We start from the raw sequence: 57,671 nt of genomic DNA on the forward strand, positions 1-57,671 counted from the left end.
GCAAGCGCTGTTCGCCACCGCGCAGATCGACAAGCTGCATCTGTACGCCTACGTGCCGCAATCGCGCGCGGCCGACATCCGCGTCGGCCAAACCGTGCGCATCTCGCGCCAAGAGGCCCCCAGTCATCCGGTCTCCGGCAAGGTGGCGCGCACCGCCGGCGCCATCGACCCGGCCACCCGCACGCTGCAGGTGGAGGTGACGGTGGCCAACGCCGACCACGGCCTGATGCCCGGCCAGTATGTCGACGCCTCGTTCAAGCTGCCCGCCGGCGACAGCCTGACCCTGCCGACCAATACGCTGCAGTTCAACGCCAAGGGCGGCCGCGTCGCGCTGGCCGGCGCCGACGGCAAAGTCCATCTGCAGCCGGTGGCCGTCGGCACCGACTACGGCCATGAAGTGGAAATCCGCGCCGGCCTGAAGCCCGACGACCGGGTGATCGTCAACCCGCCGGACTCGATCAACGACGGCCAGCCGGTCAGCGTCGTGGCCCCGGCCAAGGGAGAGTAAGCCGATGCGCGCGCTCTCTCTGCTGATCGCCGCCGCCTTGAGCGGCTGCGCCGTCGGCCCCGACTACCAGCGCCCCGCCAGCGAATTGCCGGCGCAATGGAAAAGCGACGCCGGCTGGCTGCCGGCCGCGCCCGCCGACGCTCTGCCCAAGCGCGACTGGTGGCGGATATTCGGCGACGAGGACTTGAACCGGCTGGAGGCCGACGCCCTGGCCCGCAGCCCGACGCTGCAACTGGCGCTGGCCAAGCTGGACCAGGCTCAGGCGCAAAGCCGCGTCCACGGCGCCGCCGCGCTGCCCGCCGTCAGCCTGGGCGCGGCGGCCTCGCGCAGCCGCGTCTCCGCCGATCGGCCCCAGTCCGCCTATGGCGCCGGCAACAGCAGCACGGTGCAGAGCGATCTGAAACCCATGCTCAGCGTCAGCTACGAGATCGACTGGCTGGGCCGGGTGCGGCGCGACATCGAAAGCGCGCGCGCCGGCGCCGAGCAAGCCGCCGCCGACCGCGCCAACGTCGAGCTGCTGCTGACCGCCCAATTGGCCAGCGCCTACCTGCAACTACGCCAAGAGGACGAGGAAATCCGGCTGCTGGACGGCATTCTGGACGCGCAGCAGCGGGTGCTGGATCTGACCCGCATCCGCCACCGGGCCGGCCTAGCCTCCGCCGGCGACGAGGCGCAGCAAGCCGCCTCCGTGGCCGCCAGCCGCGCCCAGCGCGAGCTGCTGCTCAACCAGCGCCGCGCGGGCGAAGACCTGCTGGCCACGCTCAGCGGCGCGCCGGCCGCCTCGTTCCGGCTTGCTCCCGGACAACTGCCCGCCGCGCTGCCGGCATTGCCGGCCGGCGCGCCCAGCGATCTCTTGCAGCGCCGGCCCGACATCGCCTCCGCCGAGCGGGCGATGGCCGCCGCCAATGCCCAGATCGGCGTCGCCAAGGCCGCCTACTTCCCGCAGCTGACGCTGGCGCCAGCCTACATCGGCAGCGAATCGACCGGCCTCGCCAATCTGTTCTCCACGCCGGCGCTGATCTGGGGCATAGGCCTGCAGGCGACGCAAACCTTATTCGACAACGGCAAGACCCGCGCCGGCGTCGACTACGCCGAGGCCGGCTATCGCGCCGCGCTGGCCGGCTATCGCCAAACCGTGCTGCAGGCGGTTCAGGAAGCCCAGGACGCGCTGGGCTCGCTGCATGGACTGGATCAGGCGCGCCGCCAGCAGGACGAGGCGGTGCGCAATCAGGACAAGGCTTACGCCGTCAGCCAGCTGCGCTACCGCGAAGGCCTGGACAGCGCGCTGACGCTGGCGGCGGCTCGCCAAAGCCAGTTGGCGGCGCAACGGACGCTGGCCCAGCTGCGCGGCGGCCAGCTGGCAGCCAGCGTCGGCTTGCTCAAGGCGCTGGGCGGAGGCTGGCTTGCCGATTCGCCCGACAAATAGTCCTAATCAATAAACTGCAAATAGTAATAAAACTGCTACAAATAACAGGACGGGCCGACGGGGCATCGCCCCGCCGCCTGCCGGTTTGCCGCAGCGGTTTGCTTCCATTCGCGTCGTTCATCGCGCAGCCCCCCGCCCCGGACTCCGGCTTGCCCCGCAAAAGCCATGTCAATAAGGTGGTCATTACCCCTTCATCGGAGTAGCATAAAAGAATAAAGATTCAGAAATAAAATCCACTTGGATTATCCGTTCGCCTCCGGTAGCGCGGGTACTCTGGAGGAATGACGATGCAAGTCACCCGACGCCAGCTGTTCAAGCTGACTGCCGCGCAGCTGGGCGCATCCAGCCTGGTCGCCATGGGCTTCGCTCCACAGCAGGCATTGGCCGAAGTCAGGCAATTCAAGCTGATGGGCTCGCGCGAGACGCGCAACACCTGTACCTACTGTTCCGTCGGCTGCGGCCTGATCCTGTACGGACTGGGCGACGGCGCCAAGAACACGCACGGCGAGATCTACCATATCGAGGGCGATCCGGACCATCCGGTCAGCCGCGGCTCGCTTTGTCCCAAAGGCGCAGGCCTGCTCGATTTCATCCACAGCCCCAAGCGGCTGAAATACCCCGAAGTGCGCGAGGCCGGCAGCGGCGAGTGGAAGCGAATCAGCTGGGACGAAGCGATCAGCCGCATCGCCCGGCTGATGAAGGACGACCGCGACGCGCATATCGTCGAGAAAAACGCAGCCGGCGTGCCGATCAACCGCTGGCTGTCCACCGCGATGCTGACCGCGTCGGCCGGCTCCAACGAAACCGGCATCATCTCGCAGAAATTCATCCGCAGCCTGGGCATCGTCGCCACCGACGCCCAGGCCCGCGTCTGCCACGGCCCGACGGTGTCGGCGCTGGCCTCCACCTTCGGCCGCGGCGCGATGACCAACAGCTGGGTGGACATCAAGAACGCCGACTTCATCCTAGTGATGGGCGGCAACGCCGCCGAGGCGCACCCGGTGGGCTTCAAGTGGGCGATAGAGGCGAAGAAGACCCGCGGCACGCGGCTGATCGTGGTGGATCCGCGTTACAACCGCACCGCCTCGGTGTCCGACCTCTACCTGCCCATCCGCGTCGGCTCGGACATCGCCTTTCTGGGCGGCGTGATCAACTGGCTGATAAAGAACGACAAGATCCACTGGGACTACGTCAAGGCCTACACCAACGCCGCGCTGATCGTCCGCGACGACTACCGCTTCGACGAAGGCCTGTTCTCCGGCTACGACGCCGCCAAGGGCAAGTACGACAAGAGCAGCTGGAACTACGAGCTGGGCGACGACGGCTACGCTAAGACCGACCCCATGCTGCAACACCCGCGCTGCGTCTGGCAGCTGTTGAAGCAGCATTACTCGCGCTACACGCCGGAAATGGTCAACAACATCTGCGGCACGCCGGTGGACGGCTTTTTGCAGGTGTGCAAGGAACTGGGCGAGACCGCCCGCCCCGACAAGGCCGGCACCATCCTGTACGCGCTGGGCTGGACCCAGCACACCACCGGCTCGCAGAACATCCGCACCATGGCGATGATCCAGCTCTTGCTCGGCAACATCGGCATGCCCGGCGGCGGCGTCAACGCGCTGCGCGGCCACTCCAACATCCAGGGCCTGTCCGACCTGGGCCTGCTGTCCACCAGCCTGCCCGGCTACCTGACGCTGCCGAGCGAAGCCGACCACCCGGATCTTGCGGCCTACCTCGCCAAGACCACGCCCAAGACCCTGCAGGCCAACCAGTTCAACTACTGGAGCAACACCCCCAAATTCTTCGTCAGCCTGATGAAATGGATGTGGGGCGACAACGCGAGCAAGGACAACGACTGGGGCTACGACTGGCTGCCCAAGTGGGACAAGATGTACGACGTGCTGCACATGGCGGAGCTGATGTACCAAGGCAAGATGAACGGCTTCATCGTGCAGGGCTTCAACCCGCTGGCCAGCTTCCCTGACGCCGCCAAGGTGACCGAGGCCTTCTCCAAGCTCAAGTACATGGTGATCATCGACCCGATCGCCACCGAGACCTCCACCTTCTGGCAGAACCACGGCGAAGCGCACGACGTCGACCCGGCCAAGATCCAGACCACCGTGTTCCGACTGCCGTCCACCTGTTTCGCAGAGGAGGACGGCTCCATCGTCAACTCCGCGCGCTGGCTGCAATGGCACTGGAAAGGCGCCGAGCCGCCGGGCGAGGCCAGGGGCGACAACGAGATCATCGGCGAATTGTTCGTCGCCATCCGCGACCTCTACCGCAAGGAAGGCGGCAAGCTGGCCGAGCCCATACTCAAGACCAGCTGGGCCTACCGCAATCCCAAAGCCCCGACGCCGAGCGAGCTGGCGATGGAGATGAACGGCAAGGCGCTGGCCGACCTGCCCGACCCGGCGGACCCCAGCAAGACATTGGTGAAGAAGGGCGAGCAGATTCCCGGCTTCGCCGTGCTGCAGGACGACGGCCGCACCGCCTGCGCCTGTTGGATCTTCTCCGGCTGCTGGCCGCAGGCCGGCAACCAGATGGCGCGCCGCGACAACACCGACACCGGCCTCGGCAACACGCCGGGCTGGTCGTGGTCGTGGCCGGCCAACCGCCGCATCCTGTACAACCGCGCCTCCTGCGATCCGTCCGGCAAGCCGTGGGACCCCGCGCGCAAGCTGATCAGCTGGAACGGCGACAAATGGGTGGGCGGCGACGTGCCGGACTTCAAGGCCGACGCCGCGCCGGACTCCGGCATGATGCCCTTCATCATGAACCCCGAGGGCGTGGGCCGGCTGTTCTGCGCCGACAAGCTGGTGGACGGCCCCTTCCCCGAGCACTACGAGCCGATGGAAAGCCCGATCGGCACCAATCCGCTACATCCTAAAGTTGTCTCCAGCCCGGCGGTGAGGCTGTTCGACAGCGACAAGCAGCGGCTGGGCACGCATAAAGACTTCCCCTACGTCGGGACGACTTACCGGCTGACCGAGCACTTCCAGTTCTGGACCAAGTCGGTGCTCTTGAGCGCCATCGCCCAGCCCGAGCAGTTCGTCGAGATCGGCGAAGCCTTGGCCCGCGAAAAGGGCATCGTCCAGGGCGACATGGTCAAGGTCAGCTCCAACCGCGGCTTCGTCAAGGCCAAGGCGGTGGTCACCAAGCGGCTGATGGCGCTGAAGGTCAACGACCAGACCGTGCACCAAATCGGCATTCCGCTGCACTGGGGCTGGGAGGGCGTGGCGCGGCCGGGCTACCTGACCAATTCGCTGCCGCCCGCGGTCGGCGACTGCAACACCCAGACGCCCGAGTACAAGGCCTTCCTGGTCAAACTGGAAAAACTGTAAGGAGCCGCCGCCATGCCATTGCAATCCCTGGATATCAAGCGCCGCTCCGCCAGCCCGACCGAAAGCCCCAAGGTCCGCCAGACGCTGGAAGTGGCCAAACTGATCGACACCTCCACCTGCATCGGCTGCAAAGCCTGCCAGGTGGCCTGTTCCGAGTGGAACGACATCCGCGAGGAAGTCGGCCACAACATCGGCGTCTATGACAACCCCACCGACCTGTCCGCCAAGGCCTGGACGGTGATGCGCTTCGCCGAGGAGGAAAGCAACGGCAAGCTGGAATGGCTGATCCGCAAGGACGGCTGCATGCACTGCGCCGACCCGGGCTGTCTGAAAGCCTGTCCGTCGCCGGGCGCCATCGTGCAGTACAGCAACGGCATCGTCGATTTCCACCAGGAAAACTGCATAGGCTGCGGCTACTGCATCGCCGGCTGTCCGTTCGACATCCCGCGCATCAGCAAGGAAGACAACAAGGCCTACAAGTGCACGCTGTGCTCGGATCGCGTCGCCGTCGGCCTGGAGCCGGCCTGCGTCAAGACCTGTCCCACCGGAGCCATCCAGTTCGGCTCCAAGGAAGACATGAAGGAAGTGGCGGCGGAACGCGTGGCCGACCTGCAGCGGCGCGGCTATCAAAACGCCGGCCTGTACGACCCGCAAGGCGTCGGCGGCACCCACGTGATGTACGTGCTGCACCACGCCGACAAGCCGGAGCAGTACTCCGGCCTGCCGGGCAACCCCGAGATCAGCCCCACCGTGCAGTTGTGGAAGGGCTTGCTCAAGCCGCTGGCGACGATAGGCATCGCCGCCGCCGGCCTGTTCGGCTTCCTGCACTACATCACCGTCGGCCCCAACCGCGCCGACGGCGAAGAGGAAAGCGAAACGCGCGAGGAGGATAAGCGATGAAGGAAAAACTGCTGCAGCGCTACAGCGCCGCCGAGCGGATCAACCACTGGATCGTCGCCATCTGCTTCGTGCTGCTAGCGCTGTCCGGGCTGGCGCTGTTCTATCCTGCCTTCTTCTGGCTGACCGGCGTGTTCGGCACGCCGCAGCTGGCGCGCATGGTGCATCCCTTTGTCGGCGTGCTGATGTTCGTCGGCTTTTTCGTCCAGTTTTTCCGCTACTGGCGGCGCAATCTGGTCAACGGCCAGGACATCAAGTGGATGATGGCGGTGAAGGACGTGCTGCGCGGCCATGAGACGGTGGAGGTGGGCAAGTACAACGGCGGCCAGAAGGCGATGTTCTGGATCATGACCCTGTGCGTGGCCACCATGCTGGTCACCGGCCTCATCGCCTGGCGCCAGTACTTTTCCGGCTATTTTCCCATCCCGGTGATCCGGCTGGCGCTGCTGCTGCACGCCTGGGCCGCCACCGCGCTGATCGCCAGCATCATCGTCCACGTCTACGCCGCGCTGTGGGTGAAGGGCACGATACGGGCGATGGTGGAGGGGGTGGTCACCCATGCCTGGGCGAAAAAGCATCATCCGGGCTGGTATAAGGAAATGACGGGGAAGAAGTAGTGCCTCTATCCCCAGCTTTCGAAGCTTAATGGAAAGACACCGGCTCACGCCCTTCAAAGTCCCTTTCCCCTTGCGGAGAAGGGGTCGGGGATAGGTGCATAGCATGTTGGAACTGGATGGCTTTGTGTCCGCTGCGCGGACGATATGTAGATGCCGGTTCCGCCCGGCAGACGGGCCAGGGGCTGAGCGGCCAGCCCCATCGCTGAGCGAATCGAAGATTCGCACGCAGAGGCGATCCCAGGCCGCCCCTGCAGCCCGCGAAACCCCGACAAAAAAACGGCAGGCAAGGAGCCGCCGGAACTAGCGGCGCGCTACCGTCGCGCCGCGTCGAACAACCGGCGTCTTAAAACCTTGCCAGCCATTTCTTTGTCGGCGCGAGCTGAAAGGGGAATCGGGTCTCACTGTTGCCGTCTTTTCTGCCCACATACACAACCCCCTGCAGCCTACATTTTAATGAACATAGTCAAAATCAAACCTAGACCTCAACTATGACCCCTACCCAACCCATCCTGCCGGCCGAACAGATCCGCGCCGGCGACGCCCCGCTGATGAGCCTGGCCGTGCTGCGGCCGCCGCCCGACATCTTCGCCAGCCGCGCCGCGCGGCTGCTGCAACTGGCCGATGGCCACGCGATGGCCGATTTTCTGCGGCTGTGCGCCGCCATCTGCCAGCAGCAGCAAGCGTTGCACGACGCGTCCCGGCTCGATCCCCACGCCGCGCTGGAGAAACTGGCCCAGACGCTGGAGCCTCGGCTGCCCACCGCAGTCCAGTCCGCCCTGGGCCCCTTGCTGGCGCAGGACGCCGCCGCGCTCAGCCGGCTGGCCGAACGTCTGATCAACGGCGACTATCCGGCCGACGGTCCCTTGTTCGCCGCGCTGCCGCTGCTGGGCGCCGCGCTGCAGGCGCAAGCCACCCGCAGCATCCGCCAGCGACCGCTGCCTGAGCCGCAAAGCCAGGAGCCCCGCTGCCCGTGCTGCGGCGGCCTGCCGCTGGCCTCGCTGCTGCTGCGCGGCGACAGCGGCCACGCCCAGCGCTACGTGATGTGCTCGATGTGCAGCCACGCCTGGCCGGTGGGCCGGGTGCGCTGCCTGTCATGCGGCAACAGCCGGGATCTGCATTACTACTCGCTGGCGGCGCAAGACCATGTCCCCGCCGCCCCCGACCATCAGCAACCGCACCAGGAGCGCGGCGCGCGCGAAGTGGAAGCCTGCGGCGAGTGCCATGGCGCGCTCAAGCAGATTTCCCTGCTGCTGGACGCCGGCGCGGAGGCTGGCGCCGACGACCTGGCCAGCCTGGCGCTGGACCTGCTGGCCGGCGAGGCCGGTTTCGCGCGCATCGGCTTCAATCCGCTGTTTCTGCCCGGCCGGGAGCCCGCCTGAGCGGCTGTCCGCACTTGAGCCGCGGCCCCCGGCGCGAGATACTTGCCGGCAAACCGCCAATCAACCGCATGGATACCCGCATGACCCATCGCATCGTATTCGTCGAAGACGACGCCGACCTCGCCGAACTGATCAGCGATTTCCTGTCCCGCCACGAAATGGAAGTGGTGATCGAACCGCGCGGCGACGCCGCGCTGGACACCATCGCCCGCGAAGCGCCGGACATGGTGCTGCTGGACATCATGCTGCCGGGCAAGGACGGCCTGTCGATCTGCCGCGAGCTGCGGCCCAAGTTCGACGGCCCCATCATCATGCTGACCTCGCTGGACAGCGACATGAACCAGATCCTGGGTCTGGAGCTGGGCGCCAACGACTACATCCTGAAAACCACGCCGCCGTCGGTGCTGGTGGCCCGGCTGCGCGCGCAACTGCGCAATCTGCGCCCGGCCCAGCCCGCCGAGGCGCAGCCGGCCAAGGGCTCGCGCAAGGCGGTGTTCGGCCAGCTGTCGATCGATCCGGTCAGCCGCGACGTGGTGCTGGCCGGTGAAAAGATCCCGCTGTCCACCTCCGACTTCGACCTGCTGTGGCTCCTGGCCAGCCACGCCGGCGAAACCCTGAACCGCGACCTGCTGCTGAAGGAAATGCGCGGCGTCGATTACGACGGCCTGGACCGCAGCATAGACGTCGCCATCTCGCGGCTGCGCAAGAAGCTGGGCGACAACCCCAGCGAGCCGTTCCGCATCAAGACCGTGCGCAACCGCGGTTACCTGTTCTCGCTGTCCGGCTGGGAGTAAGCGCGGATGCGCCGCCTTTTCGTCCAGTTCTACCTGCTGCTGATGGCCTGCTTCCTGGTCGCGGTGGTGATGGTCGGCGTGGTGTACAAGCAGGCTGTCGACGACGTCGGCGAACGTTATCTGGCCGATCTGCTGCGCACCACGCTGTCGCTGATCGAGGCCGACCTGCGCGGCGTGCCGGAAGACCGCTGGAGCGAGACCCTGGCCAACGCCGACTACGGCTTCACCTTCCGCGTGAAGGTGGAGAAGATGAGCAACTACATCCTCGATGAAGAATCGAGAGAGGCGCTCGACCGCGGCGAAATCGTGATGCTGGAGGACAAATACCTGTTCCTGCAGAAGCTGCAGGACAGCAACTACCTGCTGGTCGCCGGCCCGCTGCGCTACCTGTTCTTCCTGCACCGGCTCAAGTGGTTCGACTACGCGCTGCTGGGCCTCCTGGGCCTATCGCTGGCGATCCCGGTGTTCCTGTGGATGCGCCCCCACTGGCGCGACCTGGTGGCGCTGGAACGCACCGCCGGCCTGTTGGCCAACGGCGACCTGTCCGCCCGCGTCGACCTGCCGCCGCATTCGGGCGTCCATCATCTGGGCGTCGCCTTCAATCACATGGCCGACAACATCGGCGCGCTGATCAACAGCAAGAAGACGCTAACCAACGCCGTCGCCCACGAGCTGCGCACGCCGTTGGCGCGGCTGCGCTACCGGCTGGCGCTGCTGGAGGGCGATGAAGAAGCGCCGGAGCGGCAAGCCATCGAGCGCGACCTCACCGCCATCGACAAGCTGGTGGAAGAGTTGCTGTTCCACGCCCGGCTGGACCGCCCAGAAGCGCCATTGACCCTGAGCAGCTTCAACGCGCTGCCCTGGGCGCGCGACCGCATCGCCGGCCAGGCGGCGCTGGCGCAGGAAATCCACTGGATCGAGCCGGCCGGCGAAGAGCTCGCCATCACCGCCGACGAACACCTGATCACCCGCGCGCTGGACAACTTGCTGTCCAACGCCCGCCGCCACGCCAACGCCGTCGTCGCCACCCATATACTGGTCGACAAGCAGCAATGCTGCATCATCGTCGACGATGACGGCCCCGGCATTCCGGAAGAAGACCGCGAGCGGGTGTTCGACCCCTTCATCCGGCTGGATGAAAGCCGCGGCCGCAAGACCGGCGGCCACGGACTGGGGCTGGCCATCGTCGCCGGCATCGCCCGCGCCCACCGGGGCAGCATCAAGGTGGAAAGTTCGCCGATGGGCGGCGCGCGCTTTTTGCTTCGCTGGCCGACAGCCTAATGTACATTTTGTAACATTGAGATACACGCCTGCCCTAGACGCTACATCTTGCCACCGATAGCATTCGCCCTGAATTAGGACTTCTTCGGGTCCGTTTCAACCCAATCGAAAGAAACTTAGGAGTTTCGTAAATGAAAAAGCTGGCTCTGCTCGCCCTGACCGCTGCTTTCAGCCTGGTGTCCGCTAACGGCTTCGCCGCTGAAAAGGCCGCCGCTTCCGCTCCGGCAATCCACAAGGCCAAGAAGGCCGAAAAGAAAAAAGTAGCTTCCGCTCAAAAGGCTCAAGCCGCCAAGGCTGACGCTTCCGCTCCGAAGGCCAAGAAGGCCAAGAAGCACGTAGCCAAGAAGGACGCTTCCGCTCAGAAGGCTCAAGCCGCCAAGGCCGACGCTTCCGCTCCGAAGGCCAAGAAGGCCCACAAGCACGCTGCTAAGAAGCACGCTGCCAAGAAAGAAGCTTCCGCTGCTCAAAAAGCCCAAGCCGCCAAGGCCGACGCTTCCGCTCCGAAGGCCAAGAAGGCCAAGAAGCACGTAGCCAAGAAAGAAGCCTCCGCTCAGAAAGCCCAAGCCGCTAAGGCCGACGCTTCCGCTCCGAAGGCCAAGAAGGCTCACAAGCACCACGCTAAGAAGCACGCTGCCAAGAAAGAAGCTTCCGCTGCTCAAAAAGCCCAAGCCGCCAAGGCCGACGCTTCCGCTCCGAAGGCCAAGAAGGCCAAGAAGCACGTAGCCAAGAAAGAAGCTTCCGCTCAGAAAGCCCAAGCCGCCAAGGCCGACGCTTCCGCTCCGAAAGCCAAGAAGGCTCACAAGCACCACGCTAAGAAGCACGCTGCCAAGAAAGAAGCTTCCGCTGCTCAGAAAGCCCAAGCCGCTAAGGCCGACGCTTCCGCTCCGGCTAAGAAGGCTGCCCACAAGCACGCCAAGAAGCACGTAGCCAAGAAAGAAGCTTCCGCCGCTCAAAAGGCTCAAGCTGCTAAGAAAGAAGCTTCCGCTCCGGCCAAGAAAGCCGGTAAGAAGAAGGCCGCTTCCGCTGCCAAGTAATTCCAGTGCCTACGCCGGCTGATCACTCAGCGGCATAGCATTGCACGGGGCGCTTCGGCGCCCCGTTTCCATTTCCAGGTGCCACCACGATGAAGCTGCCGCGTATCGCCCTCTGCCTCGCCCTGATTCCCGCCCTCGCACAATCCGCGCCGCTCAGCAAAGAACATAAGATACTGTTCTTCGGCAAGGACGACCGCGTGCTGGAAAAGCCCGAACGCGCGCCCTGGCGCAGCGTGGGCCAGCTGGAAACCCGTTCCCGCACCATCTGCACCGGCACCCTGGTCGCCCCGGACGTAGTGTTGACCGCCGGCCACTGCTTCGTCGACGAGAAGGGCCGTTTCGACCCCGCCACCAGCTTCACCGTCGGCCTGTGGGGCGACGAATACACGGCGCTGAGCCGCATCAAGGAAGTGCAGGTGGACAAAGCCTTCCTCAAAGGCCTGATCCGCAAACGCGACGGCCTGTACATCCCGCCGCGCATCGCGCCGCGCGACTTCGCCTTCGTGCGGCTGGCCACTCCGCTGGGCAACAGCCAGGGCACGGTGCCGGTGTTTTCCGGCGACGCCCAGGCATTGAAAACGCTGCTGGCCAGACAGAACTGGACCATCACCCAGGGCGGCTACCCGGTGGACGACCAGCGCCATCTGCGCGCCCACCATGGCTGCAAGGCTACCGCGCTGCGCGACGACGGCCGCCTCACCCATCGCTGCGACACGCTGGAGGGCAATAGCGGCTCGCCGATCTTCGTCATCGACGCCAAGGGCCAGGCCACCATCGTCGCCGTGCAAAGCTCGGCGCCTCCCGCCGCCCGCCGCAAGCTGGAAGACAATATGAGCGTGTCCGCGCCGGTGTTCCAGAAGGCGCTGCAAGCCTTCATCGCCAAATCGGCCAAGAAATGAAAAAGCCGCCCAAGGGCGGCTTTTCTCCATCCTGCCGGATATCAGGCAATGGGTATCAAGCGCTCAGCGCCTGACGCTGATGCTCCAGCAGCTCGGTAATGCCATTGCGCGCCAGCGCCAGCATCGCCGCCATCTCCTCCTCGCTGAACGGCTCGCCCTCGGCGGTGCCCTGCACTTCGACGAAGCGGCCACTGCCGGTCATCACCACGTTCATGTCGGTCTCGCAATCCGAATCTTCCAGATAATCCAGATCCAGCACCGGCTGTCCCCGGTAGACGCCGACCGATACCGCCGCCACCTGGTCGCGCAACGGGTTGGCGCTCAGCTTGCCGGCGTCTATCAGGCCCTGGATCGCGTCGGCCAGCGCCACATAGGCGCCGGTGATGCTGGCGGTGCGGGTGCCGCCATCAGCCTGGATCACGTCGCAGTCGATGACGATCTGGCGCTCTCCCAGCTTGGCCAGATCCGTCACCGCGCGCAGCGAGCGGCCGATCAGGCGCTGGATTTCCTGGGTGCGGCCGGATTGCTTGCCGGCGGCGGACTCGCGGCGCATCCGGCTGCCGGTGGAGCGCGGCAGCATGCCGTACTCGGCGGTCACCCAGCCCTGTCCCTTGCCCTTGAGAAAAGACGGCACCGTTTCCTCGACGCTGGCGGTGCAGATCACCTTGGTATCGCCGAACTCCACCAGCACCGAACCTTCGGCATGCTTGGTGTAGGAGCGGGTCAGACGCACGACGCGCATCGCGTCGGCACTACGTTCGGAAGGTCGCATGATGGCCTTTGGAGGAAGAAATATCGGTGGCGATTATAACAGCCGCGCGCGCTCAGCTGTCCTTGCCCACCTGGCTGGCCAGTATTTCCTGGTGCATGGTCGCCAGATTGGATTCCACGATCAGCCTGTCCGCCTTCTGCGGCGGCGTCTTTTCCGTGTCCAAAACGTCGTCGCGCTCGCCCAGCGCCAAGTCGTCCTCCAGCAGCGTCACCGCCACCGCCGACAAATTGTCGCCGCCATTGCCTGCGCGCCGCTCGGCCACATTGATCAACGCCGGCATCACCTGGTTGACGCTGCGGCCGGCGAACACCTTTTCCAGCTCCGCATCCTGCACCTGCGACCACAAGCCGTCGGTACAAAGCATGATGGAACAGCCGGGTCCGATATCCTGCCGCTCGCCGATATCGATGTCCGGCTCGCTCGACGCGCCCAGGCAGTTGTAGATCTTGTTGCGCTCGGGATGGGTTTTGGCGGCCTCCTCGGTCAGCAGGCCCTGATCGATCAGCCGCTGCACTTGGGAATGGTCGCGCGAGCGCAGGCGCAGACCGCCGCCGTCCAGCAGATACAGCCGGGAATCGCCGACATGGCACCAATACAAATGGCCGCGCTGCAAGATGGCCACCACCACCGTGGTGCTGGGCACGTCGGGCAACCGGTGGTCCGTCGCGTATTCCAGAATCACCTGATGCACCGAGCTGATGGCGTTCACCAGAAAACGATTGGGATGGCTGAGCAACGGCGCCGCCTGCTGGTAGAACAGCTCGCACAACAGGTCCACCGTGATCTGCGCGGCCACTTCGCCGCGCATATGGCCGCCCATGCCGTCGGCCATCACCAGCATTACCGTATCCTGAGTATGCGCAATGGCCAATCGGTCCTGATTGTAGCTGCGCCCCCCTACCCGGCTTTCCTGAAAAATAGAAAGCTTCATCCCTGCCCCTCTCTATGCCGGCCGCCGGCCAGGCCCTTTATCCAGCCGACCAGACGATTGCCCTCTCCCGCGGACGGACGCTCAGGCGGGCTGTACTCCGCCTGCTGCAGGATCTTCTGAATCTCCAACACCGACGCCGGCCGCTGGTTCGGCTCCAAAGCCAGGCATCGATCGCACAAGGCCGTCAGCTCGCGCGAATACAGATAACGGAAAGCCTGGCTGGCCGGCGCCAGCAAATCCTGTTCGCGCCGCTCCTTGGCGGCCTGAGGCGTCTCGCCGCCCATGCAGACGTACAGACAGGCGCCGATTCCGTAAATATCGGTCCACGGCCCCAGGGGCTGGTCTTTCTCGTATTGCTCCGGCGCGGCGAAACCAGGCGTGTACATCGCGGCGAAATGCTTGTCCCGGCGCGACAGCGTTTGCCGCGAGGCGCCGAAATCCAGCAGCAGCGGCACGCCGCTGCGCCGCAGATAGATATTGGCCGGCTTGATGTCCAGGTGCAGCAGCCGCTGGCTATGCACCTCCCGCAAGCCGGACAGCAGCGCCGCGAACCACTTGCGGATCAGCCTCTCCTCCATCCGTCCGCCAACCAGCTCCAGCTCCCGCCCGAGCGAACGACCATCGGCGTACTCCATCACCATGTAGACCGTCTGATTGGCCCGGAAGAAGTTGCTCACCCTCACCACCGCCGGGTGGGAAATGCCAGACAGCACCCGGCCCTCCTCAAAAAAGCATTTCAGCCCCAAATTGAAGGCATCGCGATCCAGTTCGTGCGGCACCGTTATCGCGCGATCCTGTTTGCGCTCCGCCAGATTGCGGGGCAGATATTCCTTGATGGCGAACTTGCGGTCGTCATCATCCAAGGCCAGGTAAACGACGCTGAAGCCACCCACCGACAGTTGGCGCACAATCGTATACTCGGCAAGCCGATAGCCTGCCGGAAGCGGAGTCTGCTTGCTGGATTGAGTCATCGAATGGCAGTTGTTATAGTGTCCACTGGCCCTGAATTGAGCTTAGCAAAGCAATTCGGGCCCAGCATTCGAAAATACCGATACAGGAGCTCCGCATGATATTGAGCATGACTGGCTTCGCCGCCGCCACACGGGAATTCCCTGGCGGGATGTTGAGCCTGGAAATCCGCGCCGTCAATCACCGCTACCTGGACATCCAGATGCGCCTGCCGGAGGAGCTGCGGATCATCGAACCGCAGTTGCGCGAACAGATTGCCGCCCGCGTCACCCGCGGCAAGCTGGAATGCCGCGTCGGCATCAACCAGGTGGACAGCGCGGCGCCTACGCTGGAACTGAACCAGGCCTTCCTCAACCGCCTGCTGGAAGTCTCGCGCGAAGTGCAAAAACAGAACGGCGACAACAAGGGCCTGTCGGTCGGCGAACTGATGCGCTGGCCCGGCGTGCTGAAAAGCAATGAGCTGGCGCCGGAAGTCCTGCACCAGCTTTGCCTGGACGCGCTGCAAACCGCGCTGGCAGACTTCAACGCCTCGCGCGGCCGCGAAGGCGAGAAGCTGAAGGCGGTGCTGATCGAGCGCATCGAAGCGATGGACGCCATCGTCGCCGCCATCAAGCCCAAGCTGCCGCAAATCCTGGAGAATTACATGGCCAAGCTGTCCGGCCGCCTGCAGGAAGCCCTGGGCAGCGTGGACGAAGACCGGCTGAAACAGGAATTCGCGCTGTTCGCGCAGAAGATAGACGTGGACGAAGAGTTGTCGCGCCTGACCACCCATCTTTCCGAAGTGCGCCGCATCCTCAAGTCTGGCGGCCAGTCCGGCAAGCGGCTGGATTTCCTGATGCAGGAACTGAACCGCGAGGCCAACACGCTGGGCTCCAAGTCGGTCTCCACCGACACCACCCAGGCCTCGGTGGAGCTGAAAGTGCTGATCGAACAGATGCGCGAGCAGATCCAAAACATCGAGTAAGATTTCACGACGCGTCACCACGTGTCAAAAAATCCACAAAGCCCTGTTATGCAGGGCTTTTTCTTTTTCCGCTGACCGACTCGAGCCTGCGGCCAAGAGTTGTGGATAGTTTGCCCTCTACGGGACCGACTGTGGATAAATGCCGGCCGCATCAAGCTGCGTCACACTCTTTCCCATGGCGGCTTGGCTTTCATTTTTAACATATGACATAAAATTATCCAAACAAACCTTAACAACGCCGGTAAAGTTTGTGACTTCAGCCGCGACCAAGCACGCCGATAAGCTGTTCAAGCCGTGATGCAATTGGACGAAAACCTTACCTTCGCAGAGATAAAGACGCTGGAACGGTTTGCGCCCCAAGCAGTGGAAATCGATGGATATCGGGCAAGCGCCCAAGCATCTGGAAAGGAATCATCATGAGCATCAGCAGCTTCGGCAACAACGCTCCCAGCTGGCCAACCCAAAGCGGCGCCGGCTCCGCCAACTGGCAACAGAAGCAGCAAAACTTCCAACAGCTGGCTTCCGCCCTGCAATCCGGCAACCTCAGCCAAGCGCAAAGCGCCTATGCCAGCCTGACCGCCAACGCTCCCCAGGGCAGCACCTCCTCGTCCGACCAGAACAATCCGTTCGCGCAATTGGGCCAGGCGCTGCAAAGCGGCAATCTGCAAGACGCGCAGCAAGCATTTCAAGCCATGCAAAGCCAGCATGCAGGCCATCACCATCATCATGGCGGCGGACAATCGCAGGGCGGCGCAGGCAGCTCCGGCAATTCGTCCACCAATGTCCTTGGCACCATCGGCTCCCAGCTCGATACCTCCGCCTGAGGCTTATGCCTGTTCCCATCAGCCCACGAACCGTGGGCTTTTTTCATTTCGTACCGCCCAAACCGCATGCCGCCGCTTGTCATCCCTTAACGAGCGCGATGAATGCATGGCCTACGCCAAGGCCTCTAAACGCCAAGAGCCGCCCTCTCTGTTGAAAGGACGGCTCTTGGCTCGCGTGGATATATCGCGCGCTACCCTGTTTTCAACTCGGCCTCAGTCCAATCCTGGAATACCAAGGCATGGTCCTGAAAATATTTGCTCCAGAAAGGAGCCGCTTGCACCATATCCTCCAACCGGGCCCACAGTTCCTCATCAATCGGCTCAACGCCCATCAATCTCTTGCACTCAATGATCTTATACATCGCTAGAGCATGGTCATTACGCAACAACAAGACATTCTCGAATGTCTCCAGTGCGCGCTCATAATTTCCGTACTTGATATCAGAGTTTCTTAGAAAATTCATTTCCAAATTGATGTCATAAGCAATCGACTCAATTTGCGCAGGCGTAAAGTCCTTGGTTTCAACTACGCATCGCTTATAGCCTGCCATGCGTATATCGCCTTTTATCTGCCCATTTTTGACTGCATTAATATACATCTCGCTGCCCGCCAATGGCGTTGCAACGTTTATCCGATACCAATTCGCGTCAAGAGAACGCAGGAACTCCCGGGTATCGTTGATGTCATTCAATGTTTCGCCAGGCATGCCGATGATGATGTTGCAATCGGTGTAAATTCCCAGATCCCGGCAATCCTCAACAACCCGATTGGTGATCGACAGCTTCAAAGGCTTTCTCATCACCTCCTTCAACACCCTGGCACTGCCAGACTCCACCGCAAGCGTCAGCTGCCTGACACCGGTTCGATGCAACTCCTCCAACATCGGCCTGTCCAGCGCATACAATGCGAGCGCATTCGGGAAGAAGCAGGTCAGATTCAGCCTCTGCGCGATTTTCAAAACACTGGCAGCCCATTCTTTGTCCCAAAGGAACATGTCATCTTCGATAACCAGCGTATTGGGAGCATACTTTTCGCACAGATCAAACAGCTCGCGCTCTATTCGCTCAATCGTGAAGCTTCGCATTTTCCGCCCATGCACTGTATGCGCGGCGCAGAATGTGCAATGAAACGGACAGCCCCGGCTCCCCATATATGTAATATAATTTGTTCGATCGCCAATCGATGTATATGCCTTGATGGTTGGATTGAGGTGATAATCCTTCAAGTCAATGCAGTCATAATCCAAATCCGGAATCTCATCCAGATTCGAAATAAAATTATGCTGATACATCGCGCCCTGCTTCAGATTCTCTTTGGTGATCCATTGAGCCGAGCCATTGCAGTAATCAGCCTTATTTTCCGCCGCCATTAACTCTGTGATAGGCAGCTCGCCTTCGCCAAAGCAAAGCGCATCAAATGCATCCGGGCTATCGGAGAAAAGCTCTCGATACATGGTAGTTGGCAAATTACCACCACAGATTCTGAATGCATCAGGAAAAATCTTTTTGGCGACCCCAGCCAATGCCAAAAGATTGTCATACCCGGTAATAAAGAGGGATGAAAATCCTATCAAATCCGGCTCGAATCCAGATTGTTTAATAGACAGGAAAACCTCTTCAAACCAGTCATGGAACGAGGTTGCCTCCGGGCTATCCCATGTTTTATGTATTTCCGTATTGAAATCTACAACCTGGACCTCAGCATTGCATCGATCTTTCAACCAGGCGCTAATCGTCAAAACACCGAGAGGAACATCGGTGATCAACACTCCATATTTTCGTCCATTCTTGTGCATCCAGTATTTACTGTTTGCGGATGGATTGACAAACGCCTCGAAGGTGATGTTAGGCGGGATAATCAATAAACACTTGGAAGACATTACTGACCTCGCTAACTTGCAATGAGAGGATTGCATCGATATTAGGCATCGGCACTGTCGCCAACGCCCTTCATATGTCACATTTATTGCCCTATTACAACACCACCATGATTTGGCGGATATTACGCCCAATCTCCGCAAAAGTACGATCCGGATCAACGGCTGCCGGGAGACCCGCAACTGCGCAAACGGGAGCGAACCACCGCGCGCCACATGGCGAGGAACACGCTCGCATTCTGGCAACGCTTCCTACAGGATATCGGCGGCAAACCAGCAATCTCAAGCTTCTCCTACCACACGACAACAAGGTCTCGCCCTGGGGCGATCACGGGCGGCATCCGAAGCCAAAGCCAAGTCGCATTTCGCAGGCCAGGCACGCCATCCGCCCCGCTCGAACAACCCCTACGCATTCTCCAAGGGAGAGAAACCGCACGTCGGCATGCCGCCTTCACGGCCAAACAGCCGTGATGGATCCCTTCGTTCTAGACCAAATGCCCGCCGCCGCCTGACCAGGCTCTTGGGTTCGCTCAGGAACCGCCGATGCCGGAAACCTGTTGTCCTGGCATCCAGCGCCTAATATGAAAATGGCTTTTTACATCCTCATGTAGATGAATAAACCATGGAGAAGGACGATGCTTTATCAACTGACAGTCCGGCAGAAGCTCTTCTTTGGCTTTGGTTCAGTGCTGATGATGCTGTTGGCCGTGGTGATCGTGGCGATATTCAAAATGGACGGCATACAGCAGAAGTCACGGGACATCATCGAGAATCGCTACCCCAAAGTGATGCTGATCGATCGCATCACGATCACTACCCTGGATATCGGCCGCAGCGTGCGCAACGCCATCATCACCACCGAGCCGCAAACGATCGAATCGGAGATCGCCCAGGTGGAAAGCCTGCGCGCGAAAAATACGGAAAACCTGGGCAATCTGGACAAGGTCGTGGTGACGCCGAAGGGCCGTGAGCTGATGGAGAAAGTAAAGCAGGCGCGCGCCGTGCTGGGCCAGCAATACGCGCCTTTGTATCAATTGGCCCGCTCGAATAAAAACGGCGAAGCCTATGTTTTCCTGAAACAGCACTTCGCGCCGGCCAACAATGCCTTCATGGCGGCCCTGCGGGAGCTGGCTCAATACCAAGAGGAACGGATGCAGCAGGCGGTTCAGGATGGCCAGGACAGCTATGCCCAGGCGCGCAACCTGATGGCCACCGTGGCGCTGCTGGCGCTGGCGCTGGGCGCGATGGCCGCATGGTTCATCTCCCGGTTGATCACCACGCCGCTGCACCGGTCGGCGCAGTTGGTGCAGCAGATCAAGCAGGGAGACCTGTCCGGCACCGACGAACCGCTGCCCGACGCACGCGACGAAGCGATCACCATCGCCCGCGACATTCAGGACATGCGCAAGGGTTTGCGCGAGGTTGTGTCCAGCATCCAGCAAAACGCGCACAACGTATCCAATGCCGCGCGCGAGCTGGCCAGCATGTCGGAAGAGGTGGCCGGCGGCGCGCAGCGCCAATCCGAAGCCACCACCTCCGCCGCCGCGACCATCGAACAATTGACTGTCAGCATCAACCACGTCGCCGACAACGCCGACCAGGCCTCCGGCCAGGCCCGTACCGCCGGGGAGCTGGCCAGCCGCGGCGGCCACAATGTGCAGGCCTCGGTGGGCCAGATCGGCACCGTGACCCAATCCGTATCCAGCACCTCGGAACAGATGAGGGCGCTGACCGATGAAGTGCAGCGCATCGGCAATATCGTCACCGTGATCCGCGACGTCGCCGACCAGACCAATCTTCTTGCGCTGAACGCGGCGATCGAGGCGGCCCGCGCCGGCGAAATGGGCCGGGGCTTCGCCGTGGTGGCGGACGAAGTCCGGAAGCTGGCCGAGCGCACCACCAGTTCGGCTCAGGAGATCACCCAGATGATAGGCGCGATCCAGCAGAACGCCCATCGGGTGGTGGACAGCATGGCCGGCAGCCTGACCAGCGTGGAGGCGGTATCGGGAAGCGCCAGCGAGGCCAGCAGCTCGATGCAGGAAATCGAAAGCAGCACCCACTCCATCGTCGGCACCATCGCCAGCATCACATCCAGCCTGGCCGAGCAACGGGCGGCCAGCCTGACGCTGGCGCAAAACATGGAGCAGGTGTCGCAGATGGCCGAGCAGAACAGCGCCACGGTGGAGGAGCTCGCCACCACCTCCAACGAGCTCAACGCCTTGTCGCAAAGCCTGCAGCATGTCACCGCCCGCTTCAGGCTGTGACTGCCGCCTCCGGCAAGCGGCGCTCGCTCAGCCAGCCATTGCCGGGCGGTCTCGCGCCGGCGCCGGATCGGGCCAGCGATCAAGCCCCGCCCAGTTCATGAGCGGGCCTACCGGCGCCCAACGGCAACATCAATGCCCAGCCAGGCATGAGGAACGGGAGATATTCAATAGCGGACGGGCTCAGCCGTCCTCCATCACCGATACCACTGAGCCACGCCGCGATGTCCGGAGCAGGTGCCGCGGTGATGGAGGCTGAAGCTGTAACTGCCATCGCGGCAACGGGCGGTCGCGTTGGCCGGTTTGCTCTTGGCGTGAACGGGTTTATGCACCTGCACGCCATCCCGATTGACATAGCTGTCCTCCGTCACCAGGTTGCTGGCGCCCGCCACCCGTTTGGCCATGGCCGGCTGCCAGGACAATGCCAATACCGCCGCCAACACGGCGATTCTCGCTGCTGCCAACATTCACGCTCCTTGAGATTCGATGCCGCGAACACGGCATTCAAGACTTCATCAAACTATCTCGAGCATGATAATCCATGGAAAATCATATAGAAACGTTCTGTTTCTTGCGGCAGCCGCGCCACGATCAGGGATATGGGACGGGCATTTACAGACCGGCTCTGCTTTTTTACCTTTATTCGCAGCGTAAAATCGCAGAAAATGAGGTTTTACTCCTCTTGAAAGATTCATCGCCATGACCAAAGCCGAACTGATTGCCCTTCTCTCCGACAAGTCCGGCCTGACCAAAGCCGACGTGCTGCGCGTTCTGGGCGCTTTCGACGAAGTGCTGCTGGACACCCTGGCCAGCAACGGCGAGATCAGCATCGTGGCCGGCAAGTTCAAGGTAAAGGAAACCTCCGCCCGCACCGGCCGCAACCCGAAGACCGGCGAAACCATTCAGATCGCCGCCAAGCGCAAGGTTTCCTTCGTCGCCAGCAAGCAGCTGAAAGACCGCATCGCCTGATGCGAGCATGACCCGGATATGAAAAGGGCCGCGATATCGCGGCCCTTTTTGCGTGCAAACATGAAAGTCAGTTCTGCTGCCAGATCAATCTGGCGATGGCCGAAGAGTCCAGCTCGCCGTCGCCCTGCGCCACCAACTGGTCGATCAGCTGCATCGTGCGCTCCGCCGCCGGCAAGCTGATGCCCTGTTCGCGGGCGGTGTCGATCACGATATGCATGTCCTTGGCGTGCAGTTTGGCCTTGAAGCCCGGCGCGTAGTTGTCGTCTATCATCCGCTGGCCATGGACATCCAGCACCCTGCTCTGGGCAAAACCGCCCATCAGAGCCGCCCGCACCGGGCCGGGATCGACATCGCAGGCCTTCGCCAGCTTGACGATCTCGGCGACTGCGGCCACGCCGACCGCCACCGCGATCTGGTTGCAGGCCTTGGCCACCTGGCCGGCGCCGCTGGCGCCGATGTGAGTGATGGTCTGGCCCATCGCCTGCAGCGCTGGACGCGCTTTCTCAAGCGCCTCGGCCTTGCCCCCGGCCATGATGGTCAGCGTGCCGTTTACCGCGCCGACCTCGCCGCCGGATACCGGACAGTCCAGAAAATCCACGCCCTTGTCCGACAGCGCGGCCGCGATCCGGCGCGCGCCGTTGGGCGCGATGGTGCTCATGTCCACACACACCAGACCGGCCCGTGCGCCATGAACTGCTCCCTGCTCGCCCAGCAGCACCGCCTCGACATCGGCGGTATCCGAGACATTGGTCACCAACACATCCACCTGGCCAGCCAGTTCGACCGGACTGGCCGCCCAGACTGCGCCGGCCGCCAGCACGTCGTCCGCGCTCTGCCGCCTGCGCGCCCACACGCTGACGTCAAAACCCGCCTTCAATAGATTGAGGACGCAGGGACGCCCCATGATGCCCAGACCGATATAACCGATGCGCATTCCGCTCTCCGATAAAAAAACAGCGATCGGACGAGGATAGGGGATTGTCGATGGCGGCGCCAGAGGCGCTCAGGGATTGCCGGCGGGCTCGCGGCGTCCGGCCGACCAGTCTTCGAACGCCGTATCCTTGGCCCCGGCCTGGCGTTCCAGGTAATAGATGAAAGCCAGGATTTCGGCGACGGCGCGGTACAGCTCCGGAGGAATATGCTTGTCCAGATCGACTTGCATCAGCAGCGACACCAGTTCCGGGGAGTCGTGGACGAACACGCCGGCATCCTGCGCGCAATCGATGATGCGCTGGGCCATCTGCCCGTAACCCTTGGCCACCACCCGCGGCGAGTGATGACCCTCCCGATAGGATAAGGCTACCGCCGAGCGGCGTTTGTCGTCATTCTGCTGATTCATGCTGCTTGACTACCATGCTGGCCAGGTTCAAACCCGCGGCGGCCATGCCGCTCTGCAAACGGGCCGCGTGGCGCTGTATCATCTGCCCGGTTTCGCCTTCGTCGGCGCTGAACATCACTTGCACCGACTGTCCCACCATCCTCAGCCGGACGCCCATGCCGCCCAAGGCCGGCAGCTCCAGCGACAGGCTGGTGTTCCACACCGGGATCTCTTCCTCCGCGCTGCCCTGCCGCTCGTTTTCCGTCTTTTCCTGCTCGATCTGCAGCTGCATCGGCTGCCCCGGCCAAGCCAGGCCCTGGAATTGCATCGTCCGGTTCTCCAGACCATCCAGCTGGCGTTGCACCAAGCCGCCCAGCTCTTGCATCTGCGGCTTGAGCTGGCTGCTTTTCTGGTCATCGTCCAGGATGTGCAATGGCACGCTGAGCTTGGCCTGCGGCTCCATCTTCAACTGCTCCAGCGGATGCTGGCCATTGCTGAAGTCCTTCAGATGGGATTCGTAGAACAGGCCGCTCTGCTTGACGTCCTGCTGCAGCTGCTTGGCCACCTGAGCCGGCGGCTGCTGGGCGACATCCAGCTGCAAAGGCTTGCCGGCGGCACGGGCGGAAGTTCCCGACTCGTCCGCCGCAGCGGGTGCCGAGGACGTCAGCAGCGCGGTCAGATAACGCGATGCCTGGCTGAGCTTCACCGCGACAGAACCGTCCTGCGGCGCGGCGGCGGCGCCATCCTTGCCGCTGTCCAGCAAGGCGAAGGTCAGCGACGGCTGCAGCGACACCACTTTCAGATTGAGGGTATCGCCGGAAGGATTGGCCCCTTGCGGGAGGCTGAGCGTGAACAGCGCATTCTTGATCAGCACCGCCAGCTGGTTATTGCCCAGTTGATCGGCCACCTTGGCGGTCAGCAGTTCCCCCACCATCAGCGACGGCAGCTTGGACGGCTGGCTGAGCGCCTCCAACAGCCGCGAGCCGTCTATCGAAGTCCTCAGCTGATTGGCGGTTGGCGATGAGCCCTGCGCGCTGACGGGAAGGTTGGTGGGCAGCGATGGAATCATGAAGTCGGGCTGTTACGGTAAAGGGATACGATCAATTCCGCCTCGCTGCGGGAGATGCCGCAACGCGAAGCCACTTCGGAAGCGGTCAGGCCCTGGCGGATCATTTCTATCGCCTGATTATACGGACTCAATCCGGGATCGCCCTGGTTGCGGTGCTCCGCCCTCGATTGCAGCCGGGAAACGTCGCGCTGCAAGGCGCTGATCTGGTGCTGCAACTGATCCAGATACAGGGAGGTCACGCTGTCGCGCTTGCTTTCCAGTCTCTGCAGCCGGCCGTACAAATAGACGACCGCTGCCGCCAGCGCGAGCCATAACAAGACCATCAGATAAGGGAAGAAGGCGCCGGACATGGAAATTGCCCCCAGGATGAGATCCGCACTGACTTAAGTGTATGGCGAAATACGGCGCAACCCAAGCCAAAACCAGGCGCTTGAATGCTGCCCGCGCTCATCCCTTGTATTGGCGGCGAAGCTTGGAACTCTGGCTCAGCGTGCGCAACTCGCTCTTGACCTGGCCAGCCCAGGTGGCCAGCTGCCGCTGGGTTTCTTCACGCACGATCAGCACTCTGCGCAGGGTCTCGCGCTGCTCTTCGCTCAGACGGTCGCGCTCTTCCGCTGACTCCAGCTGCTTCAGCAACTGCTGCACTCCGGACTCGCTCCGGCCATGCAGCTCGGTGAACTTCGGATGATCGCGCTTGGAGGCTGCTTCCAGCATCTGTCTGCTCAGTGGCTCCAGTTCATCGATCAAGGCCGGCAGGCCGCGCTTTGCCTTGGGTCCCGCCATCGCCGTCATCCTTCGCTCTGGCCTGCCGCCTGCTGTTGCGCCGCGCCGCCTCGGTCCACTTGCTGCCAAGCGGGAAGAATGGTTTCCAGCAGGCCTTTCACCTCGGCAAGAATCTCTTTGTCATTCTTCAGGCTGGCTTTTGCCAGCCTGAGTTTCATATACAGGTACAGGTCGTTCAGATTGGATGCGGCATCGGAAGCCTGGTCCAATTCCAACGCGACGCGCAGGCCTTCCAGGATATCAACCGTCTTGCTGATCATCCGGGCCTTTTCCTCAAAACGGCCGCCATCGATCGCCGTAGCCGCTGAAGCCAGGGCCTTGATCGCGCCCTCGTACAGCATCACAACGATTCCGACCGGACTCGCCCCATACACTGCAGTCTTCAAGGCGTCGTTGGCGTACGCCTGATTGAACTGCTTGAGCATCCGAGAATTCAGCATGGGTCACCTTCAACTATTGCGGGCGGACGATCCGCAAACCCCGTCCGCCCATTTCAACTTATTTGCTGGAAATCATATTGAACAGGCTGTTGGAGCCAGACTGCATTTGCGCCAAAGTCTTGTTCAAATTCGTGTATTGCTGCAACAGCTGCGATTGCTTGGTATCCAACCGAGACTGCAATGAGCTCTGCAACTGGGTTTCGGTGCTCACTTTCGACCTGATGGTCGCCTTGCTGGTCTCGATCACGCCGCTCGGTCCGAGCATGCTGTTGATTTCGTTGTTGAAACGCTGGGCGAAACCGGTATTGGCGCTATTGCCGAACAGATTGGTCACCGCCTGCTTGTCTTTCTGCAATGCATCGTTGAATGCGGTCTGGTCCAGCTTCAGCGTGCCGTCCTTCTGCAGAGAAATGCCGACTTGCGCCAGGAAAGCGTAAGACTTGACCGGGTCGACGCCTGCCACTGGCGTGCTCAACACCTGCTGCAGCCGGCTCTGTATATCCAATACCGACGCGTTGCCTTTCATCGCTCCGCTGCGGGCCGCCTTCACATCGCTGACCACCTGATTGTAAGCGTCGACGAAAGACTGCAAATTCTTGCCCACCCCGGCGCTATCCGGCGACATCGAAACGGTGAATTCGCCGGCTTTGTATAGATCGATCTCGACCCCGGGCACTGCGCTGGACACCTTGTTGCTGCCCGCCGTGATCGCGACGCCATTCACCGTCAGCTTGGCATCGCCCGCGGCGCGGGACTCAGCTCCCGCAGCCGCGCTTTGCGACAGCCCTGCCAGCGTTGAGCCAGTGGTGGAGCTCGAGTCGCTGCTGCCGGTGCCGGCTACGATCTTGAACGCGTTGTCCGTGCCGGAAGAGGCGGAGTTCAGCACCAGCTTATATTCGCCCTTGTTCTGGACGACCGTAGCGTTGATGCCGATGCCGGCCGCATTGATCTTGTCGTTGATCGTCTGCAATGAAACGGTGTCGCCCGGATTGTCCCTCAGCTTGACGGTCTGCGTCTTGCCGTTGATCTGGAACGAAATCGTGTCCGGCGCGCCGCTGACCGCGGCCTTGGAGTCCGTGATCGGGTTGCCGCCTGATTGATCGAACACCAATTGCCGGCTGGTGGCCAGATTGTCGACCTTGATCTGGTAGGTGCCGGCGCTGCCGCCGGTGGTCGCCGTGACGGCACCCATCGAGGCATCGCTGACCGAGGCCTTGAAAACCTGCAGGAAACGACCGGAAGACAAGCTGGACAGCGCTGTCTGCAATGCAGACAGGGAGGAGCTTAGCTTGCCTACCGTACTGAGTTGGGTGTTGTATTGGTCGGCCCGCTTCTGACTCGCGTTCAGAGGCTGCCTTTCTATCATCATCAGCTGGCTGACGATGCCCTGTACATCCAATGCGCCCACGGAACTGGTAATGGCTGTCATGTTATCCCCATGTTATCGCCGCATCGGGACAAAAAGATCAGGCTTTGTCCTTCAGCAATAGGCCCTTGAAGTCGCCGATCGCCTTGGCGATGCGCAACGCCTCTTCGGACGGAATTTGACGGATGACCTTGTTGTTTTCCTTGTCGACCACCTTCACCACGGTAGCGCCGGTGTCTTTGTCGACGGAGAACTGCAAGGAACTGCTGTAAAGCGCCGCCGTGTTGTTGAGCTGGCTGACGGAATCCTGCAACTGCTTGCTCAACGACTGCTGCTTCTGCTGCGAATCGGCGGTCGACTGCTGCTGCTGGCTCTGCCCAGCCGCTGCAACAGCTTGAGTCGTATCGGCCAGAACAGGCTGGCTCTGGTCGTTGGATGAGGCCTGATTCAACTCTACCAATTGCTGACGGGGTACCGGAGCGGCCGTCGTCGGCGCGGCTGGCGATAATACGGAAGGGATTTGCATGATTACGCTCCTCATGGCCACAGCTCCGGCTGCCCAACCGGAGCTGTGACTGGCTTTACCATCAGTGTACTACTGTTATTGCAGCAGCGTCAGGGCGGCCTGGGGCAGAGTATTCGCTTGTTTCAGGATAGACGCGCCAGCCTGTTGCAGAATCTGGTTCTTAGTCAGGTTAGCCGTTTCCGAAGCAAAGTCCACATCCACGATCCGGCTATTGGCCGCAGTCAGGTTTTGCACGTAGTTCTGCAAGTTGGCCACAACCGCGTCAAACCGGTTCTGCACCGAGCCCCAGGTAGAACGCACCGTGGAGATTTCCGCGATGTCCGAATCCAGAGACGACAGGATGGCGGAAGCGCCCGACTGGGTGGTGATGTTGATCGTGCCGGTGGCCGTCAGCGCCGAGCTGTAGCTACACAGCACGCCCGCGGAGGTCATGTCTACCGACGAGATCGAAACCTGGTTGCTGCTGGCGCCGGACGAACCCACCTGGAAAGTCAGCACCGCGCTACCGGACAACAGCTGAGTGCCGTTGAACTGGGTGGTTTGCACGATACGCGAAATTTCCTGGGTCAGCTGGTCCACTTCGTTTTGCAGCTGCGAACGGTTAGTGTTGCTCACCGAGGCGTTCGAGGACTGCACCGCGATTTCACGGATACGCTGCAGGTTGTTGGCGATCTGGCCCAACGCGCCTTCAGCAGTCTGGCCTACGGAAATACCGTCGTTGGCGTTGCTGATCGCTTGGTTGTTGCCGCGGATGGCCGAAGTCAGCGTCTGCGAAATCGCCAGACCGGCGGCGTCGTCCTTGGCGCTGTTGACACGCAGACCAGAAGACAGGCGAGCCAGCGACTGCGACAGCGACATCTGCGAATTATTCAGGTTCAGCTGCGCTTGCAGCGAGGATATATTGGTGTTGACGGTAATAGCCATGATGACTCTCCTGGTGCTTTGTGTGGGCAAAAGAGCTTGCTTACACAACTTATCGACCGAGGAGATCTGAACTTTATGGCCAAAGTGTGAATTTTCACACTTGACGCATTGGCAATTACCGAATCACGCCTATTCCATCCCGTTTCCCTTCATCTTCAACATCCCCATCAACCTGGTTGCCGGCCCGAAACCCGAGCCGGCAACCACCAAAGCCCAGCCTTATTGCAGCAGCGCCAGCGCGGCCTGCGGCAGCGAGTTGGCCTGCTTCAGGATGGAGCCGCCGGCCTGCTGCAGAATCTGGCCCTTGGTCAGATTGGCGGTTTCCGACGCGAAGTCCACATCCATGATGCGGCTGTTGGCCGCGGTCAGGTTCTGAGTGTAGTTGCCCAGGTTGGCCACCACCGCGTCGAAGCGGTTCATCACCGAGCCGAAAGTGGAGCGGACGTCGGAAATCTTGGCGATATCCTGAGTCAGCAGGTTCAGCGCCTTGGCCGCGCCGTCTTGCGAGGTCACGTCCACGGTCTTCACCGCCGCCAGATTGGCATTGAAGGAATGCAGGCCGCCGCTGGCGCCGATGGTCGGATTGGCGTTGCTGAATGTGGTCTGGGCATCCTTGGCGGCATCCATTTTTGTCCTGGCATCATCCAAGGCACTCTTAGCAGTCGCCTTGCCTGTGGCATCCGCAGCCTGCCAAGCCTTGTCGGCATCGTCCACCGCCTTGCTCTTGGCGGCGAGATCGAGATCCAGATAGGATTTTTGCGCATTCAACGATTTGCGCTTCATTTCATCGGCAGTCGCCTGGGTCACGCCAGCATTCGGCTTGCCGGTAGTTGCATCGGCAACGGCTTTGTATGCCGTATCCGCGTCGGTCGCAGCAGTCTTGGCGTCGGCAGCGGCCTTGGTCAGGTCAGCGGTGGAGCCAGAAAGGGTGTTAGAGGTCGACTGGGTCAAATCCACGGTCTGGATGCTGATCTGGTTGTCCGCCGCGCCCTGGGAGCCCACCTGGAAGGTCAGCGTCGCGCCGCCAGCGAGCAGCTTGGTGCCGTTGAACTCCGTGGTCTGGATGGTGCGGGAGATTTCCTGGGTCAGTTGGTCCACTTCGTTTTGCAGCTGCGAACGGTTAGTGTCGCTGACGCCGCCGTTGGCCGCCTGCACCGCGATTTCGCGGATGCGCTGCAGGTTGTTGGCGATCTGGCCCATCGCGCCTTCCGCGGTCTGGCCGACGGACACGCCGTCGTTGGCGTTGCGCATCGCCTGGTTGTTGCCGCGGATGGCGGAAGTCAGGGTCTGGGAGATGGCCAGACCGGCGGCGTCGTCCTTGCCGCTGTTGATGCGGAAACCGGAGGACAGGCGCTGCAGCGACTGGTTCAGCGACATGCTGGAATTGTTCAGGTTCAGTTGCGCCTGCAACGAGGACAGGTTGGTATTGACGGTGATTGCCATTTGATTCCCCTTGTCGGCCCAACGGCCGGAATAAATTCGTGCCCGATGTCCCAAAAATCGGCCGAACAAGGGAAATGCTTATGAAAATGGTATTATTACCAAAGAATTCCATTAAAAATGGAAATTGGAAAAGAAAATGGCCCCGAAGGGCCATGAAATAGACTGCGGCTTTACCTAGCCATGCAATACCTGGAACCATTCGTCGTAATGGTCTTCCAGCCAGTAGTCTTTATCGAACCAGGCCCTCAGCGCATCGCCCTCCCTCGCCAGCGCGTCCAGATCATGCGTCCGCGCGCGGATCGCCTCGATCCAGGCCTCTGCCCGGTTGGGCAGCCGGCATACCGGCGCGTCATTGGTCTGATACGGATAAATATCGGTGCAGACCACCGGCCAGCCCAGCACGCCGTACTCCAGCAGCCGGAGATTGCTCTTCGCCTCGTTGAAAGGATTGAGCTCCAGCGGCGCCACCGCCAGGTCCAGGTTCAGGCTGGCCACTTTCGCGGCATAGTCGGCGAAGGGCACCGCATGATGCATCTCGGCCACATAGGGACGGAACTGCGGCAAGCACATGCCCATGAATACCCAGTCCACCTCCTTGTGAGTCGCGAGGATCACCTCGTAGATCAGCTCCAGGTCGCCGCGGTGCTGGCCCGCGCCGACCCAGCCGACCCTGGGCTTCTTGCCGGCGCGGCGTTCTGATTTCAGACCGCCCCAGACGCTTCTGCGCAGCCGGTTCGGCGCGACGGTGACCTTGCCCACCATGTTCTGGATGAAATCGGCCAAAGGCTGGGTGGACACCACCGCCGCGTCGCACAGTTTCAGCACCCGGCGCAGGCGCTGCTTCGCGTCCGGGTAGTGGCGGGACCAGTGGTCGTACAAGCTGCTCTTCTCCGGCACGCCGCCCACCAGATCGTCCAGACCGAACACGATGCGCAAATCCGGAATGTACTTGCGGTAGGCATCCATCGTTTCATAGAGATAATCGCTGATGCCGGTGTGCAGCAACACCGTATTCGGCGATTGCCGGGCCAACTCCACCACCGTGGGGATGCCGGCCGACGGCTGGTGGATCTCGCCGTCCAGCTTGCCTTTTTCCTGCAACACGGACAACGGCTGGCTCAAGCGATACTCGCCGCTGCCGCCCGGCACCGGCACGCCCAATACCCGCTTGCGGCCCGGCAGCTTCGCGTCCCAGGCGACGATGCGGTCAGACTCGATCGCCACCCGCTTGGTGCGCAGCGACAGATGGCGGTTGAAGCCGGGGTCGTTCGCCATCACCGGCAGCCAGCGCTCCAGCATCGTTTCCATCTCTTCGCGCTCACGCACCGCCGCTTTCAGGGCGGGACGCGGATCGGTGGTGACGCGGCCAATGCTCTTGGCGTGGTGGTGGTACAGCACCACGAACGGGTTGTAGACGTTGCGCAGGCCGACAGCCTGGACCTTCAGGCAGAAATCGACGTCGTTGAAGCACACCTGCAGCCGCTCCTCGTCCATGCCGCCCACCGCGTCGTAAATCTGCTTCTCCACCATCAGGCACGCCGCGGTCACTGCCGAGTAGTTCTGCATGGTCAGGCTGCGGTTCAAATAGCCCGGATACAGATAATCCATATCCTCGAAAACATGGTCAGCCACCGAATACATGCCGCCCGGCATGCCCAGCACGATGCCGGCATGCTGCACGCGGCCGATCTCCGGATACAGCAGGCGAGCGCCCACCGCGCCGACGCCCGGCTGCTGGGCGGTCGCCAGCAAACGCTCCAGCCAATGGGAAAACACCACCTCGGTGTCGTTGTTCAGCAGCAGCAGGTATTCGCCGCGGGCCTCGCGCGCGCCAAGATTGCACTGCGCGGAGAAGTTGAAGGGCGCGGCATAGCTGAGAATGCGGATCCGTCCCGGATACAGGGCCTGCGCCTTCTCGTAGAACTCGAAGGTTTCCGGATCCTGGGAATCGTTGTCGACGATCAACACTTCGAAATTCTGGTAGCCGGTGATGCCGAACAGGCTGCCGAGGCAGGGCTCCAGGCACTCCAGCTTGTCCTTGCTCGGGATGATCACCGACACCAGCGGCGAGGCCAGCAGCTGGTACTCGTAGTAGAAGGTTCCCGGCACCAGGCCCTCATCCACCGACGCCGGCAGGCCGCAACGGCTGATATGGCTCTCCAACGCCACCCGGCGGGAGGCATTGCCCAGGCCATCCATCTTGGGGTCTACCCATGGCAGCGACACCAGCACATCATCGATATGGCCGATCGCGCCGCGGTCCCAGTTTTCGTACACGCGCAGCAGGGCATCATAGCAATGCGCGCGCGGATAGGGCTGTATGCCGCCAAGCTTGGCCAGGACTTCCCGATTGAACGCCACCGCGTAGCTGGCGAAATCCATCGACCGCAGATATTCCGGCGAAAAATCCGGCAGGAAGGACGGACGGAAACGCTTGCCCATCGGCGACACCACATCGTGGTCGCAGTAGATCGCGCCGTACTCCGGATGCGCGTGGATCTCCTCGCCCAGCCGCGCCAGCGCGTTGGGCTGCAGACGAGCGCCGGCCGGCAGCAGCATCACCCAGTCTGACGGCACGTCGGCGATGATGCCATTGACCACCTCGGCGACCTGCTGCTCATTATCCATGCTGGCCACCTGCACCCAGCCTAGATTAGGGCTGCTGCTGAACACCGGATCCGGTTCCGGCGCGTCGGACACCACGATCAGCCGCCAATGGCGGTACAGCAGGTTTTCCATCGCGGTGAAGCTTTCCGACAAGCGCGTCAGGCGGTCGGCCGGCGCCAGCAGGATAAGGTTGAACACCGGCACCTGTTTCCAGGCCATCATCATCCGCTCCGCCAGCTGCTCGGCATGCACTTCGCGGATCTGGCGGCGCTTCACCCACTTGCGATAGGCCTTCAAGCCATCCACGTCGTTTTCCGCCAGCGCGTAGGTGACGACGCGGCCCAATTGCGTCAGCGGCTGAGGCTTGAGCTGCTCGGGCAGCAGCGCGGCGTACTGGGACAGCAAATCGCCTACCCGTTGCTCCAGCAGGCGGTTCTCCAGCACGTGGCGCCGCGCCGCGGCGGCTTGGCTGGCGCGCAGCGCGGCATCGTCGATCAGCTTGCTGACTCCCGCTACCCAGCCTTCTTCGGTGTTGTCCACCACCGTCGCCAGTCCGGTCTCCTTCAAATCGACATAGGCCGAGACATCGGACACCACCGCGGCGGCGCCGACCAGCGCGTACTCCAGCCACTTGATGTCCGACTTGTAATCATTGAATTCGCTCTTGACCAACGGCGCGACGCCGATATCGATCTTGAGCTTGGCCAGTTCGGTCAGGTATTCGTTGTAGGTGACGAACTCCGGCACCTTGCGCACATCCTTGATGCCGACGAAATCCGGCGGCACATCGCCCCAGAACACGAACTTCACCTGCCCGGCGTATTCGTGATAGATCCTCAGCAGCGCCGACGAAATCATCTCCACGTCTTTGGCATGGGTGCTGGTGCCGGCAAAGCCGATGGTGATCTGGCCGCTGTGTGGCAGCGGCTCCACCACCCGCTCCGACGCCAGGCAGTTCTGGAACACGAAGACCTTGTCGTTGTAAGGCCGGACTTTTTCCGCCAGCGTCTCGGTCGACACCGTCACCAGCGAGCACTGCGGCAACAGCCATTCGATCCCCTTGAACGACGGTTCGCAGATGCCGTACATCACATGCTGCTCGGACATGTCCAGCAACCAGTCGTCCACTTCATAGACGATAGGCTTGCCCGACTCGACGATCATTTCCAGCAGCGGGCGGAATTCCGGATAGGGGAACAGACGCTGAACGATGAACATGTCCATCGCCTCGACAAAGTCGCGATCCTCCTTGAAGGGATATACGCCCTCGTAGCTGTGATCGGCCTGATTCTTGAAATGATAAGCCTCCAGCACCGGAGACATCAGGCAAAGCGGATCGCCGAGCCTCAGTTTGTAACAGGCGGCATCCTGCAGGTCTCGCGTCAGAACGCCGACGCGTGGTTTACGGGGTTGTTTTTCCACGTTGTTTTCCTGTGATTTCATGGCTGAGGCTCGCTAGGACATGGATGAATCCGACCACTCCAGACAGCATAACAGATCGTGCCCTGGCCGCGCCGGCAGCCGCCGGGTCAGTCGTCCGCCTTGCAGGCCTTAAAGGCAAAACATGGAGCGAAACCGCGCATTGCCTGCAGTTTCGCTCCATGGGTCCGGTCATCCGACCGGGTTGTTTCAAGCTGAAGCGGCGATGATTTGGGTATCGTCGGCGGCGATCATTACCGGGGAGACCAGCACTTCCGCCAGCAGGCCGTAATGCTCGTCCGACCAATCGTCCGGATTGATGCCCTCCAGACCGAAGATCCAGGCCCAGCGCCCCCAGAACGGATTCTTGATCGATTCCAGATAGCTGGCGTAGTGGAATTCGGCCTCTTCCGCCCGTCCCCATTCCCGGTAGCACTTCGCCAGATAATAGTGCGCGAGCGCATGATCGCTCTTCAGCCGCAATACGTTCTTCAGCCCGCGCTCGGCCCAAGCGTAGTTGCCGCAGCGGATGTCGTAGTTGTGGACGAAGTTGAGATCCAGGTTCATGAAATACTGGTATTCCTGGATGAACTCGGCGCTGAAGTCTTCGGTATTGATGACCGCGGTCCGGTAGTCGGAGCCCAGATCGTTGATCTTGATGTAGCCCTTCTCCTTGGAGATGTCGTGGATCTCGCTGCCGACGATGGGGCTGGCGCAGGCGATGTTGAACCAGTTGGAGGCGATCTCCCGCAGATTATGCCGCGCCTCTTCCAGGTCTTCCTTGGTCTCGCCCGGCATGCCGATCAGGATGTTGGTGTTGGTGTAGATGCCGAGGTCGCGGCAGTCCCTGGCCACCCTCTCGGAGATCTTCATCTTCAAAGGTTTCCGCATCTGCTTCTTCAGCACCTTCTCGCTGCCGCTCTCCACCGGCAGCACCAGATGGCGGACGCCGGCGTCCCAGAAGGCCTCCAGCATCGGACGGTCCAAAGCGTACAGCGTCAGGCCATTCTGGTAGACGGAATGCAGCTTCAGCGACTTCACGATCTCCAGGATCTTGTACACCCGGTCCGAGTCAGCCATCAGGTGATCGTCCTGGAAAATGACCGTAGCCGCGTCGTACTTCTCCACCAGACGGGTGAAGTCCTCCTGCACGCGCGCCAGCGAGTGGTAGCGCATCGAGCGGCCATGGGTGCGGTGCGAGGCGCAGAAGGTGCACAGGAAGGGGCAGCCGCGCGAGGTCATCACGTGGAAACCGCGGGTCTTGTCCAGATTGTGGTAGGACGCCACCACCTGGTTGATCTCATGCTTGTCGATGTCGCACAGGTCGTAATCGAAGAACGGGATTTCATCCAGATCGTCGATGAAGTCGTGCTTGGGGGCGAACAGCTCCGCGCCCATCACTTTGCCCCGGGTGATCCAGGTATCCGAATTGGCCAGGAAGGCGCGCGGGTCGTCCGACTCCAGCAAATGCAACATCGGCTTCTCGCCCTCGCCGAAGCACAGGCCGTCGAAGAAAGTGCAGCCCATGTCGCGGTAGATCTGCTCGTAGCTGTTGGTCGGGATATTGCCGCCGCCGATCACGATGCTGTCAGGCCAGACTTCCTTCGCCACCCGGCCGCAGTCCATGAAATTGGGGAAGGACGGGCTGAACAGCGAGGAGATGCCGACGAAATCCGGCTGAAAATCCTTGATCTGCTGAAAGAAGTGCCGGCACAGCGCCTCGAAGCAATCGAAGGGCACCGCGTCGAGCGCATTCACCTCGGCGTTGAAATCAATCAGCTTGACGTCCAGCGACAGGAATTTCTTCAAGTACGCGGAAATCGACAACGGCCCCAGCGGCAAATCAGTGCGGGGAATGTTGTAAACCTTCCCATCGCCCTTGGCCAGCTGCACATTGTAGTACTCGGGCTTGGTAAACGAGTCCCAGGAAATGTGCATGGGCACGACAAACAGCAGTTTCTTCATCCCACCCTCCCCGATCAACGGCCTGACCCAGTCGCCTTGCGCCGGACCCGCCATTCATCTGCAACGCTAACGATTTCATGAAAACCTGCCGCGGGCCTCTATCGCTCAAGCCCGGACTCATCGATTCATGCCCGCGCGGCAAGCGCGCGGGTTCAAACGATGCCGCATAATGCTTTATCGGCCGATGGCCTGCTGCCATGAGGGCAAATATCGCTCCAACAGGCCATTTTCCCTCACCCAGGCGCGCAATTCGTCTCCCGCCCTGGCCGATGCCTTCGGATCGCCCGTCCATTCGCGCAGCGCCCGGCCCCAGCTGGACGCGTCATTCTCCACTTTCGCCACCGGTGCCTGCGTGCCGCCCCACTCGCCGACCGCGCTGCAAATCACCGGGATGCCGAGCGCGCCGTATTCAAGCACGCGCAGGGGGCTGGCCACTTCATTGACCAGCACGGAGGTCTTGGGCAGCACCGCCAAATCCAGGCTCAGGCTGGCCAGCTTGGCCGGATAGCCATCATCGGACAGATCAAACGAGTGGTGTTCGGCCAGGCAGGGCTTGAGCACGTCGGGGCAGTCCCCCAGCACGACCCAGTCGATTTCTCCTGCCGTCGCCAGGATGAGACCGCTCAGCAGCAGCAAGTCCGCGGCTTCGCCGTGGGTACCGGTCCAGCCTACCCTGGGCTTCTTGCCGATGCGGCGCAGCGAATGCAGATTGTCCCAACGCGCCTCGTCCAGCCCGTCGGGCACCAGCCTCACATCCTGGGCGAACTCGCCCACCATCCGCCGCAGCGACTCGGTGGGCACGATGAACCTGTCCACCTCCCTTGCCAGCGCCCGCAGATGAGCCAGGCCGTAGCGCGTCGTCATGTCTGGTCCGCAATCGAGCCCATCCAGCGCCAGGATCGACAGCATGCCGGGCCGGCGGCGGCGCGACCGACGCTGCCACTCCAGGAAAGCCGGATCGAAGCGCGCGGTCTGCAACAGCACATCCGGCGCCAGCCTCTCCATCTCCCCCGGTCCCGGCATGCGCTGAGCGGCGGGAAGCAGCGTCGCCAGATACTGGTTGCCCTCCTCCAGGCGCCCCAGCGGCACGCAAAGACGCATCGCGCTGGCCCGCGACCCGCCGGGCAAGGCCAGCACCCGCGTCCGTTCGTGGAAATCTGCATCCCAGGCCGCGGAAAACACGTTGTCGATCCGGAAAGCCCGCTCCCCGGCCAGGGACAGATGGCGGCTATGGGCGGCGTCCTGCCCCAGCCAACCCTGCCAGCGCTGGGAAATGGCGTCCGCGTCGCAGACGGCGGGCGCCGCCGACGCGTCGGCGTCCGCCAGCCGGCCCGCGGACACGAAAGGCGTCCATACCAGCCATTTGCCGGCCGCCTGGACCTTGAGCCCCAAGTCGATGGCCGCGTTGAAAACATCCGGCAGCGAGGCGTCGATGCCGCCGATCTGCTGGTAAAACGGCCGGCCCATCATCAAGCAGTCCAGCAGCAGGCCGCCCGGATTGTGCTCCACCGCCTGTCGGTTCAGATGGCCAGGCTCCGACTCCGCCGCGCCATCGAACACCGTGGCCGCGCCGTCGTCAGCCCCCAGCAGCAAGGGCCCGCGCCAGACTTCCGCGCCATTCGGCCGCAGCAGCCGCGGCGCAGCGGCGCCGACCTCCGGCCGCGCCGCCAGCCCGAGCAGCGCGGCGATCGCGCCCGGTTGCGCGATTTCCACCCGGCTGTCCAGGAATAACAGGTAATCGCCGCTCGCCGCCTCCGCTCCCAGCCGGTAACGCGCGGCCAGACCCAGCGACGGATCGCAGGACAGCAGCTTCGCCGCCGGCGGCAGATCCGCCGCCGGCGCGACGGCGAGAATTTCGCACGGGAAGCCATTCAAACCGGACAGCAGCGCCTCGACGCAGGGGCCAAGGTGGAAGCCGTCGCCGGCATCCGCCGCCACGATGGAAAGCTTGGCCTGCTCAGGCGACGCATAACGGATGCGGCGCGTGCCCGGCACCGCGCCCGGCTGAATGCCGGCATCAAGGCCTTGGCGCGCGAGGTGGGCCGACAGCGCGCGTCCCTGCGCCGCAGCCTCCTCGGCGGGCGCCGGCGCCGCCGGCAAATGCAGCAACATGTCGGAAATATGGCCGATCACCGCCGCGCCGTGACGATCATGCACCCGCAGCAAGGCATCATAGCCATCCGCGCCGGGCGACTCGGCGAAAGCGCCGGCATCCTGCAGCGCTTCGCGCCGGAACCAGACGCTATGGCCGACGTAGTCGAAGCCGCGCAGCAGATCCAGATTGAAATCCGGCTTGAACGCCGGCTGGCTGCGCTTGCCGTCGGCGGCGATGACATCGCAGTCGCTGTAAATCGCCTGCCATTCCGGATACAAGGCGGCGTGGTCGCCGAGCGACAGCAGCGCCTGGGGCTCCAGCTCCGCGCCCACCGGCAGGATGCCTATCCAGTCGCACGGCAGCGCGCCCAGCACCGCCGCGTAGGCCTGGGTCAGCTGGCCGGCGTCGCGCGCATCGTCGATGCGCAGCCAGCCCAAAACGTCGGAATACTGGAATACCGCGCTGGGCTCGTCGAAATCCGCGACGAAAATCAGCTGCCAATGCTTGTACAACTGCTGTTTCAGCGAATTGATCGACTTGATCGCGTCCGGCCAGCAATCCGAGGTCACCGGCATCAGCACGATGAAGTGGGGCTGGCCGCCCCAGCTGTGGACCATCCGCTCGGCGTGCAGCTGGGCGGCGACCGGCTTCAGCGCATGCCTGGCGATCCAGGCATCGTAGCTCGCCTCTTCCGGACTCGGCTCCGCCGCGGACAGGAACGAAGGGCACACCACCTCGTTCACAGCGCTCTGCGGCAGTTTCTGCGACCTGTCGATGAAGGTCTCCAGCTGGTTCAGCAAATCGAGCTGGTATTGGTGATAGACCTGCTGGTATTCCACCGTCTTGGCATGCGCCGCGGCGATGGCCTCCGGCGTGTCCTCGAAGGTCACGCCCGGCAAGGCCAGGCCCAGGGCCACCCCGGCGCGCTCCTCCGGTTTCTTGGAATACACCGTTTCCTTGATCACCACCGGGCAGCCGCACAGCAGCGCCTCGGAAATGATCGCGGAGTTGGCGAAGGTGTACACCACCTTGCCCTGCCTCAGCAGCGCAGCCAGTTCCTCATGGCTTTGCGGCCAATCGTAGGTGATGACGGTGGAGTCCTTGAACAATTCGGGAAAATCCCTCTCCGCGTGCTTGTAGCGGCCGGGATAGACCAGCGTCAGGTGCCGGTCATCGTCATGATGGTTGTCGTCGTTGTTGAAGATGCCGGTATCGATGGAGGGAATGAAGACGTAGGACGGATCCGAATACTTGGTGAAATCGACATAGTCCTGATGCCAGAACAGCAGCAGGTCCGATTCAGGATAATCCTTGGGTCCGCCCAGCAGGCCGGGATGGTTGAGGATGTAGCGCACCACCGCGCTGGCATTGAGCGGGTTGCCGTGCACCACCTCGGGATAGACCACGATGGGCGACAGTTTGGTCGCCTTGTGGCGCTCGACGATGTCCGGGGTCAGGTAGGGCGTCCTGAGCTTGCGGTCGGTTTCCGGCGAAAAGACATACGCCTCCTCGCCCAGCTTGTTCAGGTAATGGCACAGCAGGTGCATGGCGCGGACGCCGTTGGACGTCCGCGTAAAGCCTGGCGCGCAGATGTAATAAGGCCGGTGCTTCTCGTTGTAGAATTTTTTCTCGATCTGCATATTTTCTTGCTTTCGTGTATTCCTTGCGCCGAGCCCCGCCGCGGCCGCCTGGCTTCAGAACGCTAGCCGGAAAACGCCGCCGGACTTACGGGGTCATGCTTGTAGAAACGCATCTGCCGAAAATCGGATGGCGTCGTCCAGCGACGTCCATGGCTCAAGGCCCAATTCCTTTCGCGCCCGGCCTATGTCCGGCACATACAAGTTACGCACCGGGTTGCCGACGCTGGCGTCCGGCCGGCCGAGAATCCTCACCTCGACGTCCGGATTCAGACGGTCGCGCACCAGATGCGCCAGCTCCGCGATGGTGACGATGCGATCCGACCCGACGTTGAAGACCGCCGCCTCCCCCTTGCGCTGCAGCAGCGTCATCAGCCAGGCCGCCAGATCGCCCATATACAGGTAGGAACGGGCCGGAGAGCCATCCCCATTGATGATGATAGGCTCTCCCCGCAATGCGCACCGGATGAAATTGCCGATCGCATAATGGATGTCCAGCGGCATGAAGGGGCCGACGAAGGCGAAACAGCGCGCGACGCTCAGGTTCCAGCCATGCCGCTGCGCGTAGGCGGCGCACAGGAACTCCGCCGCGCGCTTGGCCTGGCCCAGGGCGGTGTCGGGGTCCATCGTGTCCGGGGCCACCGGATCGTCCTCCCGCAGCGGCAGGCCGCGCGGTGACGGGCCGTAAGCGGCGCCGGAGCTGGTGAACAGAAAATGCCCGACACCGGCCTCCGCCGCGAAATCCAGCACGCGCCGGGTGCCGGCCACCAAAGTGTCGAATTTGTTCAGCGGACTTTCGCCATTGAAGGTTTCATGCGCCGAGGTGGTAGCCGCATGAATGACATGGGTGAAACGCTGCGCGGGAAACGCGAAGTCGCGCACGTCGCCGACATGGAAGCGGATAGCCGGGTCGGCGGCCAGATGCGGCGCCTGTCGCGCGAACGCGTCCGGATCGCGGCTGAGCGCCAGCACGCGGATATCCGTCTTCAGCCGGGCATTGGCGTGGACGATGGCCTCCAGCAGCCAGCGGCCGAACCAACCGGTGCCGCCGCTGACGAACAGCGACGCGCCGCGCAGGTTTTCCCACACCTCGGGCTTGCGCGCGAGGATGGCATCCAGATCGTCATTCAACGTGCGGCGCGGCCGGGCGGCCTGGCTGACGGCTGCCATGCGGCCCGCCTACTCGGCCAGGACCACCAGGCCGCCGGCCCAGTACTCGGCCGCCATGTTCTGGTGAACGCGGCGGTTGAAGGTAAGGTCGTAGCCGTAAGCCTCGAAATGATAGCCGATGCCCTCTTTCTCGCTGTCCAGCCCCGCCAGCCACAGCAGCGGCGGATAGCCGTCCTTGCGCAGCAGCAGGTCGGGCGAGCCGATGAAGGCGGCCGCGGTGTCGTAGCCGCCGGCCAGCAGGAAATCCCCGGGCAGGCTGGCCATCTGTTCGATCGCGGCCGGAATCGAATACTCCAGCAGGCAGGGGAAATAGACGCCGACCACCGGACCGTTCGCCATCGCGTCGATCAAGCTCTGATGGCGCGAGCCTTCGGCCGGGGTCAGCTTGCCGGCCAGGCCGGCCTTGTAATGGTTGGAGAAGCTGTATTCCGGCAGCGCCTGGGCGTACGCCCGCTCCACCGCCGGCAGATAGCGGCTCTCCAGCGCCGCGCCGATGTCGTCGTGGCTGGCGGCCGGCAGCAGGAAGGGCGCGTGCGGACCGTTCAACACGCCGCGAGCGGCATCATCGCCTGCCAGTCGCTCCAGGATGGCGCGCGCGCGGCGTTCGAACTCGGCCGCATCTACGCCGGCGTCTCCCAATTGGCCGACGATGCGCTGATGAATGGCGGCGTAGTCGAGCGCCGGCTGGACCGGCAGGAAATAACGCCGGGTCTGGCGATGGCAGGCGGCCTGGGTCGCCTCATGCGGCAGGCAGCGGCCATGGGCATCGAAACGCTGCCCGGTTTGGATCATGTCTGGTGCGTTCATCGGGTAAAGCCTTTACCGTGGTTCTGTGGGTCGTGCCGGCGTCAGTCGTGCAGCGAGTCTTCGTCGGAGAAGCCCTGTCCCCACGGCAGCGGCAGGAACTTGGCGCCCGCGGTCTTTTCCGTGTGGATCTTGATGAACTTGGGGTCTTCGCCGATCAGGCAGTCGGGGCGATGCGGCCCCAGCCACGGGTTGCGCATGCCGCGCGCCAGCACTTCCTTCAGCGGCGTTTCACGCAGGTTGCCGATGGAGAAATCGATATAGGGGCACGGCGTCACTTCCATGGTGGAAGTGACGGTGATGATGCCCTTGACCGTGATGCAGCCCTTATGGGAGCCATAGGAAGGCGTCATGTGGGTGAAGACGTTGTACTCCTTCTCCATCTGCCGCAGGACGTCCGCGTCTTCCTTGTCGATGACGAATTCCGGGTGCTCGGTGCACGAGCCGGTGGGCTTGGCGTAAGACACGTACAGGCCGAAACCGCGCTGAGTAGAGTATTCGCACATTTTGCGGAACTCCTCGCTTTTGGCGCGGCCCTTGACCAGCACGGTGGATAAAATCAGATTCAGGCCGGCGTCCAGACAGGCGTCCACCGCGCGCAACACTCGCTTGTACGAGCCAGGCTTGTTGCGGAAGTTGTCATGATCCTTCTCGACGAAGCTGTCCAGCGACAGCTGGATCTTTTCCACGCCGATGGATTTGAGATGCTTGGCGCGCTCCAGATCGAGGAACCAGCCGTTGCTGTCGACAATCACGTAGTGCTTGTCCGGATCGATAGCGGCGACGACATCGTCCAGATCCTTCATCACCAGCGGCTCGCCGCCGGTGATCACGAAGCGGGCCAGGCCCAGCTCGTCCGCCTGGCGCGACAGGTTGCGGATATCCTCGTATTCCATCTTGCTGCGGGTATCCACCACCTTGATCACGTTCTTCAGGTGGCGGTCCATATAGTATTCGGCCGAGCAATGCGTGCACTTGAAGTTGCACAGATAGCTCTTCTCCAGCCGGATGATGGGGCTGATCTCCCCGCGCTCTTCCATTTCAGCGATGCGCGCCAGCTTGGCGGCGATATACGGCTTGCGCTGCGCGAGATCATTGCGTTTCGCCTGTTCTGCCTGGCTCAGGGCCAGGTTGGCGGTTTCCAGCGGAGCATTCATGTGTTTCTCCAGATCATTTCGACTTGCGCTTTGCGCGGGTCCATCGAAATGCCTTCAGCTATTTCAGTATGTCAGAGAGGCTTTGCAGAATGACGCTTCTGTCTGATTGTCGGTTTGTGCATTTCTATTAAGGTTTTTCGGTATTTTTACCAGAAACTTGAGCCGGCGAGCACCCCTCGGTCACTGGATCGCCGTTTATCAGCGCCCGATACACCTCGTGTACCGGAATCAAGAGATCCGGACAGCCCACATGCCAGGCCCAGTCGCCATGCCTGGGCGATGCGGGATCAAAGCGCCGGGCTGGATCCGGCGTCGACTTCAAACGGCAGGCGTGCAGCAGCGAAATGAAGTGTCCGCGCACATCGCGGCTGGCGTTCACCAGCTCATGGCGGCACAAGGGATGAGGCGCGAATTCCACTTCCGCCCCCAGTTCGTGCGCGGCCACAGCAGCGATCCGCGCCGCCGAGCTTTCCTTGAAGCGCAATATGCCGCCGGGCACATGCCAGCCCGGCCCATAGAAACGGTCGTGCCGCCAGGTCAGCAAAGTCCGGCCCTCGTCGTCGCGGATCAGCAGATCGACGTTGACCATCGGCGTCAGGCTGCTGACGAACAGGAACACCTCTTCCGGCAGGCCATGGCGCGCCGATCCCACCGCCTCGCTCAAGGTGGCGATCGCCTGGCGGATGGCCTCGCCGTCCTTTCCCTCTGCGTTCAGCATCGGTCCGGCTCCGTCAACAAACCGCCCTCGCCCATCACCGCCACCGCGAAGCGCCGGCCATGCCGCTCCCGGATCAGCCGCGCCACTTCGGCCGAATAGCTGGCCGCCAGCACGATCACCGCGTCCACCTCGCCGTCGTTCAGCCTCTCCGGCGGCACGATGGGCAGATGAGTGGCGGGCGTATAACGGCCCTGTTTGAACGGCGCGGAATCCAACACGTAGCGGATGCGGCCGGCGATGCCCATCAGGCTGATCAGCGCCAGCGACTGGTGGCCCGCGCCCCAGATCGCCACCTTGCCCGGCGCGAAGCGGCCGAGGAAGTCGTCGAACGACGCCCGCAGCGCCGTTTCGCAGGCGATCAGCCCGGACAGATTCTGCGGGCGGCGCTTTCTGACCGTGGCCGACAGCACATAGTCGTGCCAGGCGGCTCTGCAATCCAGCACTTCGAAGCCGTTGGCCTCCAGCAGCCGGACCAGCGTGCGCTCGGTGAAATAGAACAGGTGGTCCGGAATGAACTCGGCGAACAGGCCCTTTTCGAGGATCATGTCGAAGTTGGGCACCTCCACCATGCCGACGGCGCCGTCGGCCAGGTTGGCGGCGATGCCTTGCAGCGTCAGATGGGCGGCGGGGATGTGCTCCAGGAAATTCAGGATCATGAAGCCGTCGAACGGGCCGGCCGCCAGCCGCGCGTCCGGGCCGTCGACAAAGCCTCGCTCCACCCGCAGGCCGGCCTGATGGCAGGCGTCCACCGACGCCGGCAGATGCTCGACGCCATAGGCGTCGGCGCCGGCTTCCGCCAGCAGCGACAGATACTCGCCGCGGCCGCAACCCACCTCCAGCACCTTGCGCCCGCTCAAGCCATGCTCGCTCAGCCAGCCGCCGAACTGTTGCAGCCGGAAAGCGCGCATGTCCGGCGAGATGCCGGCGGCGCGGATCACGTCGCGCCAGTACGGCACCGGCTCGGCGTCCAGCTGAACCAGGCCGCAGCCGCCACACTGGCGCAGCGCCAGTTTCACGCCGCGGTCGGCGGACAGCTGTTCAGCCGTCGGCAGGCCCTGGGCCGCGGCCGGCATGTCGTCCTGCACCAGCAAGGGCTCGGCAAACAGCGGCTGCGCGCAGATGCGGCAGTGATCGATAGCGGCCGCCACGGCTCAAACGCCCCGCTTGGCGGCTTCCGACGCCGGCAACAAGGGAATCAGCATTTCCGCGCGCAGTTGCTCCAGCGGCAGCAGCGGCGACATGTCCTCCAGCGGCATCGACAGCATCGAGCCATCCGGCTGCGGCAGCGCCGCGGCCTTGGGTTGCAGCGTTTCGCTCTCGTTCAGCCGCACATCGCACAGTATCGGGCCGGGATGGGCCATCACCTTGGCCAGGCCCGCCGCCAGCTCCTCCACGCGCTCGATGCGCACCGCCGGCAGACCATAGGCCTCGGCCAGCTCCAGCGCGTCCGGAATCAGCACGCCGGCCTCCGGCCCGGTGCCGACGTAGCGGCTGTCGAAATAATTGCGCTGGGTGTTGCGGATGGAGGCGTAGCCGTTGTTGTTCATGATGAACAGGCGGATAGGCAACTGCAGCGCCTTCAGCGTGGCCAGTTCCTGCAGGTTCAGCTGCAGGCTGCCGTCGCTCTCGACCGCGATCATCGGCTGGGAACCGTTGCCGAGGCAGGCGCCTATCGCCGCCGGCAGGCCGTAACCCATCGAGCCCAGGCCCGAGGTCAGGAACACGCGCTGGCCCGGCTTGTTGCGGAACACGGTGTAGAACACTTCGACGGCGAGGCCGGAGCTGCCGGTGGAGATCAGCGTGTTCTCCGGGGCGGCGTCGGACAGCGCGTCGACGAAATGGTAGTGACTGATCTGGCCGCTCTTCGGGAACGGCGCGCCGTCCTGCACCGGGTAGCGGCGCTTCCAGCCGGCGCAGCGGTCCAGCCACGGCTGCCATCGGGACTTGGGCAGATGGTCCGCCGCCGCCAGCAAGCCTTCCAGACAGGCCTTGGCGTCCATCGCCAGCGGCAGGTCGATCTCCATGTCCAGCTTGGCGATCTCGGCGGCGTCGACATCCACCACCACCTTGCGCGCCGCGCGGGCGAAGCCCTTGGGATTGTAGGCGGTGATGATGTTGTCCAGCCGGCTGCCGATGGCGATCAAGAGGTCGCAGTTCTGCACCGCGAAGTTGCCCGGCCGCAACGCCACCACGCCGGGGCGGCCGGCGCACAGCGGGCTGTCCCACGGCACTAGGTCCATCGCGTTCCAGGTGGCGGCCACCGGCACTTGCAGCGTTTCGCTGAGCCGGCGCAGCGCGTCGGCGCCGCCGGCGATGCGCACGCCGTGGCCGGCCAGGATCAGCGGCCGCTCGGCCTGCTTCAGCAGATCGGCGATGGCCGCGACATAGTCTTGCTTGACCGGCGCGGCCTCCGCCTCCGGCTGCCAGCCAGGCAGGCTGGAAGGATCGATGGGCGCGGCCTGCACGTCCAGCGGGATGTCCAGCCACACCGGGCCGGGACGGCCGCTGTGCGCCAGATGCAGCGCCAGCTCCAGATGCTGGCGTATCGATTGCGGATCGGTGACCGTGACCGCGTACTTGGTCACCGGATGCGCCATGGACACCACGTCCACTTCCTGCACGCCCTTCTGGCGCAGGCCGCTGCCTTGCAGCAGGTCGGCGCGCTTCACCTGGCCGGAGATCACCAGCAGCGGCAGCGATTCGATCCAGGCGCCGGCCACCGGCGTCAGGATGTTGGTGGCGCCTGGGCCGGTGGTCACCATCGCCACGCCGGTGCGCTCGGCCAGCCGGCCGTAGGCCTCGGCGGCGATGCCGCAGGCCTGCTCGTGGTGGCAATGCACCGCGCGGATGTCGGGCTGCTGCGCCAGCGCGTCGTTCAGATGCATCGCGCCGCCGCCGGGCAGCAGGAACACGTGGCGCACGCCGCGCGCGGCCAGGAAATCCATCACGTAGTCCGCCAGGCGGACAAGCTTTGCTGTCATGCTTACATCCAGTAGGTCAGGCGGGTCTTGCGGTCCTTGTTGGCGCTGACCCGCTCGTCGGTATAGTAGGAGTCGTCGACATAATGGGTGGACGAGATTTCCTCGAACACCACGCCGTTGCGGCTATGGAAGCGGTGGCGCACGCCGCGCTGCACGGTGATGACATCGCCGGCCTGCGCCTGGCGCTCCTCGTCGTCCAGCCAGATGGTCATCTCGCCGTACAGCACGATGAAGGTCTCTTCCTTCTTGTGGTGGTACTGCTCCGGATGGGTCTGGCCCGGCAGCATCACGATCAGCTTCTTGCAGTACTCGCGGTTGACCACGGTCACCATGGTCAGGCCGTATTCATGGAAATGCTCCATGCCGTAATGGTGGGAGATTTCCAGCTCGGAACGGCCCGGCACCACGATCTTGCCGCGCTTGAACAAAGCCTTCACCGCCTCCACCGCCTTCTGCACCTTGTCGCGCAGGTTCACCGGCTCCATGTCGGCGGCCATGATGGGCGCGTCGGCGGCGATCGGCGTCTTGGCGGTGTAGCGGACATATTTGGACCACTCGTTGGCGGTCAGCTGGCCTTCCACCGGCGGGAAGGCGAAGGTGACGTTGTCGGCGGTCAGCGCCTCGCCGGCGGCCACCGGACGGGTGGCGAACACCCCGCGGCGCAGCGAGCGCAGGCTGGCCTGCTCGGTTTCCGACACCGCGTCGTCCTCGCCGTCGCCCAGCATCGCCAGCGCGCGCGCGGCGGCGTCCAGCCAGCAGCGGACCTGTTCCGGATTGGCGGAGTAATTGTTGATGCCGTACTGGTCGGTGGGCAGGCCCACGTGTTTCTCGAACACCGTCGCGCCCTGGGCGACCGCCAGCATGATGGGCTCCATCAAGTCCGGGTCTTCATGGGTGGAGTAGCCGATGCGCACGCCGGCGTACTGCTGCCGCAGCGCCTTGATCCGCGACAGATGCAGATGGTCGTCCGGCGTCGGGTACTCGGCCACGCAGTGCATGATGGTCAGGTCCTTGCCGCGATGCAGCATGAAGCTGACCACCTTGTCGATGTCCTCGCGCCGCGCGCCGGCGGTGGATGCCACCACCGGCTTGTCGCTACGGGCGATGCGCTCCAGCAAGGGCCAGTCGGTGAACGAGCAGCTGGCGATCTTGATGATCTCGATGCCGTGCTCTTCGATCAGATCCACCGACTCCTCGTCGAACGGCGTGCAGATCGCCTTGAAGCCGTTGGCCTTCATCTCGGCCACCAGCTTCTGCATCTGCTCCGGCTGCAGCCGCGTCTCCTCGAAGCGCTTGACGTACTTGACGTCGTCGCGGCCCTTGAAGCTCGAGTGGATGAAGGTGTCCAGATTGCGATACTGCAGCTTGAAGCCGAAGTCGAAATCAAAACCCTGGCAGGACTCGCGGATGGCGCGGATCAGCGCGACGCCGTGCTCGACGTTGCCCATGTGGTTGTTGGCCATCTCGAAGATGAATAGCGGCTTGCTCATGATGGGCCTCTCCCTAGTCGAAGTTGGCGCCGAGGAAGGTTTCCAGCTTCTCGACGGTGAAATCCAGCATCTCCCGGCTCAGGCCCGGATAGAGGCCGATCCAGAAGGTGTCGTTCATGATGCGGTCGGTCACCGGCAGCGGCGTCGCGCAACGGTAGTTCCGGCCCTGCATATAAGGCTGCCGGGTCAGGTTGCCGGCGAACAGCAAGCGGGTGCCGATCCGGTGCTGGTCCAGGTAGTGCAGCAGGTCGACGCGGCTGACCTGCGCCTCCGGCTTCAGCGTCAGCGGGAAGCCGAACCAGGACGGATCGGAGCCCGGCGTCGCCTCCGGCAGCACCAGGAATTCGGCGCAGCTTCGCAGCCTCTCGCTCAAATAGGCGAAGTTCTGCTTGCGCGCAGCGATGAAACCCTCCAGCCGGTCCAGCTGGGCCAGGCCGCAGGCCGCCTGCATGTCGCTGATCTTCAGGTTGTACCCCATGTGGGAATAGGTGTACTTGTGGTCATAGCCACAGGGCAATTGACCTAATTGCCATCCAAAGCGCTTGCCGCAGGTATTGTCCTTGCCCGGCGCGCAATAGCAGTCACGGCCCCAGTCGCGCACCGACTCCATGATCAGCCGCAGCTGCGGATCGCGAGTGAACACCGCGCCGCCCTCGCCCATGGTGATGTGGTGGGCCGGGTAGAAGCTGAGCGTGCCGATGTCGCCGAAGGTGCCAACCTTTTGGCCGTTGAAGGTGGAGCCCAGCGCGTCGCAGCAGTCCTCCACCAGCCACAGGCCGTGCTTGCGGGCAAAGGCGGCCACCTTGTCCAGATCGAACGGGTTGCCCAGCGTGTGGGCAATCATGATGGCCTTGGTGCGCGGCGACAGCGCGGCTTCCAGCAGATCGGCGTCGATGTTGTAGGTCGGCAGCTGAACGTCGACGAACACCGGCACCGCGCCGTTCTGGATGATGGGGTTGACCGTGGTGGGGAAGCCCGCCGCCACAGTGATCACTTCGTCGCCCGGCTTGATCGCGCGCTCGCCCAGCTTGGGCGAAGTCAGAGCGGTGAAGGCCACCAGATTGGCCGACGAGCCGGAATTGACGGTCAGCACGTGCGGCAGGCCGATGAATTCGCCCAGCCGTGTTTCGAAGGACGCGTTGAAGCGGCCGGTGGTCAGCCAGGCGTCCAGCGCGGCGTCCACCATATTCGCCACCTCGGCGGCGCCGACCACCTTGCCGGACGGCGGCACCGCGGTCTGGCCGGGGATGAAATCGGCCTGGGCCAGACGCGCTTCGGCGTATTGACGCACCAGGGCGAGGATGGCCTCTCGGCTTGTGTCAGTCATGTCTTGCTCTCTCTGCTCAGCCACGCGCATAGGCTGAGATCTGCTCTAGGGTGAAGGCCTGCATGTCGTCGCCGCGCAGCCAGGCGCGGTGCCAGTCCAGCGTGGCCGACAAGGCCTGCTCCAGGCTCCAGCGCGGCGCCCAGCCCAGCTGTTGGCGGGATTTGGCGCTGTCCAGCCGCAGGGTCTGGGCCTCGTGCGGGTGGCCAGCGCCGTCGCGATGCCAGCTCGCGCCGTCGCCCCATTGCCGGGCCAACGTGTCGGCGATCCAGGACACCGGGCGGTTGCTGTCGTCGGCAGGGCCGAAATTCCAGGCCGACGCGGCGTCGTTCTGCCCCGAAGCCAGCCGCTCGGCCAGCTTCAGGTAGCCGGCCAGCGACTCCAGCACGTGCTGCCAGGGACGGATGGCTTCGGGGCTGCGGATGGCGAGGGAGCGGCCCTCGGCGAAGGCCTGCAGCAGGTCGGGCACCAAACGGTTGGCCGACCAGTCGCCGCCGCCTATCACATTGCCGGCGCGGGCCGTGGCGATGGGGGCGATGCCGGGGTAGGAGCGGCGATACGCCGAGCACACCAGCTCGGCGCAGGCCTTGCTGCTGCTATAGGGATCGTGGCCGCCAAGCGCGTCGCTTTCGCGGTAGGCCCACGGCCATTCGTGGTTTTCGTAGCACTTGTCGGTGGTGATCGCCACCACCGCCTCGACGCCCGGGCAGCCGCGCACAGCTTCCAGCAGGTTGGCGGAGCCCATCACATTGGTCGAGAAGGTGCCCAGCGGGTCGACGTAGCTGCGCCGCACCAGGGGTTGGGCGGCGAGATGGAACACGATGGAGGGTCGACAGGAGCCGACGGCGTCGGCCAGCGCCGCCGCGTCGCGGATGTCGGCCAGCGCCGTCGCGGTCCGGCCGCCGACCTTGGCGATGTCGAACAAAGCCGGCGACGACTCCGGCGCCAGCGAATAGCCATGCACCTCGGCCCCCATGGAAGCGAGCCAAAGGCTGAGCCAACCGCCCTTGAAGCCGGTGTGTCCGGTCAGAAATACCTTGCGTCCGCGCCAGAACGCCGCGCTCACCACAGCTTCCACGGCGCTTCTCCGCTCTGCCACAGCTCCTCGAGCTGGGTCTTGTCCCGCAGCGTGTCCATCGGCTGCCAGAAGCCGTTGTGCTCGTAAGCCGCCAATTGCCCCCGGGCCGCCAGCGTTTCCAGCGGCTCGGATTCCCACACGCAGTCGTCGCTGTCTATCAGGTCCAGCACCGACGGATTGAGCACGAAGAAGCCGCCGTTGATCATGCCGCCGTCGCCGCGCGGCTTTTCCTTGAAGAATTCGACACGCTCGTCGCGGATCTCCAGCGCGCCGAAGCGGCCGGGCGGATGCACCGCGGTCACGGTGGCTTCCACGCCCTGGCTGCGGTGGTACTCGACGGCGGCGGTGATGTCGATGTCGCTGACCCCGTCGCCATAGGTGAAGCAGAAATCCTGCTCGTTTTCCAAATGCCTGCGGACGCGGCCCAGCCGGCCGCCGGTCTGCGTGCTTTCGCCGGTGTCCACCAGCGTCACCCGCCACGGCTCGGCGTGGCGCTCATGCACGAACATCTGGTTGTTGCTCAGATCCAGCGTGACGTCGGAGGTGTGGAGGAAATAGTTGGCGAAGTACTCTTTGATCACATATCCCTTGTACCCCAGGCAGATGATGAAATCATTGATGCCGTGCGCGGAGTAGATTTTCAGGATATGCCAGATGATGGGCTTGCCGCCGATCTCTATCATCGGCTTGGGACGAAGATGGGACTCTTCGCTGATGCGCGTGCCAAGACCACCGGCCAAAATCACAGCTTTCATACATCGTCTCTCTTATCGCGCCCAACGACTTCCCAGGCACAAACATGGATTGCACGATTCCCTCCCCCTGCCGGAAGAAGGCGGCGCCGTTATTTGGTTTTCCTGCCTTCAGCAATCCGCTCCGACTGCGCGGGCTGCTCCCATTTATCTATCGGCGCAAATCCAGCAGGGCTTGAGGGCAAGCGCCGCCCCAGCCCTGCCGCCGACCCGCGGCCTCGCGGAGCGGAGTGCCGCTTCTAAACGCCATTTGGACAGGCGCGGTTGACACGCCCGTCCGGCGATCGTCGATAAACTCAGTTGGAAAAAAAGGATTGCAGCGTATTCATCAGATCCTGCACGCTCTTGGCCGCCACGGCCGGATCGAACTCAACCTTGCGCTGATTTCCCTTGCCGGCCGCCCAGTTGCTGACCAGGCACAAGTGGGCGTAAGGCAGCTCCAGCTCGCGCGCCAGCGCCGCCTCCGGCATGCCGGTCATGCCGACGATGTCCGCGCCGTCCCGTTCCAGCTTGAGGATTTCCGCCGCGCTCTCCAGCCTCGGCCCCTGGGTGCAGGCATAGACGCCGTCATGCACGCCGCTGATGCCGGAGCTCTGAATCGCCTCGCGCAGCCGGCGGCGCAGATCGGCGTCATAGGGGCTGGTGAATTCGGCGTGCACCACCGGCCGCTCCGGCCCTTCGAAGAAAGTGTGCTTGCGCCCCGAGCTGTAATCGATGATGTCGTGGGGCACCACCAGGCGTCCCGGCGCCATGTCCGGGCGAATGCCGCCCACCGTGCCGATGGCGATCACGCCTTTGGCGCCCTGATTGTGCAGCGCCCAGAGATTGGCCCGGTAATTGATCTCATGCGGCGCCAGCGAATGGCCGTAGCCATGGCGGGCGATGAAAACCACTGTCTGGCCGGACAAATTGCCGAAGGTCAGCGCGCAGGAAGGATCGCCGTACGGTGTGCGCACTACCTGGCGATGCGTGACGTCCAATACCGGCAGCTGGGCCAACCCGCTGCCGCCGATGATAGCCAACATATTCGTTCCCCTTGTTTTCCCGCGCGGGCATCGACTGGATCGCTCCAGATCGAGAGACGGTTTCACCCGCTTTCTTTCACTTGCCGTCTGCTTGATTATGTCTGAATCCCGCTGTTTCAGGATAGTGCGCGGCGCGCGCGCGGCCGGGCTTTCATCGCCATCGCCGGCAGCGCGCATGCCAAACCGGATGGAAGGCGATGCCGCAGCCCAAACGCACGCCCTCCGCTTCAACCATGGGGGGATCGCCGCCACGGGATTCCCGCATCGTGCGGCTGATGTTCGCGGCTCGCCCGTCTCCATGCCAATCGGCATTTTAAACGGTGAATCCAATCCATGAAGAATACATAATTCACTTCTTGCCGATAATAATGATAATAGTTATCATTAACAAATGAACACACATCCTCCTCAGACCATCCCGGTGAAAGCGGCTCCCGCCGCGTCACCGCCGTTGCTGCACAGCCGCCAGCTGTTCGGCAACGGCCGCGAAGTGCTGATCGAGCATCAGGGCGAGCTCTACCGCCTGCAGCTCACCCGCAACGGCAAACTGATACTGATCAAATAAACAACCGCAAGCCAGCCGACAGCCAGCCAGCGGAAACAACAACGACATTGGAGTTTCCATGGCCCTGTTTCGAGCCACCCCGCTGGTACTGAGCCTGGCTGCCGCCTGGCCCGCTTTCGCCGACACCGCATCTACGATGGAGACCGTTCAGGTCACCGCCCACCGCAGCGAGAAGCCGCTGGCGGAAACCGCGCCCAACGCCACCGTGGTGTCGCGACACAAGCTGGACGACCGCCTGATCCGCGACATCGCCGACGTGGCGAAGTATGAGCCAGGCGTAGAAGTGGCGGCAGATCCGAACCGCCGCGGCAATGCCGGCTGGACCATCCGCGGCATCGATGGCAACCGCATCCTGATGCTGATCGACGGCGAGCGCCTGCCCGAAGCCTATGCCGGCGGCGGCAATGGCAATGGCGCGATCGCTGGACGGGATTTCGTCGAACTGGAAACCCTGCGCGCGATCGACATCGTCAAGGGTCCCACCTCCAGCCTGTACGGCTCCGACGCCATCGGCGGCGTGATCGGCTACCGGACCAAAACCGTTGACGATTTCGTGCCGGAAGAGCAAGGCATCGGCGGCAGCGTCAAGGGTTTCGGCGGCACAGCCAACAATGGCTGGGGCGGCAGCGCCGGTTTCGGCGTCAAGGGCGAGCGCGCCGACGCGATGCTGATCTACACCCGCCGCAACGGCCACGAGACCGACAACAAAGGCAGCAACGACAGCAGCGGCACGTCCCGCACCACGCCCAATCCGCAGAGTTGGCACAGCGACAATGTCCTGGCCAAACTCGGCTACCAGTTGGCTCCCCAGCAGCGCCTGGAACTGACGCTGGAGCACTTCCGCCGCGACACCGATACCAATCTGCTGAACACGCTGTATCCGGCCTACGTTTCCAGGGGCCGCCCGGTGCCGGCGCAGCTGGCCCAGACCGCCGCAGACCGCACCCAGCGCGACCGCGTGTCATTGGGCTGGGAAGGCAAGCAGCTGGGGCCATTCGAACGCCTGTCCGCCAAGGTCTACCAGCAGAAGCTGGACAACGCCGACGACAGCTTCGCACGATACGGCGACGGCAGCAGCGTCGCTTCCAACTACGGCTTCGAACAGAAAATCCTTGGCCTGAGCCTGGAGGCCGAACACCGCTTCGCCGCGCTGTCGGCCGAACACCAGTTGCTGTGGGGCACCGACGTGTCCCGCACCGATACCAGCCGCCCGCGGATGAAGACGCAGTACAACGCCAACGGCAGCACCAGCAACGTCATCGGCGGCGAGACCTTCCCCAGCAAGACCTTCCCGGACAGCGCCTCCGATCGGGTCGGCTTGTTCATTCAGGACGAAATGAAGTTCGCCAACGGCATCGTTTTGTCCCCGTCGCTGCGCTGGGACCATTACAAGATGACCACCAACCCGGACCAGGCCTATGCCAACAGCGGCGGCCAGGCTGTGCCGTCTTTCAGCGACAGCGCCTTCTCGCCCAAGCTGGGTCTGAGCATCCCGTTCGCCGGCCATTACACCGGCTTCGCCCAACTATCGTCCGGCTTCCGCGCGCCGCCGTTCGACGACGCCAACATGGCCTTCGTCAACCGCGCTTACGGTTATCAGGTCATCGCCAATCCCAATCTGAAATCGGAAACCAGCCGCGGCATCGAGTTGGGCCTGAAAGGCCAGTGGGACAGCTTCGACTTCGGCCTGACCGCCTACCAGAACCGCTACCGCGACTTCATCGAACAACAAAGCCTGGGCACGGTAGGCGGCCTGCTGACCTACCAGTACCAGAACATCGGCCGCGTCGACATCAAGGGCGCCGAAGCCCGCGCCGCCTGGCGCTTCGCGCCGGGCTGGCAGACCCAGGCGTCTGTGGCCTACACCCACGGCGAAGATCTAGACAGCAACACCCCGCTGGCCTCGATCGCGCCGATGTCCGCGGTGCTGGGCTTGCGCTACGACCAATCGCGCTTCGGCGGCGAAGCCTTGCTCCGCGCCGCGGTCCGCAATACCAGAGCGCCGAGCGTGACGCTGCCGCCGCCTTCCACCGCACAGACCGCCGGATTCGAAACGCCCGGCTACGCCACGCTGGACCTGACCGCCTACTGGAAACCAGCCAAAGGCACCACCGTGCGCGCCGGCGTGTTCAACGTCTTTGACCGCAAGTACTGGAAGGCCGCCGATGTGCGCGGCATGGCCGCCAACGACTCGACGCTGGACCGCTATACCCAGCCCGGCCGCAACTTCAGCGCCAGCGTCGAATACCAATTCTGATCCACCCCGCGGGCGGCCCTCCGCCGCCCGCCGCACCCACCGACAGGAGAACACCATGAGCCAGCTATGGGACCGCTACCAAGCCCTCAAAGCCAGCCAGCCTAAGCTGCGCGCCCGCGACGCCGCCATCGCGCTGGACGTCAGCGAATGCGAGCTGGTGGCCGCCGATCCGGCCGCCACCCCGCTGCAGCCGGAATGGCAGGCCATCCTCGCCGCCCTCGCTCCGCTCGGCCGAGTGATGGCGCTGACGCGCAACCACGCCTGCGTCCACGAGACCAAGGGCGACTACGCCAATGTCGAGTTCAACGGCAAGGTCGGCCTCGCCATCAACCCGGTGATCGACCTGCGCATCTTCCTGTTCCACTGGCGCCATGCCTTCGCGGTGCATGTCGAAACGCCGCGCGGCGCGCAGCGCAGCCTGCAGTTCTTCGACCGCCACGGCGAAGCGGTCCACAAGGTGTACCTGACCGCCGACAGCGACGTCGCCGCCTACGACGAGCTGGTGTCCCGCTTCTCCGCTATCGCGCCCGCCGCCGCGCTGGAACTGGAGCCTACCGCCGCGCCGGCCGCCGAGCAGCCCGACGAGTCCATCGACCGGGAAGCCTTCCAGGCTGAATGGCACAGCCTTAGCGACGTGCACGCCTTCCACCCCTTCCTGCGCCGCTGGCAGGTGTCTCGCCGCCAGGGCTTCCGTCTGGCGCCGCCGGGACAGGCCTGGCGCGTGCGCGAAGACGCGGTGGAGCAGCTGCTGCGCCGCGCCGCCGCCATCGAAGCCCCCATCATGGTGTTCGCCGGCAACGGCGGCATGATCCAGATCCACACCGGTCCGGTCCGCAACGTCCAGGTAGTGGGCGATTGGCTGAACGTGCTGGACCCCGATTTCAACCTGCACCTGCGCACCGACCTGATCGCCGAAGCCTGGGTCACCCGCAAGCCGGGCGACAACGGCGTGGTCAGTTCCCTCGAACTGTTCGACGAGCGGGGAGAATCGCTGGCCACCTTCTTCGGCGAGCGCAAGCCGGGCCGCCCGGAACGCGCCGAATGGGTGAAGCTGCTGGGAGAACTGCCGCCGCTGGAGAAAGCCGATGTCGCGTAAATCCCTGCTCGCCGGCCTGCTGCTGGCGGCGCTGCCGCTGATCGCCTCCGCCGCCGAGCGGCTGGTGGTGGTGACGCCCGACATCGCCGAAATCGTCGTCGCGCTGGGCGCGGCCGGCGAGGTGGTGGGCCGCGACCGCGGCAGCAAGGAGGCCGAACTCGCCCACGCCCAGGTGGTGGGCTTCTCGCGCGCGCTGAACGCCGAAGCCATCGCCAAGCTCAAGCCCACCCTGGTGCTGGGCAGCGCCGCCGCCCAGCCGCCTACGCTGTGGCCGCAGTTGAAGAAGCTGAAGCTGCGCGCCGAGGAAGTCAGCGCCCGCGAGGACGGCCGCGACTTCGCCGAGGCCATCCGCAAGGTGGGCGCGCTGCTGGGCCGCGACGCCGCCGCCGCCAAGCTGGCGTCGGACTGGCAGCGCGGCATGCAGCCGCGCGCCGGCCGCGCGCTGCGCTATCTGGTCAGCTACGACGGCAGCCTGGTCGCCGGCAGCGAGACCGCGTCCGACACGCTGATCCGCGCCGCCGGCGGCGTCAACGCCGCGGCCGGCCTCAACGGCTTCAAACCCTTGGCGCGCGACGCCTGGCTGGCGTTGAAGCCCGACGTGATCATTCTGGGCAGCCACACCGCCGCCGCTTACGGCGGCAAGGAAGCCTTCGCCAAACGCCCCGAGATCGCTGCCACGCCGGCCGGCAAACAGGGACGCATCTATCTGCTGCCGCCGCAGCAAGGCATGCTGATCGGCCTGGGCAGCCCGGAGGTGGTCGAACGGATGGTGAAGATGTGAGCGGGGCCCGACTGCTATGGCCCGGCCTGGCCGTCGCCAGCGTGGCGCTGCCATTGCTGGCGCTGTCCAGCTCCGCCGGCCAGATGTCCTGGCCGAACCTGGCCGACCCGCTGGTCGCCGAGCTGCGCCTGCCGCGCGTGATCGCCGCGCTGGGCGTCGGCGCGGCGCTGTCCGCCAGCGGGGCCGCGCTGCAAGCGCTGTTCCGCAATCCGCTGGCCGATCCCGGCCTGATCGGCACCTCGGGCGGCGCCGCGCTGGCGGTGATCGCGGTGCTGGCATTGGGCCTGTCCGGCCTGTCGCTGCCGCTGGCGGCCTTCGGCGGCGGCCTCGCCGCCACCTGGCTGATCCTGGCGCTGGCGCGGCTGGCCAAAGGCGGCCTCGCCGGCCTGCTGCTGATGGGTCTGGTGGTGGGCGCCTTCTGCGGCGCCGTCTCCAGCCTGATCCTGTTTCTGTCCGACGACCTGACTCTGCGCGCGGCCAGCAGCTGGCTGGCCGGCAATCTGGGCGCGTCGCTGCCCGGAGGCCAATGGCCGTGCCTGCTGGCGGCCGGCCTCGGCGTCGCGCTGCTGTGCGCGATAGGCCGCGATCTGGATTGCCTGCTGCTGGGCGAGGAAACCGCGCGCTCGCTGGGCATCGATACCCGCCGCACCCGCCGGCTCGCCGCCGTCGGCGCGGCGCTGGCCACCGGCGGCGCGGTGGCGATGTCCGGCGTGATCGGCTTCGTCGGCATGATGATCCCCAACGCGCTGTCGCTGCTGATCGGCGGCTGCCGCCGCAAACTGATCCTGACGTCGGCCTGGGCCGGCGCGCTGTTTCTGCTGGCCGTGGATACCTTGGCGCGCAATATCGCCTGGCCGCTGGACCTCCCGGTGGGCCTGATGGCCGCCTTTGCCGGCCCGCCCTTCTTCATCTGGCTTTTCCGCCGTCAACAAGGGAGTCCCCGCGATGCCTGACACCCACACCCTGAAAGCGCGCGAGCTCGGCTATGACATGGCCGGCCGCGCGCTGCTGCGCGACATCCGCCTGGATCTCCCGGCCGGACAAGTCAGCGTGCTGCTCGGCCCCAACGGCGCCGGCAAGACCACGCTGCTGCGCCTGCTGGCCGGCCTGGCCATTCCCAGCCATGGCGCGGTGC

Annotated in this window: 49 protein-coding genes (2 of these 49 only partly in view); 20 read left to right on the plus strand and 29 right to left on the minus strand. The window is 63.6% G+C overall.

Annotated features, from left to right (window positions below):
- From ACX17K_RS09285 to ACX17K_RS09330, 10 genes are all read left to right on the plus strand, one after another.
- Positions 1 to 508, plus strand: partial view of an efflux RND transporter periplasmic adaptor subunit gene (locus ACX17K_RS09285; RefSeq protein ID WP_231150960.1) — the final stretch only. It extends 653 nt beyond the left edge of the window; 508 of the gene's 1,161 nt are visible here — the last part of the coding sequence; its start codon lies off the left edge, out of view; its stop codon occupies positions 506 to 508.
- A gap of 4 nt (positions 509 to 512) precedes the next feature.
- The gene (locus ACX17K_RS09290; RefSeq protein WP_493774558.1) at positions 513 to 1,934 is read left to right on the plus strand and encodes an efflux transporter outer membrane subunit; all 1,422 of its coding nucleotides are present in this window, start codon (positions 513 to 515) and stop codon (positions 1,932 to 1,934) included.
- Between the two features lie 287 nt (positions 1,935 to 2,221).
- A complete protein-coding gene (gene fdnG / locus ACX17K_RS09295) occupies positions 2,222 to 5,278 on the plus strand; it encodes a formate dehydrogenase-N subunit alpha (RefSeq protein WP_493774559.1) in 3,057 nt (1,018 codons plus the stop codon).
- A gap of 12 nt (positions 5,279 to 5,290) precedes the next feature.
- Positions 5,291 to 6,178: a formate dehydrogenase subunit beta gene (fdxH, locus tag ACX17K_RS09300; protein WP_493774560.1), complete on the plus strand. Its 888-nt coding sequence runs from the start codon at positions 5,291 to 5,293 to the stop codon at positions 6,176 to 6,178.
- Positions 6,175 to 6,792 (plus strand): formate dehydrogenase subunit gamma, encoded by a 618-nt coding sequence (locus tag ACX17K_RS09305; protein WP_231150956.1) that lies wholly within the window; start codon positions 6,175 to 6,177, stop codon positions 6,790 to 6,792. Before fdxH ends, ACX17K_RS09305 begins: the two co-directional genes overlap by 4 nt.
- A gap of 488 nt (positions 6,793 to 7,280) precedes the next feature.
- A complete protein-coding gene (gene fdhE / locus ACX17K_RS09310; protein ID WP_493774561.1) occupies positions 7,281 to 8,171 on the plus strand; it encodes a formate dehydrogenase accessory protein FdhE domain-containing protein in 891 nt (296 codons plus the stop codon).
- A gap of 80 nt (positions 8,172 to 8,251) precedes the next feature.
- Positions 8,252 to 8,965, plus strand: a complete 714-nt coding sequence (gene rstA, locus ACX17K_RS09315; RefSeq protein WP_046155599.1) for a two-component system response regulator RstA — start codon at positions 8,252 to 8,254, stop codon at positions 8,963 to 8,965.
- A gap of 6 nt (positions 8,966 to 8,971) precedes the next feature.
- Positions 8,972 to 10,246: a two-component system sensor histidine kinase RstB gene (gene rstB, locus ACX17K_RS09320; RefSeq protein WP_231150954.1), complete on the plus strand. Its 1,275-nt coding sequence runs from the start codon at positions 8,972 to 8,974 to the stop codon at positions 10,244 to 10,246.
- A gap of 131 nt (positions 10,247 to 10,377) precedes the next feature.
- Complete coding sequence (locus ACX17K_RS09325) at positions 10,378 to 11,280, plus strand: hypothetical protein (protein WP_070979674.1); 903 nt, start codon at positions 10,378 to 10,380, stop codon at positions 11,278 to 11,280.
- Between the two features lie 89 nt (positions 11,281 to 11,369).
- Positions 11,370 to 12,179: a trypsin-like serine peptidase gene (locus ACX17K_RS09330; RefSeq protein ID WP_231150953.1), complete on the plus strand. Its 810-nt coding sequence runs from the start codon at positions 11,370 to 11,372 to the stop codon at positions 12,177 to 12,179.
- 55 nt (positions 12,180 to 12,234) lie between these two features.
- On the opposite strand, the gene rph is transcribed toward ACX17K_RS09330, so the two are convergent.
- Genes rph through ACX17K_RS09345 form a run of 3 tightly spaced genes read right to left on the minus strand, consistent with a single transcriptional unit; the run spans position 12,235 to position 14,790 of the window.
- Positions 12,235 to 12,951 carry a ribonuclease PH gene (rph, locus tag ACX17K_RS09335; protein WP_493774562.1) on the minus strand — a complete coding sequence of 239 codons (717 nt, stop codon included), beginning with the start codon at positions 12,949 to 12,951 and terminating at the stop codon, positions 12,235 to 12,237.
- A gap of 52 nt (positions 12,952 to 13,003) precedes the next feature.
- Positions 13,004 to 13,882, minus strand: a complete 879-nt coding sequence (locus ACX17K_RS09340; protein ID WP_493774563.1) for a PP2C family protein-serine/threonine phosphatase — start codon at positions 13,880 to 13,882, stop codon at positions 13,004 to 13,006.
- Positions 13,879 to 14,790 carry a serine/threonine protein kinase gene (locus ACX17K_RS09345; protein WP_493774564.1) on the minus strand — a complete coding sequence of 304 codons (912 nt, stop codon included), beginning with the start codon at positions 14,788 to 14,790 and terminating at the stop codon, positions 13,879 to 13,881. Before ACX17K_RS09345 ends, ACX17K_RS09340 begins: the two co-directional genes overlap by 4 nt.
- Positions 14,791 to 14,948: 158 nt before the next feature.
- On the opposite strand from ACX17K_RS09345, the gene ACX17K_RS09350 reads away from it, so the two are divergent.
- Both ACX17K_RS09350 and ACX17K_RS09355 read left to right on the plus strand, forming a co-directional pair.
- Positions 14,949 to 15,815, plus strand: a complete 867-nt coding sequence (locus ACX17K_RS09350) for a YicC/YloC family endoribonuclease (protein ID WP_493774565.1) — start codon at positions 14,949 to 14,951, stop codon at positions 15,813 to 15,815.
- A gap of 416 nt (positions 15,816 to 16,231) precedes the next feature.
- Positions 16,232 to 16,639 carry a hypothetical protein gene (locus ACX17K_RS09355; RefSeq protein WP_493774566.1) on the plus strand — a complete coding sequence of 136 codons (408 nt, stop codon included), beginning with the start codon at positions 16,232 to 16,234 and terminating at the stop codon, positions 16,637 to 16,639.
- Positions 16,640 to 16,830: 191 nt separating this feature from the next.
- Here the strand turns inward: ACX17K_RS09355 and ACX17K_RS09360 are convergent, their stop codons facing one another.
- Positions 16,831 to 18,408 (minus strand): B12-binding domain-containing radical SAM protein, encoded by a 1,578-nt coding sequence (locus ACX17K_RS09360; protein WP_493774567.1) that lies wholly within the window; start codon positions 18,406 to 18,408, stop codon positions 16,831 to 16,833.
- A gap of 743 nt (positions 18,409 to 19,151) precedes the next feature.
- On the opposite strand from ACX17K_RS09360, the gene ACX17K_RS09365 reads away from it, so the two are divergent.
- Positions 19,152 to 20,780 (plus strand): methyl-accepting chemotaxis protein, encoded by a 1,629-nt coding sequence (locus ACX17K_RS09365; protein WP_493774568.1) that lies wholly within the window; start codon positions 19,152 to 19,154, stop codon positions 20,778 to 20,780.
- Positions 20,781 to 20,974: 194 nt separating this feature from the next.
- On the opposite strand, the gene ACX17K_RS09370 is transcribed toward ACX17K_RS09365, so the two are convergent.
- A complete protein-coding gene (locus ACX17K_RS09370; RefSeq protein WP_493774569.1) occupies positions 20,975 to 21,244 on the minus strand; it encodes a DUF3761 domain-containing protein in 270 nt (89 codons plus the stop codon).
- A gap of 232 nt (positions 21,245 to 21,476) precedes the next feature.
- On the opposite strand from ACX17K_RS09370, the gene ACX17K_RS09375 reads away from it, so the two are divergent.
- Entirely contained in the window at positions 21,477 to 21,746 is a 270-nt protein-coding gene (locus ACX17K_RS09375) for an HU family DNA-binding protein (RefSeq protein WP_021475323.1), read from the plus strand.
- Positions 21,747 to 21,813: 67 nt separating this feature from the next.
- On the opposite strand, the gene ACX17K_RS09380 is transcribed toward ACX17K_RS09375, so the two are convergent.
- The 24 genes from ACX17K_RS09380 to ACX17K_RS09495 form a co-directional block, all read right to left on the minus strand.
- Entirely contained in the window at positions 21,814 to 22,680 is an 867-nt protein-coding gene (locus tag ACX17K_RS09380; protein ID WP_493774570.1) for an NAD(P)-dependent oxidoreductase, read from the minus strand.
- Between the two features lie 69 nt (positions 22,681 to 22,749).
- The gene (locus ACX17K_RS09385) at positions 22,750 to 23,085 is read right to left on the minus strand and encodes an EscU/YscU/HrcU family type III secretion system export apparatus switch protein (RefSeq protein ID WP_493774571.1); all 336 of its coding nucleotides are present in this window, start codon (positions 23,083 to 23,085) and stop codon (positions 22,750 to 22,752) included.
- A complete protein-coding gene (fliK, locus tag ACX17K_RS09390) occupies positions 23,069 to 24,133 on the minus strand; it encodes a flagellar hook-length control protein FliK (RefSeq protein ID WP_493774572.1) in 1,065 nt (354 codons plus the stop codon). The genes ACX17K_RS09385 and fliK overlap by 17 nt, the downstream gene beginning before the upstream one ends.
- A complete protein-coding gene (locus ACX17K_RS09395; RefSeq protein ID WP_493774573.1) occupies positions 24,130 to 24,483 on the minus strand; it encodes a DUF2802 domain-containing protein in 354 nt (117 codons plus the stop codon). The genes fliK and ACX17K_RS09395 overlap by 4 nt, the downstream gene beginning before the upstream one ends.
- Before the next feature lie 97 nt (positions 24,484 to 24,580).
- Positions 24,581 to 24,916 carry a flagellar protein FliT gene (locus ACX17K_RS09400; protein ID WP_493774574.1) on the minus strand — a complete coding sequence of 112 codons (336 nt, stop codon included), beginning with the start codon at positions 24,914 to 24,916 and terminating at the stop codon, positions 24,581 to 24,583.
- 5 nt (positions 24,917 to 24,921) lie between these two features.
- Entirely contained in the window at positions 24,922 to 25,341 is a 420-nt protein-coding gene (gene fliS, locus ACX17K_RS09405) for a flagellar export chaperone FliS (RefSeq protein WP_493774575.1), read from the minus strand.
- A gap of 73 nt (positions 25,342 to 25,414) precedes the next feature.
- Complete coding sequence (gene fliD / locus ACX17K_RS09410) at positions 25,415 to 26,785, minus strand: flagellar filament capping protein FliD (RefSeq protein ID WP_493774576.1); 1,371 nt, start codon at positions 26,783 to 26,785, stop codon at positions 25,415 to 25,417.
- Positions 26,786 to 26,822: 37 nt separating this feature from the next.
- The gene (locus ACX17K_RS09415) at positions 26,823 to 27,248 is read right to left on the minus strand and encodes a flagellar protein FlaG (protein ID WP_493774577.1); all 426 of its coding nucleotides are present in this window, start codon (positions 27,246 to 27,248) and stop codon (positions 26,823 to 26,825) included.
- 75 nt (positions 27,249 to 27,323) lie between these two features.
- Entirely contained in the window at positions 27,324 to 28,172 is an 849-nt protein-coding gene (locus tag ACX17K_RS09420) for a flagellin N-terminal helical domain-containing protein (RefSeq protein ID WP_493774578.1), read from the minus strand.
- Positions 28,173 to 28,391: 219 nt separating this feature from the next.
- Positions 28,392 to 29,615 (minus strand): flagellin N-terminal helical domain-containing protein, encoded by a 1,224-nt coding sequence (locus ACX17K_RS09425; RefSeq protein WP_493774579.1) that lies wholly within the window; start codon positions 29,613 to 29,615, stop codon positions 28,392 to 28,394.
- A 174-nt stretch (positions 29,616 to 29,789) separates the two neighbouring features.
- Positions 29,790 to 33,644 carry a glycosyltransferase gene (locus ACX17K_RS09430; protein WP_493774580.1) on the minus strand — a complete coding sequence of 1,285 codons (3,855 nt, stop codon included), beginning with the start codon at positions 33,642 to 33,644 and terminating at the stop codon, positions 29,790 to 29,792.
- Positions 33,645 to 33,851: 207 nt separating this feature from the next.
- Positions 33,852 to 35,606, minus strand: coding sequence for a B12-binding domain-containing radical SAM protein (locus tag ACX17K_RS09435; RefSeq protein WP_493774581.1), 1,755 nt, complete (start codon positions 35,604 to 35,606; stop codon positions 33,852 to 33,854).
- A 174-nt stretch (positions 35,607 to 35,780) separates the two neighbouring features.
- On the minus strand, positions 35,781 to 39,341 hold the full coding sequence (locus ACX17K_RS09440; RefSeq protein ID WP_493774582.1) for a glycosyltransferase: 3,561 nt from the start codon (positions 39,339 to 39,341) through the stop codon (positions 35,781 to 35,783).
- A gap of 93 nt (positions 39,342 to 39,434) precedes the next feature.
- Complete coding sequence (locus ACX17K_RS09445) at positions 39,435 to 40,508, minus strand: NAD-dependent epimerase/dehydratase family protein (protein ID WP_493774583.1); 1,074 nt, start codon at positions 40,506 to 40,508, stop codon at positions 39,435 to 39,437.
- A 9-nt stretch (positions 40,509 to 40,517) separates the two neighbouring features.
- The gene (locus ACX17K_RS09450) at positions 40,518 to 41,315 is read right to left on the minus strand and encodes a hypothetical protein (protein WP_493774584.1); all 798 of its coding nucleotides are present in this window, start codon (positions 41,313 to 41,315) and stop codon (positions 40,518 to 40,520) included.
- 41 nt (positions 41,316 to 41,356) lie between these two features.
- Positions 41,357 to 42,469 (minus strand): radical SAM/SPASM domain-containing protein, encoded by a 1,113-nt coding sequence (locus ACX17K_RS09455; protein ID WP_493774585.1) that lies wholly within the window; start codon positions 42,467 to 42,469, stop codon positions 41,357 to 41,359.
- A gap of 127 nt (positions 42,470 to 42,596) precedes the next feature.
- Positions 42,597 to 43,187: an NUDIX domain-containing protein gene (locus ACX17K_RS09460; RefSeq protein WP_493774586.1), complete on the minus strand. Its 591-nt coding sequence runs from the start codon at positions 43,185 to 43,187 to the stop codon at positions 42,597 to 42,599.
- Positions 43,181 to 44,335, minus strand: coding sequence for a class I SAM-dependent methyltransferase (locus tag ACX17K_RS09465; protein WP_493774587.1), 1,155 nt, complete (start codon positions 44,333 to 44,335; stop codon positions 43,181 to 43,183). Before ACX17K_RS09465 ends, ACX17K_RS09460 begins: the two co-directional genes overlap by 7 nt.
- 3 nt (positions 44,336 to 44,338) lie before the next feature.
- The gene (locus ACX17K_RS09470; RefSeq protein WP_493774588.1) at positions 44,339 to 46,168 is read right to left on the minus strand and encodes a thiamine pyrophosphate-binding protein; all 1,830 of its coding nucleotides are present in this window, start codon (positions 46,166 to 46,168) and stop codon (positions 44,339 to 44,341) included.
- A gap of 2 nt (positions 46,169 to 46,170) precedes the next feature.
- Complete coding sequence (locus ACX17K_RS09475) at positions 46,171 to 47,658, minus strand: N-acetylneuraminate synthase family protein (protein ID WP_493774589.1); 1,488 nt, start codon at positions 47,656 to 47,658, stop codon at positions 46,171 to 46,173.
- Positions 47,659 to 47,671: 13 nt separating this feature from the next.
- Positions 47,672 to 48,985: a lipopolysaccharide biosynthesis protein RfbH gene (gene rfbH, locus ACX17K_RS09480; protein ID WP_493774590.1), complete on the minus strand. Its 1,314-nt coding sequence runs from the start codon at positions 48,983 to 48,985 to the stop codon at positions 47,672 to 47,674.
- 16 nt (positions 48,986 to 49,001) lie between these two features.
- On the minus strand, positions 49,002 to 50,060 hold the full coding sequence (rfbG, locus tag ACX17K_RS09485; RefSeq protein WP_493774591.1) for a CDP-glucose 4,6-dehydratase: 1,059 nt from the start codon (positions 50,058 to 50,060) through the stop codon (positions 49,002 to 49,004).
- Entirely contained in the window at positions 50,045 to 50,815 is a 771-nt protein-coding gene (gene rfbF, locus ACX17K_RS09490; protein ID WP_231150928.1) for a glucose-1-phosphate cytidylyltransferase, read from the minus strand. The genes rfbG and rfbF overlap by 16 nt, the downstream gene beginning before the upstream one ends.
- Positions 50,816 to 51,108: 293 nt before the next feature.
- A complete protein-coding gene (locus ACX17K_RS09495; protein WP_493774592.1) occupies positions 51,109 to 51,837 on the minus strand; it encodes an S-methyl-5'-thioinosine phosphorylase in 729 nt (242 codons plus the stop codon).
- A 391-nt stretch (positions 51,838 to 52,228) separates the two neighbouring features.
- On the opposite strand from ACX17K_RS09495, the gene hemP reads away from it, so the two are divergent.
- The 6 genes in view from hemP to ACX17K_RS09525 are tightly spaced (at most 58 nt apart) and all read left to right on the plus strand, a layout consistent with a single transcriptional unit that may run on beyond the window.
- A complete protein-coding gene (hemP, locus tag ACX17K_RS09500; RefSeq protein WP_493774593.1) occupies positions 52,229 to 52,402 on the plus strand; it encodes a hemin uptake protein HemP in 174 nt (57 codons plus the stop codon).
- 58 nt (positions 52,403 to 52,460) lie between these two features.
- Entirely contained in the window at positions 52,461 to 54,659 is a 2,199-nt protein-coding gene (locus ACX17K_RS09505) for a TonB-dependent hemoglobin/transferrin/lactoferrin family receptor (protein WP_493774594.1), read from the plus strand.
- Positions 54,660 to 54,714: 55 nt separating this feature from the next.
- The gene (locus tag ACX17K_RS09510; RefSeq protein WP_493774595.1) at positions 54,715 to 55,755 is read left to right on the plus strand and encodes a hemin-degrading factor; all 1,041 of its coding nucleotides are present in this window, start codon (positions 54,715 to 54,717) and stop codon (positions 55,753 to 55,755) included.
- Positions 55,745 to 56,536, plus strand: a complete 792-nt coding sequence (locus ACX17K_RS09515) for a heme/hemin ABC transporter substrate-binding protein (protein ID WP_493774596.1) — start codon at positions 55,745 to 55,747, stop codon at positions 56,534 to 56,536. Before ACX17K_RS09510 ends, ACX17K_RS09515 begins: the two co-directional genes overlap by 11 nt.
- On the plus strand, positions 56,533 to 57,489 hold the full coding sequence (locus ACX17K_RS09520) for a FecCD family ABC transporter permease (protein ID WP_493774597.1): 957 nt from the start codon (positions 56,533 to 56,535) through the stop codon (positions 57,487 to 57,489). Before ACX17K_RS09515 ends, ACX17K_RS09520 begins: the two co-directional genes overlap by 4 nt.
- Positions 57,482 to 57,671, plus strand: the 5' end (the start) of a protein-coding gene (locus ACX17K_RS09525; protein WP_493774598.1) for an ABC transporter ATP-binding protein. Its footprint extends 578 nt past the window's final position; 190 of the gene's 768 nt are visible here — the first part of the coding sequence; its start codon is at positions 57,482 to 57,484; the stop codon falls past the right edge of the window. The genes ACX17K_RS09520 and ACX17K_RS09525 overlap by 8 nt, the downstream gene beginning before the upstream one ends.

Source organism: Chromobacterium sp. INPA-IVC (genome assembly GCF_059047085.1).

Coding starts and splice junctions, on each gene's coding strand:
- ACX17K_RS09290 (WP_493774558.1), top strand. CDS start 513: ATGCGCGCGCTCTCTCTGCTGATCGCCGCCGCCTTGAGCGGCTGCGCC.
- fdnG (WP_493774559.1), top strand. CDS start 2,222: ATGCAAGTCACCCGACGCCAGCTGTTCAAGCTGACTGCCGCGCAGCTG.
- fdxH (WP_493774560.1), top strand. CDS start 5,291: ATGCCATTGCAATCCCTGGATATCAAGCGCCGCTCCGCCAGCCCGACC.
- ACX17K_RS09305 (WP_231150956.1), top strand. CDS start 6,175: ATGAAGGAAAAACTGCTGCAGCGCTACAGCGCCGCCGAGCGGATCAAC.
- fdhE (WP_493774561.1), top strand. CDS start 7,281: ATGACCCCTACCCAACCCATCCTGCCGGCCGAACAGATCCGCGCCGGC.
- rstA (WP_046155599.1), top strand. CDS start 8,252: ATGACCCATCGCATCGTATTCGTCGAAGACGACGCCGACCTCGCCGAA.
- rstB (WP_231150954.1), top strand. CDS start 8,972: ATGCGCCGCCTTTTCGTCCAGTTCTACCTGCTGCTGATGGCCTGCTTC.
- ACX17K_RS09325 (WP_070979674.1), top strand. CDS start 10,378: ATGAAAAAGCTGGCTCTGCTCGCCCTGACCGCTGCTTTCAGCCTGGTG.
- ACX17K_RS09330 (WP_231150953.1), top strand. CDS start 11,370: ATGAAGCTGCCGCGTATCGCCCTCTGCCTCGCCCTGATTCCCGCCCTC.
- rph (WP_493774562.1), bottom strand. CDS start 12,951: ATGCGACCTTCCGAACGTAGTGCCGACGCGATGCGCGTCGTGCGTCTG.
- ACX17K_RS09340 (WP_493774563.1), bottom strand. CDS start 13,882: ATGAAGCTTTCTATTTTTCAGGAAAGCCGGGTAGGGGGGCGCAGCTAC.
- ACX17K_RS09350 (WP_493774565.1), top strand. CDS start 14,949: ATGATATTGAGCATGACTGGCTTCGCCGCCGCCACACGGGAATTCCCT.
- ACX17K_RS09355 (WP_493774566.1), top strand. CDS start 16,232: ATGAGCATCAGCAGCTTCGGCAACAACGCTCCCAGCTGGCCAACCCAA.
- ACX17K_RS09365 (WP_493774568.1), top strand. CDS start 19,152: ATGCTTTATCAACTGACAGTCCGGCAGAAGCTCTTCTTTGGCTTTGGT.
- ACX17K_RS09370 (WP_493774569.1), bottom strand. CDS start 21,244: ATGTTGGCAGCAGCGAGAATCGCCGTGTTGGCGGCGGTATTGGCATTG.
- ACX17K_RS09375 (WP_021475323.1), top strand. CDS start 21,477: ATGACCAAAGCCGAACTGATTGCCCTTCTCTCCGACAAGTCCGGCCTG.
- ACX17K_RS09380 (WP_493774570.1), bottom strand. CDS start 22,680: ATGCGCATCGGTTATATCGGTCTGGGCATCATGGGGCGTCCCTGCGTC.
- ACX17K_RS09385 (WP_493774571.1), bottom strand. CDS start 23,085: ATGAATCAGCAGAATGACGACAAACGCCGCTCGGCGGTAGCCTTATCC.
- fliK (WP_493774572.1), bottom strand. CDS start 24,133: ATGATTCCATCGCTGCCCACCAACCTTCCCGTCAGCGCGCAGGGCTCA.
- ACX17K_RS09395 (WP_493774573.1), bottom strand. CDS start 24,483: ATGTCCGGCGCCTTCTTCCCTTATCTGATGGTCTTGTTATGGCTCGCG.
- ACX17K_RS09400 (WP_493774574.1), bottom strand. CDS start 24,916: ATGGCGGGACCCAAGGCAAAGCGCGGCCTGCCGGCCTTGATCGATGAA.
- fliS (WP_493774575.1), bottom strand. CDS start 25,341: ATGCTCAAGCAGTTCAATCAGGCGTACGCCAACGACGCCTTGAAGACT.
- fliD (WP_493774576.1), bottom strand. CDS start 26,785: ATGACAGCCATTACCAGTTCCGTGGGCGCATTGGATGTACAGGGCATC.
- ACX17K_RS09415 (WP_493774577.1), bottom strand. CDS start 27,248: ATGCAAATCCCTTCCGTATTATCGCCAGCCGCGCCGACGACGGCCGCT.
- ACX17K_RS09420 (WP_493774578.1), bottom strand. CDS start 28,172: ATGGCTATTACCGTCAACACCAATATATCCTCGCTGCAAGCGCAGCTG.
- ACX17K_RS09425 (WP_493774579.1), bottom strand. CDS start 29,615: ATGGCAATCACCGTCAATACCAACCTGTCCTCGTTGCAGGCGCAACTG.
- ACX17K_RS09435 (WP_493774581.1), bottom strand. CDS start 35,606: ATGAAGAAACTGCTGTTTGTCGTGCCCATGCACATTTCCTGGGACTCG.
- ACX17K_RS09440 (WP_493774582.1), bottom strand. CDS start 39,341: ATGCAGATCGAGAAAAAATTCTACAACGAGAAGCACCGGCCTTATTAC.
- ACX17K_RS09445 (WP_493774583.1), bottom strand. CDS start 40,508: ATGGCAGCCGTCAGCCAGGCCGCCCGGCCGCGCCGCACGTTGAATGAC.
- ACX17K_RS09450 (WP_493774584.1), bottom strand. CDS start 41,315: ATGAACGCACCAGACATGATCCAAACCGGGCAGCGTTTCGATGCCCAT.
- ACX17K_RS09455 (WP_493774585.1), bottom strand. CDS start 42,469: ATGAATGCTCCGCTGGAAACCGCCAACCTGGCCCTGAGCCAGGCAGAA.
- ACX17K_RS09460 (WP_493774586.1), bottom strand. CDS start 43,187: ATGCTGAACGCAGAGGGAAAGGACGGCGAGGCCATCCGCCAGGCGATC.
- ACX17K_RS09470 (WP_493774588.1), bottom strand. CDS start 46,168: ATGACAGCAAAGCTTGTCCGCCTGGCGGACTACGTGATGGATTTCCTG.
- ACX17K_RS09475 (WP_493774589.1), bottom strand. CDS start 47,658: ATGAGCAAGCCGCTATTCATCTTCGAGATGGCCAACAACCACATGGGC.
- rfbH (WP_493774590.1), bottom strand. CDS start 48,985: ATGACTGACACAAGCCGAGAGGCCATCCTCGCCCTGGTGCGTCAATAC.
- rfbF (WP_231150928.1), bottom strand. CDS start 50,815: ATGAAAGCTGTGATTTTGGCCGGTGGTCTTGGCACGCGCATCAGCGAA.
- ACX17K_RS09495 (WP_493774592.1), bottom strand. CDS start 51,837: ATGTTGGCTATCATCGGCGGCAGCGGGTTGGCCCAGCTGCCGGTATTG.
- hemP (WP_493774593.1), top strand. CDS start 52,229: ATGAACACACATCCTCCTCAGACCATCCCGGTGAAAGCGGCTCCCGCC.
- ACX17K_RS09505 (WP_493774594.1), top strand. CDS start 52,461: ATGGCCCTGTTTCGAGCCACCCCGCTGGTACTGAGCCTGGCTGCCGCC.
- ACX17K_RS09510 (WP_493774595.1), top strand. CDS start 54,715: ATGAGCCAGCTATGGGACCGCTACCAAGCCCTCAAAGCCAGCCAGCCT.
- ACX17K_RS09515 (WP_493774596.1), top strand. CDS start 55,745: ATGTCGCGTAAATCCCTGCTCGCCGGCCTGCTGCTGGCGGCGCTGCCG.